50 protein-coding genes and 1 pseudogene (1 of these 51 running past the window's edge) are annotated in these 56,745 nt (G+C 72.6%); 22 read left to right on the forward strand and 29 right to left on the reverse strand.

Annotation, left to right across the window (positions count from 1 at the left end; genetic code table 11):
• Positions 1–150 precede the first annotated feature (150 nt).
• Both ACFYZF_RS19045 and ACFYZF_RS19050 read right to left on the reverse strand, forming a co-directional pair.
• Positions 151–1,230 carry an inositol-3-phosphate synthase gene (locus ACFYZF_RS19045; RefSeq protein ID WP_387022348.1) on the reverse strand — a complete coding sequence of 360 codons (1,080 nt, stop codon included), beginning with the start codon at positions 1,228–1,230 and terminating at the stop codon, positions 151–153.
• A 23-nt stretch (positions 1,231–1,253) separates the two neighbouring features.
• Entirely contained in the window at positions 1,254–1,892 is a 639-nt protein-coding gene (locus ACFYZF_RS19050) for a PadR family transcriptional regulator (protein ID WP_387022351.1), read from the reverse strand.
• 175 nt (positions 1,893–2,067) lie between these two features.
• Here ACFYZF_RS19050 and ACFYZF_RS19055 point away from each other — a divergent pair, with 175 nt between their 5' ends.
• The 3 genes from ACFYZF_RS19055 to ACFYZF_RS19065 all read left to right on the forward strand — a co-directional run bounded on the left by ACFYZF_RS19055 (position 2,068) and on the right by ACFYZF_RS19065 (position 7,248).
• Complete coding sequence (locus ACFYZF_RS19055) at positions 2,068–2,532, forward strand: DUF5318 domain-containing protein (protein ID WP_387022354.1); 465 nt, start codon at positions 2,068–2,070, stop codon at positions 2,530–2,532.
• A 191-nt stretch (positions 2,533–2,723) separates the two neighbouring features.
• A complete protein-coding gene (locus ACFYZF_RS19060; RefSeq protein ID WP_387022357.1) occupies positions 2,724–5,609 on the forward strand; it encodes a transglycosylase domain-containing protein in 2,886 nt (961 codons plus the stop codon).
• A 130-nt stretch (positions 5,610–5,739) separates the two neighbouring features.
• Positions 5,740–7,248 carry a glycosyltransferase family 87 protein gene (locus ACFYZF_RS19065; protein ID WP_387022360.1) on the forward strand — a complete coding sequence of 503 codons (1,509 nt, stop codon included), beginning with the start codon at positions 5,740–5,742 and terminating at the stop codon, positions 7,246–7,248.
• A 25-nt stretch (positions 7,249–7,273) separates the two neighbouring features.
• On the opposite strand, the gene ACFYZF_RS19070 is transcribed toward ACFYZF_RS19065, so the two are convergent.
• Genes ACFYZF_RS19070 through ACFYZF_RS19080 form a run of 3 tightly spaced genes read right to left on the reverse strand, consistent with a single transcriptional unit; the run spans position 7,274 to position 10,950 of the window.
• Entirely contained in the window at positions 7,274–7,873 is a 600-nt protein-coding gene (locus tag ACFYZF_RS19070) for a zinc-binding dehydrogenase (protein WP_387022362.1), read from the reverse strand.
• A 45-nt stretch (positions 7,874–7,918) separates the two neighbouring features.
• Positions 7,919–10,162 (reverse strand): hypothetical protein, encoded by a 2,244-nt coding sequence (locus ACFYZF_RS19075; RefSeq protein WP_387022365.1) that lies wholly within the window; start codon positions 10,160–10,162, stop codon positions 7,919–7,921.
• Complete coding sequence (locus tag ACFYZF_RS19080) at positions 10,159–10,950, reverse strand: deoxyribonuclease IV (RefSeq protein WP_387022367.1); 792 nt, start codon at positions 10,948–10,950, stop codon at positions 10,159–10,161. The genes ACFYZF_RS19075 and ACFYZF_RS19080 overlap by 4 nt, the downstream gene beginning before the upstream one ends.
• Before the next feature lie 724 nt (positions 10,951–11,674).
• Between ACFYZF_RS19080 and rpsF the strand changes: the two genes are divergently transcribed.
• The 5 genes from rpsF to ACFYZF_RS19105 all read left to right on the forward strand — a co-directional run bounded on the left by rpsF (position 11,675) and on the right by ACFYZF_RS19105 (position 16,647).
• Complete coding sequence (gene rpsF, locus ACFYZF_RS19085; protein WP_120683045.1) at positions 11,675–11,965, forward strand: 30S ribosomal protein S6; 291 nt, start codon at positions 11,675–11,677, stop codon at positions 11,963–11,965.
• Between the two features lie 88 nt (positions 11,966–12,053).
• A complete protein-coding gene (locus tag ACFYZF_RS19090; RefSeq protein ID WP_387022370.1) occupies positions 12,054–12,599 on the forward strand; it encodes a single-stranded DNA-binding protein in 546 nt (181 codons plus the stop codon).
• Between the two features lie 41 nt (positions 12,600–12,640).
• Positions 12,641–12,880 carry a 30S ribosomal protein S18 gene (gene rpsR, locus ACFYZF_RS19095; protein WP_007073789.1) on the forward strand — a complete coding sequence of 80 codons (240 nt, stop codon included), beginning with the start codon at positions 12,641–12,643 and terminating at the stop codon, positions 12,878–12,880.
• A 14-nt stretch (positions 12,881–12,894) separates the two neighbouring features.
• Positions 12,895–13,341 carry a 50S ribosomal protein L9 gene (rplI, locus tag ACFYZF_RS19100; RefSeq protein ID WP_387022373.1) on the forward strand — a complete coding sequence of 149 codons (447 nt, stop codon included), beginning with the start codon at positions 12,895–12,897 and terminating at the stop codon, positions 13,339–13,341.
• A gap of 639 nt (positions 13,342–13,980) precedes the next feature.
• The gene (locus ACFYZF_RS19105; protein ID WP_387022781.1) at positions 13,981–16,647 is read left to right on the forward strand and encodes a replicative DNA helicase; all 2,667 of its coding nucleotides are present in this window, start codon (positions 13,981–13,983) and stop codon (positions 16,645–16,647) included.
• A gap of 63 nt (positions 16,648–16,710) precedes the next feature.
• Here the strand turns inward: ACFYZF_RS19105 and ACFYZF_RS19110 are convergent, their stop codons facing one another.
• Genes ACFYZF_RS19110 through ACFYZF_RS19125 form a run of 4 tightly spaced genes read right to left on the reverse strand, consistent with a single transcriptional unit; the run spans position 16,711 to position 21,653 of the window.
• Entirely contained in the window at positions 16,711–17,121 is a 411-nt protein-coding gene (locus tag ACFYZF_RS19110; protein WP_387022783.1) for a zf-TFIIB domain-containing protein, read from the reverse strand.
• A gap of 19 nt (positions 17,122–17,140) precedes the next feature.
• Positions 17,141–17,776 carry a phosphoribosyltransferase gene (locus tag ACFYZF_RS19115; RefSeq protein ID WP_387022376.1) on the reverse strand — a complete coding sequence of 212 codons (636 nt, stop codon included), beginning with the start codon at positions 17,774–17,776 and terminating at the stop codon, positions 17,141–17,143.
• Positions 17,773–19,125: a glycosyltransferase 87 family protein gene (locus ACFYZF_RS19120; RefSeq protein ID WP_387022379.1), complete on the reverse strand. Its 1,353-nt coding sequence runs from the start codon at positions 19,123–19,125 to the stop codon at positions 17,773–17,775. Before ACFYZF_RS19120 ends, ACFYZF_RS19115 begins: the two co-directional genes overlap by 4 nt.
• Positions 19,122–21,653, reverse strand: a complete 2,532-nt coding sequence (locus ACFYZF_RS19125) for a putative bifunctional diguanylate cyclase/phosphodiesterase (protein ID WP_387022382.1) — start codon at positions 21,651–21,653, stop codon at positions 19,122–19,124. The genes ACFYZF_RS19120 and ACFYZF_RS19125 overlap by 4 nt, the downstream gene beginning before the upstream one ends.
• 673 nt (positions 21,654–22,326) lie before the next feature.
• Here ACFYZF_RS19125 and moaC point away from each other — a divergent pair.
• The 4 genes from moaC (at position 22,327) to ACFYZF_RS19145 (ending at position 25,092) form a co-directional block, all read left to right on the forward strand.
• Positions 22,327–22,818: a cyclic pyranopterin monophosphate synthase MoaC gene (gene moaC / locus ACFYZF_RS19130; protein ID WP_387022385.1), complete on the forward strand. Its 492-nt coding sequence runs from the start codon at positions 22,327–22,329 to the stop codon at positions 22,816–22,818.
• Positions 22,815–23,285 (forward strand): molybdenum cofactor biosynthesis protein B, encoded by a 471-nt coding sequence (locus tag ACFYZF_RS19135; RefSeq protein WP_387022387.1) that lies wholly within the window; start codon positions 22,815–22,817, stop codon positions 23,283–23,285. The genes moaC and ACFYZF_RS19135 overlap by 4 nt, the downstream gene beginning before the upstream one ends.
• Before the next feature lie 119 nt (positions 23,286–23,404).
• Complete coding sequence (locus ACFYZF_RS19140; RefSeq protein WP_387022390.1) at positions 23,405–24,664, forward strand: molybdopterin molybdotransferase MoeA; 1,260 nt, start codon at positions 23,405–23,407, stop codon at positions 24,662–24,664.
• Entirely contained in the window at positions 24,661–25,092 is a 432-nt protein-coding gene (locus ACFYZF_RS19145) for a molybdenum cofactor biosynthesis protein MoaE (protein WP_387022393.1), read from the forward strand. Before ACFYZF_RS19140 ends, ACFYZF_RS19145 begins: the two co-directional genes overlap by 4 nt.
• A gap of 64 nt (positions 25,093–25,156) precedes the next feature.
• On the opposite strand, the gene ACFYZF_RS19150 is transcribed toward ACFYZF_RS19145, so the two are convergent.
• Positions 25,157–26,611, reverse strand: coding sequence for a glycosyltransferase 87 family protein (locus tag ACFYZF_RS19150; RefSeq protein ID WP_387022396.1), 1,455 nt, complete (start codon positions 26,609–26,611; stop codon positions 25,157–25,159).
• 215 nt (positions 26,612–26,826) lie between these two features.
• Complete coding sequence (locus ACFYZF_RS19155) at positions 26,827–27,369, reverse strand: DoxX family protein (protein ID WP_387022399.1); 543 nt, start codon at positions 27,367–27,369, stop codon at positions 26,827–26,829.
• Between the two features lie 156 nt (positions 27,370–27,525).
• Here ACFYZF_RS19155 and ACFYZF_RS19160 point away from each other — a divergent pair, with 156 nt between their 5' ends.
• The gene (locus tag ACFYZF_RS19160; protein ID WP_387022402.1) at positions 27,526–28,074 is read left to right on the forward strand and encodes a GNAT family N-acetyltransferase; all 549 of its coding nucleotides are present in this window, start codon (positions 27,526–27,528) and stop codon (positions 28,072–28,074) included.
• Between the two features lie 24 nt (positions 28,075–28,098).
• On the opposite strand, the gene ACFYZF_RS19165 is transcribed toward ACFYZF_RS19160, so the two are convergent.
• From ACFYZF_RS19165 to ACFYZF_RS19195, 7 genes and pseudogenes are all read right to left on the reverse strand, one after another.
• Positions 28,099–29,217 carry an ABC transporter permease gene (locus ACFYZF_RS19165; protein WP_387022404.1) on the reverse strand — a complete coding sequence of 373 codons (1,119 nt, stop codon included), beginning with the start codon at positions 29,215–29,217 and terminating at the stop codon, positions 28,099–28,101.
• Positions 29,218–29,239: 22 nt separating this feature from the next.
• Positions 29,240–29,914 (reverse strand): ABC transporter ATP-binding protein, encoded by a 675-nt coding sequence (locus ACFYZF_RS19170; RefSeq protein ID WP_387022407.1) that lies wholly within the window; start codon positions 29,912–29,914, stop codon positions 29,240–29,242.
• A gap of 10 nt (positions 29,915–29,924) precedes the next feature.
• Complete coding sequence (locus tag ACFYZF_RS19175) at positions 29,925–30,794, reverse strand: hypothetical protein (protein WP_387022410.1); 870 nt, start codon at positions 30,792–30,794, stop codon at positions 29,925–29,927.
• A gap of 22 nt (positions 30,795–30,816) precedes the next feature.
• On the reverse strand, positions 30,817–31,299 hold the full coding sequence (locus ACFYZF_RS19180) for a hypothetical protein (RefSeq protein ID WP_387022413.1): 483 nt from the start codon (positions 31,297–31,299) through the stop codon (positions 30,817–30,819).
• Between the two features lie 114 nt (positions 31,300–31,413).
• The gene (locus ACFYZF_RS19185; RefSeq protein ID WP_387022415.1) at positions 31,414–31,821 is read right to left on the reverse strand and encodes a hypothetical protein; all 408 of its coding nucleotides are present in this window, start codon (positions 31,819–31,821) and stop codon (positions 31,414–31,416) included.
• Between the two features lie 582 nt (positions 31,822–32,403).
• The gene (locus ACFYZF_RS19190; protein WP_387022418.1) at positions 32,404–33,639 is read right to left on the reverse strand and encodes an AAA family ATPase; all 1,236 of its coding nucleotides are present in this window, start codon (positions 33,637–33,639) and stop codon (positions 32,404–32,406) included.
• A gap of 179 nt (positions 33,640–33,818) precedes the next feature.
• Positions 33,819–34,088, reverse strand: a pseudogene (locus ACFYZF_RS19195) (flagellar basal body protein FliL); the annotation flags it as partial.
• Between the two features lie 745 nt (positions 34,089–34,833).
• Between ACFYZF_RS19195 and ACFYZF_RS19200 the strand changes: the two are divergent.
• The gene (locus ACFYZF_RS19200) at positions 34,834–35,871 is read left to right on the forward strand and encodes an EamA family transporter (RefSeq protein ID WP_387022421.1); all 1,038 of its coding nucleotides are present in this window, start codon (positions 34,834–34,836) and stop codon (positions 35,869–35,871) included.
• Positions 35,872–35,881: 10 nt separating this feature from the next.
• Positions 35,882–36,598: a prepilin peptidase gene (locus ACFYZF_RS19205; RefSeq protein WP_387022424.1), complete on the forward strand. Its 717-nt coding sequence runs from the start codon at positions 35,882–35,884 to the stop codon at positions 36,596–36,598.
• Between the two features lie 23 nt (positions 36,599–36,621).
• On the opposite strand, the gene ACFYZF_RS19210 is transcribed toward ACFYZF_RS19205, so the two are convergent.
• The 5 genes from ACFYZF_RS19210 to ACFYZF_RS19230 all read right to left on the reverse strand — a co-directional run bounded on the left by ACFYZF_RS19210 (position 36,622) and on the right by ACFYZF_RS19230 (position 43,397).
• Positions 36,622–39,819 carry a UvrD-helicase domain-containing protein gene (locus ACFYZF_RS19210; protein ID WP_387022427.1) on the reverse strand — a complete coding sequence of 1,066 codons (3,198 nt, stop codon included), beginning with the start codon at positions 39,817–39,819 and terminating at the stop codon, positions 36,622–36,624.
• Between the two features lie 117 nt (positions 39,820–39,936).
• Positions 39,937–41,181: a metallophosphoesterase gene (locus tag ACFYZF_RS19215; protein ID WP_387022430.1), complete on the reverse strand. Its 1,245-nt coding sequence runs from the start codon at positions 41,179–41,181 to the stop codon at positions 39,937–39,939.
• A gap of 9 nt (positions 41,182–41,190) precedes the next feature.
• Positions 41,191–41,466, reverse strand: coding sequence for a MoaD/ThiS family protein (locus ACFYZF_RS19220; RefSeq protein WP_387022433.1), 276 nt, complete (start codon positions 41,464–41,466; stop codon positions 41,191–41,193).
• A gap of 3 nt (positions 41,467–41,469) precedes the next feature.
• The gene (gene moaA / locus ACFYZF_RS19225) at positions 41,470–42,483 is read right to left on the reverse strand and encodes a GTP 3',8-cyclase MoaA (RefSeq protein WP_387022436.1); all 1,014 of its coding nucleotides are present in this window, start codon (positions 42,481–42,483) and stop codon (positions 41,470–41,472) included.
• Positions 42,480–43,397 carry a fructosamine kinase family protein gene (locus ACFYZF_RS19230; protein WP_387022439.1) on the reverse strand — a complete coding sequence of 306 codons (918 nt, stop codon included), beginning with the start codon at positions 43,395–43,397 and terminating at the stop codon, positions 42,480–42,482. Before ACFYZF_RS19230 ends, moaA begins: the two co-directional genes overlap by 4 nt.
• A 295-nt stretch (positions 43,398–43,692) precedes the next feature.
• Between ACFYZF_RS19230 and ACFYZF_RS19235 the strand changes: the two genes are divergently transcribed.
• Entirely contained in the window at positions 43,693–44,730 is a 1,038-nt protein-coding gene (locus ACFYZF_RS19235) for a DUF4192 domain-containing protein (RefSeq protein WP_387022442.1), read from the forward strand.
• Between the two features lie 452 nt (positions 44,731–45,182).
• On the opposite strand, the gene ACFYZF_RS19240 is transcribed toward ACFYZF_RS19235, so the two are convergent.
• The 3 genes from ACFYZF_RS19240 to ACFYZF_RS19250 all read right to left on the reverse strand — a co-directional run bounded on the left by ACFYZF_RS19240 (position 45,183) and on the right by ACFYZF_RS19250 (position 46,551).
• Positions 45,183–45,377: a DUF397 domain-containing protein gene (locus tag ACFYZF_RS19240; RefSeq protein ID WP_387022445.1), complete on the reverse strand. Its 195-nt coding sequence runs from the start codon at positions 45,375–45,377 to the stop codon at positions 45,183–45,185.
• Positions 45,365–46,111 carry a DUF5753 domain-containing protein gene (locus ACFYZF_RS19245; RefSeq protein ID WP_387022448.1) on the reverse strand — a complete coding sequence of 249 codons (747 nt, stop codon included), beginning with the start codon at positions 46,109–46,111 and terminating at the stop codon, positions 45,365–45,367. The genes ACFYZF_RS19240 and ACFYZF_RS19245 overlap by 13 nt, the downstream gene beginning before the upstream one ends.
• A 227-nt stretch (positions 46,112–46,338) precedes the next feature.
• A complete protein-coding gene (locus tag ACFYZF_RS19250) occupies positions 46,339–46,551 on the reverse strand; it encodes a hypothetical protein (RefSeq protein ID WP_387022451.1) in 213 nt (70 codons plus the stop codon).
• A gap of 63 nt (positions 46,552–46,614) precedes the next feature.
• Here ACFYZF_RS19250 and ACFYZF_RS19255 point away from each other — a divergent pair, with 63 nt between their 5' ends.
• Positions 46,615–46,935 (forward strand): hypothetical protein, encoded by a 321-nt coding sequence (locus tag ACFYZF_RS19255; protein ID WP_387022454.1) that lies wholly within the window; start codon positions 46,615–46,617, stop codon positions 46,933–46,935.
• Positions 46,935–47,186 carry a flavin reductase gene (locus tag ACFYZF_RS19260; protein ID WP_387022457.1) on the forward strand — a complete coding sequence of 84 codons (252 nt, stop codon included), beginning with the start codon at positions 46,935–46,937 and terminating at the stop codon, positions 47,184–47,186. Before ACFYZF_RS19255 ends, ACFYZF_RS19260 begins: the two co-directional genes overlap by 1 nt.
• A 228-nt stretch (positions 47,187–47,414) precedes the next feature.
• Here the strand turns inward: ACFYZF_RS19260 and fdhD are convergent, their stop codons facing one another.
• Together fdhD and ACFYZF_RS19270 are read right to left on the reverse strand one after the other, a co-directional pair.
• Positions 47,415–48,269, reverse strand: coding sequence for a formate dehydrogenase accessory sulfurtransferase FdhD (gene fdhD / locus ACFYZF_RS19265; RefSeq protein WP_387022460.1), 855 nt, complete (start codon positions 48,267–48,269; stop codon positions 47,415–47,417).
• Positions 48,270–48,462: 193 nt separating this feature from the next.
• A complete protein-coding gene (locus tag ACFYZF_RS19270) occupies positions 48,463–49,050 on the reverse strand; it encodes a flavoprotein (protein WP_387022463.1) in 588 nt (195 codons plus the stop codon).
• 323 nt (positions 49,051–49,373) lie between these two features.
• Between ACFYZF_RS19270 and ACFYZF_RS19275 the strand changes: the two genes are divergently transcribed.
• The 3 genes from ACFYZF_RS19275 (at position 49,374) to ACFYZF_RS19285 (ending at position 53,427) form a co-directional block, all read left to right on the forward strand.
• Positions 49,374–50,564 carry a hypothetical protein gene (locus ACFYZF_RS19275; protein ID WP_387022465.1) on the forward strand — a complete coding sequence of 397 codons (1,191 nt, stop codon included), beginning with the start codon at positions 49,374–49,376 and terminating at the stop codon, positions 50,562–50,564.
• A gap of 95 nt (positions 50,565–50,659) precedes the next feature.
• Positions 50,660–52,780 (forward strand): tetratricopeptide repeat protein, encoded by a 2,121-nt coding sequence (locus tag ACFYZF_RS19280; protein ID WP_387022468.1) that lies wholly within the window; start codon positions 50,660–50,662, stop codon positions 52,778–52,780.
• Positions 52,777–53,427, forward strand: a complete 651-nt coding sequence (locus ACFYZF_RS19285; protein ID WP_387022471.1) for a flavin reductase family protein — start codon at positions 52,777–52,779, stop codon at positions 53,425–53,427. Before ACFYZF_RS19280 ends, ACFYZF_RS19285 begins: the two co-directional genes overlap by 4 nt.
• Here ACFYZF_RS19285 and ACFYZF_RS19290 read toward each other — a convergent pair.
• Positions 53,414–56,335: an AAA family ATPase gene (locus ACFYZF_RS19290; protein WP_387022474.1), complete on the reverse strand. Its 2,922-nt coding sequence runs from the start codon at positions 56,333–56,335 to the stop codon at positions 53,414–53,416. The two genes, ACFYZF_RS19285 and ACFYZF_RS19290, sit on opposite strands and share 14 nt — an antisense overlap.
• 228 nt (positions 56,336–56,563) lie before the next feature.
• Here ACFYZF_RS19290 and ACFYZF_RS19295 point away from each other — a divergent pair, with 228 nt between their 5' ends.
• Positions 56,564–56,745, forward strand: the start of a protein-coding gene (locus ACFYZF_RS19295) for a molybdenum cofactor guanylyltransferase (RefSeq protein ID WP_387022477.1). 418 nt of this gene lie beyond the right edge of the window; only the first 182 of its 600 coding nucleotides appear in the window; the start codon lies at positions 56,564–56,566; its stop codon lies off the right edge, out of view.

Below are 56,745 nucleotides of genomic sequence, written 5' to 3' on the forward strand. Positions count from 1 at the left end.
GCGGCCGGGGGCGCCGCCCCCGCCCCGGCCGGGACGCACGCGGCGGCGGCCCGCCGGGCCCCCCCCCCCCCCCCCCCGGGCGCGCCCCCCCCCCCCGGCGGGGCGGGGCCCCCCCCCCCCCCCCCTTCCGTGCTGTCGCTGGTCAGCGTGTCAGCGCTCGACCTCGCCCTTGATGAAGGACTCGACGGCGGCGTGCGCGTCGTGGTCGGAGTACTGCACCGGCGGGGACTTCATGAAGTACGACGAGGCCGACAGGATCGGGCCGCCGATCTTCCGGTCCAGGGCGATCTTCGCGGCCCGGACGGCGTCGATGATGACGCCGGCCGAGTTCGGCGAGTCCCACACCTCGAGCTTGAGCTCGGCGTTGAGCGGGGTGTCACCGAAGGAGCGGCCCTCCAGGCGGATGTACGCCCACTTGCGGTCGTCGAGCCACGGCACGTGGTCCGACGGGCCGATGTGCACGTCGCTCTTCTGCATCTCGTGCGGGATCTGCGAGGTGACCGACTGGGTCTTCGAGATCTTCTTCGAGACCAGCCGCTTGCGCTCCAGCATGTTCATGAAGTCCATGTTGCCGCCGAAGTTGAGCTGGTACGTGCGCAGCAGCTCGACGCCGCGGTCCTCGAAGAGCTTCGCCAGTGCGCGGTGCACGATGGTGGCACCGACCTGGCTCTTGATGTCGTCGCCGACGATCGGCAGGCCCGCGTCGGTGAACTTCTGCGCCCACGCGGGGTCGGAGGCGATGAAGACCGGCAGGGCGTTCACGAACGCGCAGCCGGCGTCGATCGCGGCCTGGGCGTAGAACTTGGCGGCCTGCTCGGAGCCGACCGGCAGGTAGCAGACGACGACGTCGACCTGCGCGTCGCGCAGCGTCTGCGTCACGTCGACCGGAGCGGCGTCCGACTCCTCGACGATCTCGCGGTAGTACTGGCCCAGGCCGTCGAAGGTCGGACCGCGCTGCACGCTGACGCCGGTCGGCGGCACGTCGCAGAGCTTGATGGTGTTGTTCTCGCTGGCGACGATCGCCTCCGCGAGGTCCATGCCCACCTTCTTGGCGTCCACGTCGAACGCCGCGACGAACTCCACGTCCGAGACGTGGTAGTCGCCGAAGGTGACGTGCATGAGACCCGGGACGCGGTCGTTCGGGTCGGCGTTGCGGTAGTACTCCACGCCCTGCACGAGGGACGAGGCGCAGTTTCCGACACCGACGATGGCGACGCGGACGGAGCCCATAGCGTCTGCCTCCTTCTTCTTCATCACGGCCGCTCTTTCCTGGACTCTCCAGGCGGAGGCGGGCTGTCGTTATCTCGTCGGCCGCCAACCGTCCCGGCTCGCGGGACCGTCGGGGCACGGCCGGAGCGCTCATTGGCGATGAGCTCCTCCAGCCAGCGGACCTCGCGCTCACAGGCGTCGAGACCGTGGCGTTGCAGTTCCAGGGTGTACGCGTCGAGGCGCTCGGCCGCCCGGCCCAGCACGTCGCGAAGACCCTCGCGACGCTCCTCGATCTTTCGGCGGCGACCCTCCAGGATGCGGAGTCGGGTCGCCTGGTCAGTGCGGGCGAAGAACGCGAAGTGCACACCGAAGCCCGTGTCGTCGTACGTCTCGGGACCGGCCTGCCCGATGAGCTGGGCGAAGCGTTCCTTGCCCTCGGCAGTGATCTTGTAGACCACCCGACCTCGCCGGCTGGTCAGCGCGGGAACCTCCTCGGCGGTCGCCGGGGTCTCGGCGGCTTCGGTGATCCATCCTGCCGCCTGCAACCTGCGTAGCGTCGGGTAGAGCGAGCCGTAGCTGATCGCCGCCCGGATCGCGCCCAACTTGGCCGCGAGCTCCTTGCGGAGCTCGTAGCCGTGCATCGGGGACTCCTGGAGGAGGCCGAGGATGGCGAGTTCGAGCACGGGCCACCCCTTCTTACCCCTGATGCGTGGGCGTAACCACCGCGATGTATCGGACCGATACATCGCACGTTAGCGGCTCACCCAGGATCAGGGCAAACCCTTCGGAGCGAGTTCCCGGGTTGACGGAATGTGACGGTGGTCGCCTCGTCGGGCCCGACGGCGTACCCTTCTCCGCATGCGTACGCAGCGCCAGGTGGTCGACTACTCGCTCCGGAAGCGTGCGGTGCTGCGTGAACTCCTCGCCGGCCGGGTCGGCACGTACGACGTCTGCGACGCCTCCCCGTACCTGAAGAACGCCGCCCGGTTCCACGGGGAACCGACCGAGGACCGCTGCCCGATCTGCCGCAGCGAGAACCTCACCCACGTCCACTACATTTACGGGGACGAGCTCAAGCAGTCCGCCGGGCAGGCGCGTACTCTGACCGAGTTGCCCGTCCTGGCGATGACGCTGCGTGAGTTCCAGGTCTTCGTGGTGGAGGTGTGCCTCGGCTGCGACTGGAACCACCTCGTCGAGCAGTACCTGCTCGGCCGGGACGGGCTGGCCGGTGACACGGAGGCCGGGGCGGAGCAGGGCGCGGTGGGCGGCTCGGCCGCGGGTGCCGGTCCGGCCGTTCGGCGGAGGCGAGAGGCGCAACGGTGAATCCAGCTGGTTCGGTTGACCCGGGGTGGAGAAGACGGGACGACCGACAGCCCTTTGGCCTGATTGGCCCGATTGATCCTGAAGTAACGTCCCCGCCCCGACACGCTCGGGCGGGGATCTCGCGTGTTTCAGCTCACGGCAACCCGGTGGCGGCGCGATGGCGTCCCACCGCGACCGGCAGGGTGTGAGGAATGAACTCGTACGGCGATCCCAGCTCCTCGCGCGGGCGGGCCCAGATCCCGGGCGCCAACGGCGACCCAGGCACGGCCGACGCGCACGCCCGCGGCGACGACGCCCGAGGCAACGGCTGGTCACCAGAGGGTACGGCACAGGGCGGCCGTGCCCCGGTCGCGCCCCGGGGCGCCGGTGGACGCGCCTCGGTGGGCGGCTCGGCATCCGTGCCGCCGCCGCGCGGCGGTGTCGCCGGCTCCGCCTCGGTGGGGTCCGCCTCGGTCGGGCGCGCGGGTGCGGGCCGGGCCTCGGTGCCGGTCCCCGGCGCCCCGGCGGCCGGGCGGGCCGGCGCGGGTCGCGCCTCGGTGCCCGTCTCCCCGGCGCCCGGCGGCGCCCCGGCCGGACGGGCCCCGGTCGGGGTCGGCTCCGCCGGGCGGGCGAGCGTCGGGTCCGCGGCCGTGGGCGGGCTCGCCGGCCGGGCGACCGTCGGCCGGGCCGGGGTGGCGCCGGTCTCCGGCGGCGGTGCGGGCGGGCCGGGGGGCCCCGGCGGGCCCACCGGGCCGGGGCGGGGAGGTCGTGGCGGTCGCGGCGCGGGCGACCCGAACACGATCGCGCGGGCGAAGAAGCGTCGCCGGATCAACGTGCTGATCGCCAGCTTCGCGATCTTCATCATGCTGGCCGGTATCGGCGTCGTCGGCTTCACCTACTACTCGACCACGGTCGTGCTGCCCGAGCAGTTGCCGCTGCCGCTGTCCACCACGGTGTACGCCAAGGACAACAAGACGGTCCTGGCCAAGCTCGGCGACCAGAACCGGCAGCTCGTCAAGATCGACGAGATCCCGAAGTACGTGCAGGACGCGGTGGCCGCGGCGGAGGACCAGAGCTTCTACGAGCACTCCGGCGTCGACTACAAGGGCATCGCCCGGGCCGCATGGAACAACCTCTCCAACGAGGACAAGCAGGGTGCCTCGACCATCACCCAGCAGTACGCCCGCAACGCCTACGCGAGCCTGAAGGACAACACGTACGCCCGGAAGGTCAAGGAGGCGATCCTCGCCTCCAAGCTCAGCGAGGACTACACCAAGGCTGAGATCATGGAGCACTACCTGAACGTGATCTACTTCGGGCGCGGCGCGTACGGCATCGAGGCGGCGGCGCAGACCTACTTCGGGGTGCCGACCAAGAAGCTCTCCGTGGCCCAGGCCGCGGTGCTCGCCGCGTTGATCAAGCAGCCGGTTGCCAGCGAGACCCACAAGGGTTACGACCCGGCTGTCAACCCGGGCGACGCGCGGTTGCGGTGGACCTACGTGCTCGACGGCATGGCCGCCAAGGGCTGGATCAACGCCCCGAACAAGCCACAACGACCGACCGACGCGCAGTACCCGAAGACGCTCAGCCCGAAGGCCGCAGGCTCGGCCGCGTTCGGCGTGAACACCTCCCGCGGCAACGTGATCAACTACGTCCGCGAGGAGATGGAGCAGTGGGGCATCTGCTCCAACTCAGGGGCGGCCGGCAAGATCAGCTGCGGAGACGCGCTGCGTGAGGACGGCTACCGGATCCAGACCACGATCGACCCGAAGCTCCAGGGCGCGGCGGAGAACACCGCGATGCGGGCCAAGAAGAACTCGGAGCTGGCCGATCAGCCGAAGAACCTGATGGCAGCGGTGGTCTCGATCGAGCCGAAGACCGGCCGGGTGCTCGCCTACTACGGCGGCGACAGCGGCGCGGACTTCGACTACGCCGGCAAGAACACCGATTCCGCCGGCAACCTGACCGGTGGCCACGCCCCGGGCTCGTCGTTCAAGGTCTACACGCTGGCCGCCGCGATCACCGCCGGCATCTCCGTGAAGTCGCACTGGGACGCCACCCCGTTCAAGCCGGAGGGCTTCAAGAACGAGGTGCAGAACGCGGGCCGGGGCGCCGGCGTCTGTAAGAAGTGGTGCACCCTGGAGGAGTCCACGGTCAAGTCGTACAACGTGCCGTTCTTCCACGTCACCGAGAAGATCGGCCCGGACAAGGTGGTCGAAATGGCCCGCGCGGCCGGCGTGACCACCATGTGGACCACCTCCGACAACCCGCCGAAGCCGATCGACCTGACCAAGAAGAAGGGCGAGGACGTCGCCCCCGAGCCCTTCTACCACGTGATCGGCTACGGCCAGTACCCGGTGACGGTGCTCGACCACGCCAACGGCCTGGCCACCCTCGCGAACGACGGCAAGTACAACAAGGCCCACTTCGTGATGAAGGTCGAGAAGCAGAACGTGGACACCGGCAAGTGGGAGGTGATCAAGGGGGAGAAGCTCAATCCCAATCCCCCGCAGCGGATCCGCGCGGACGTGGCCAAGGAGGTCACCAGCGTCCTCAAGCAGATCCCCGCTCCCAACGGCCGGTCGTTGGCGAACGGCCGGGAGGCGGCGGGCAAGACCGGCACCTGGGAATACGACAGCAAGGACAACGCCCACGCCTGGATGGTCGGCTACACCCCGCAGCTCGCCACCGCGGTCTGGGTCGGCAGCAAGGACCCGAGGAAGCCGCAGATCAGGGACAAGAACGGCGAGGACATCGGCGGCTCCAAGCTCCCCGGCGCCATCTGGCAGCGGTACATGAACGCCGCGCTCGACGGCGAGAAAAGGGAGAGCCTGCCCTCGGTCACCGGGATGGGCGACCCGGACGCCGGCAACGGCACCGAGCCGCCGCCCCCGCCCACGCCCCCGACCCAGCCCCAGCAGCCCCCCTGCGACCCGCTGAACCCTCTCTGCCCGCAGACCCCCGTGAACCCGGGCAACCCGGGGCCGGGCAACCCGGGGCCGGGCAACCCGGGCACTACCGACCCCCGGCCGAGGAACGACAACGGCGGCAACGGTGGCGGGCTGTTGCCCACCGTCGCGCCCCGCACCCGCGAGTGAGCGGACTGGGCTGAGCATCGCCGCCGCCGGCGGCCGGACACCACGTCCGGCCGCCGGCGGCGTTTCGCGTACCGGAATGTTCGCGCCTGGGCGGGACGCGGAGGCCATCGGTACGGGATGATTCCTGTCCATGAGCACCCAGTCGACGACAGACATCGACGATGCCGGGGCCAGCGACCACCCGTCCCGGTCGGACGGATTCGTCCGCGGCGCCTCGGAGTTGATCGGCGGCCCGCTGGGCGACCACGCGGTCGCGCTGGACCGGCCCGCCGGCCGCGAGAGCCGGTTCTGGACGGCCACCCGGATCGTGTTGGCCCTGGCCTGCCTGACCCTCGCGCTGCACTGGGTGCAGAAGTCCCCCTGCCAGGACGGTGCCTGGCAGAACAACGTGCAGTACACCCGCATGTGCTACACCGATGTGCTGGCGCTCTACTACGCCGAGGGGCTCAACGAGGGCAAGGTGCCCTACCAGGACCACCCCGTCGAGTACCCGGTGCTGACCGGGTACTTCATGGGCGCGCTCGGGCTGCCGGTGCACGCGCTCGGCGTCGACAACCCTGAGATCAACCAGGGGCAGTGGTTCTACAACCTCAACGTCCTGGTGCTCGGCGCGCTCGCGGTGGCCACCGTCGCGGTCATCCTCAACCTGCGCCGCCGACGACCGTGGGACGCCGCCCTCTTCGCGCTCGCCCCCGCCCTCTTCCTCACCGCCACCGTCAACTGGGACCTGCTCGCCGTCGGGCTGGCCGCGTTCGGGCTGTTCGCCTGGGCCCGCCGCCGCCCGGCGGTGGCCGGGGTGCTGCTCGGCCTGGCCGGGGCGGCCAAGATGTGGCCGCTGTTCGTCCTCGGGCCGATCCTGGTGCTCGCCCTGCGCTCGAATCGGCTCCGCGCCGGCCTCACCGCCGTCGGCGCGGCGCTCGTGGCGCTCGTCGCGGTCAACCTCCCGGCCGCCGTGCCCTACCGCGACAACTGGGACCGCTTCTTCGAGCTGAACACCACCCGGCCCATCGACTGGGGCACCCTGTGGTACATCGGGCGCTACCTCGACGGCAAGGTCAACACCGGCGACCCCGGCTCGATGGGGCCGTTCGAGTGGCTGAACGCCAACATCCCCACCCTGAACTGGCTCTCGTATGCCCTCTTCGGGCTGGCCTGCCTCGGGGTGGCCGCGCTGGCGCTGCTGGCGCCGCGCCGGCCCCGGCTGGCCCAGCTCGCCTTCCTGGTCGTCGCCGCGTTTCTGATCTTCAGCAAGGTCTGGTCGCAGCAGTTCGTGCTCTGGCTGCTGCCGTTGGTCGTCCTCGCCCGGCCGAAGTGGGGCGCGTTCATCGCCTGGCAGGTCGCCGAGATCGGCTACTTCGTCGCCTTCTACGGGGAACTGCTCGGCACGGCGAACAACCGCCCGGTGTTCCCCGAGGGGGTCTTCGTGCTGGCCTCCGCGCTGCGGTTGGGCACCGTCGTGCTGCTCTGCGTGCTGGTCGTCAAGGAGATCCTGGACCCGGGGCGGGACGCCGTGCGGGCCACCTACGCCGACGACCCGGACGGCGGCGTGCTCGACGGCGCACCGGACGCGCCGTGGTACGACCGCTGGCGCCAGCGACCGTCGGACGTCCCCGCCGAGCCAGCCGCCGCGACTGGCTGAGCCGTCAGCTGTTGCGATCAGATGACTATGGGGTCAGTACGATCCTGCCGAAGACTTCGCCGGCGTCCATCTTCTGGTGCGCCAGCACGGCGTGCTCCAGCGGGGGCACCTCGTGTACCACCGTCTGGAGCCCGCCACGAGCCGCGGCAGCGAACTGCTCCATCCGCACGGCACGTCGAGCAGGCTCCGCAACCGTCGCGCTGCTGAAGGTGGCGAAGGACATCGACTTCTGGAACGCGGCCATCAACCTCGTGCCGAAGTCTGCCGGCGGTTGGCCACCGACTGCGCCGACGACCACGAGTCGACCATTAGGGTTGAGTCTGTCGATGAACGAAGGCATGTGTTCACCCGCTATGACGTCGATGATGACGTCGTAGCCCGGGAGATCGTCCGCCCCTCCTTCTCCGGAGCGGTCCAGCACGTGGGTCGCACCGAGGTCGCGCAGTCGACGGCCACGCTCGGGGGAGGAGGTGGTGACTGCCACGGCGCTGGCGCCACCGTGAGCCGCGAGCTGGACCCTGCACGCCACATCGACCAACGACCGGGTTGTCGCCTTCCGCCGCTTCGCCGCGTTCGTGATTCGGGCGTTTCGCGCTTGAGCGGCACTCACCGGAAGGGCGCCCATCAACCGGTCCGGCGCCGGCCTCGGTACCCCGCTCCCACATTCTGACTACACGAGGCGGAAGACCACCGCGCCCTCGATCTCCTCACGGGTGATGCCCAGGGCGTCGACGGGGGTGTCGATCGTCGTCGCCCATGGCGTGCCCGCGATCCGGTCGCGCAGCACCACCACGTTGCGGACGCCCAGGTCGCGCAGGTAGGTCACGCTCGCCTGGTCCGGGAAGCTCTCGGCGGCCTGCCGGATCTCGGCCTGCCGAACGGGGGTGAAGCCGCTGCCGCCGTTGACCATGTCCTGGAACCTGCTGGTCGACCACAGCATCACCGGCTGGTCGAGGTTCTGGCTGCTCGGCAGCACCAGCATCGGGCCGTCCACCGACCGCATCGCGGCGGGCTGGGCCGGCACCACCGGATGCGGCGTGCTGTTCAGCCCTTCGGCGACCACCAGCAGCAGCGGCAGCACCGTGGCCAGCCGTAGCCACGGACCCGGCCACGGCGGGACCCGCTCGGCGGCCCACTCCCGCACCCGCACGGCGAAGGCGCTGACCGCGCCCGCGGCGAGCAGCCCGAGCAGCAGCGTCGTCCACAGCATCATCCGCCCGGGCGTGCGCAGGCCGTTCCAGCCGGGCAGGTACTCGAACAGCAGCCCGTAGGTGAAGGTGCCGCCGAAGAAACGGGTGCCCATCGCCAGCACCATCGTCACCACCACCCCGGCGAGCAGCAGCAGCCGGTGCCGCAGCCGCCACACCGAGAAGAACAGTCCGCCTGCGGCGAGCGCGTACAGCACGAAGCCCGGCAGCAGGGTCATCTCCGGGTGCCAGGGCAGGACCGACCGCGCGCCCTCGTGCAGGCCGCCCCACACCCGGGACTCCGCCGGGGCGGTGAAGAAGCCCGAGAACGGCGGCGAGTAGACGCCGATGTCGGCGAGCGTCCGCGCCGCGTTCGGGTGCAGCTCGGCGACCTTGAAGAAGGGAACGGCCAGCAGCCCGCCCACACCGGCGAAGAGCAGCGCGCCGACCACGTCGGCGACGAGCAGCCGGACCCCGAACGGCCGGGGGTTCGACCGCCGCCGGACGAACCACGTCACGGCGGCGACGAGCGTCGCCCCCGCCAGTATGTACGCGAACGGCAGCCCGATGCCGAAGCCCAGGCTGAGCTGCCAGGCGGCCACCAGCCAGCCGGCGTACGCCCACCCGGCGTGCCGCCGCTCGGGGCGGTAGCCGTGGCGCAGCGACCAGCCGTGCCCCCGGGCCAGCATGGCCAGCGCCAACGGGATGCCGCCGTTGGACACGATGTGCAGGTGACCCGCCTGGGCGAGCAGCCAGGGGGCGTACGTGTAGCTCATCCCGGCCACCGCCGCGCCCGCCCGACCCGCGCCGAGCTGCCGGGCCAGCGCGTACGCCCCGAGCGTGGCCAGCGCGTGGGCCAGCACGAACATGATGTTGTACCGCAGCAGGGCGGCCTCGGGGCCGGTGCCGATCATGCCGGCCGGTGCGTAGCCGAGCAGGGTGTCGGAGAACGCGAAGCTCCACGGGTCCGGGAAGAACGTGTTGGACTGCCACAGCTGCGCCGGGTCGGTCAGCAGGGCGTGGCCGGACCAGGCCATCTGCCAGGCCTGGAGGCTCGGGTCCCAGTAGTCCTGAGGAAGCGTGTAGAGGGGGTAGCGCAGCGTCGGCCAGGTGAGCGCGACGGCCAGGGCCAGCGAGGCGAGCACGGCCAGGGTCCACTCGTGGACCAGGAACCGGCCGACCGCCCGCAGGACGCGCCCCACCCGCCCGGGCACCCGCTCCGGAGCGGGTGCGAACGCCTCCCACCGGTCCGGCTTCGCACCGTCGCCGTCCTTCGCGGTGCCGCCGTCCTTGTCCGCCTTCTTCGTGTCCGAGGCCTTCGCCGTTCCGGCGTTCTTGTCCGTGGTCTCTTTCTTGTCGGCGTCCTTCTCCGTGTCGCCGCCGCCCTTGGTGTCGGCGCCCTCGGCGGCGTCCGTGTCCGCGGACCTGGTGACGACGTCGTCCTGAGCGACGTCGTCCTGAGCGACGTCGTCCTTCACGATGTCGGCGTTCCCGTCGTCGTCCTTCGCTGCGGGCTCGGCGTGCTGCCCCGCGTCGGCCCTCTTCCGGCCGGCGTCGGCCCGGTCGCTGCCGGCTGCCTGCCCGTCGTCGGTCGCCCCGCCGTCCCCGATGCCCTTCGTGGCGGTGTCCGGGTTCTTCACGGCGGCGCCGTCCACCAGCGGACTCCCGCCGGTCGTGTCCCCGCCGGTCGTGTCCTCGCCGGTGGCGCCGACCCGCTCGGTCGTCATGCCGCCGGGCTTCCCGCGCCGAGCCGGTCGCGCAGGAACGCGATGTCGGCGCCCTGCCCGTCCACCCCGCCCGGGGTCTCCACGATCACCGGTGCGTCCGCCGCCCGGATCACCGCCACCACCAACTCCGGGTCGATCCTGCCGCCGCCAAGGTTGTCGTGTCGGTCCCGGCCCGAGTCGAACGCGTCCTTGGAGTTGTTGGCGTGGACCAGGTCGATCCGGCCGGTGATCGCCTTGACCCGGTCGACCAGGTCCAGCAGCTCCTCACCCCCGGCGTGGGCGTGGCAGGTGTCCAGGCAGAAGCCCACCTCGTACTCGCCGACGGCGTCCCAGAGCCGGGCCAGCGCGTCGAGGCGACGGGCGCAGGCGTTGTCGCCCCCGGCCGTGTTCTCGATCAGCACCGGGAGGGCGAAGCCGCCGGATTCCGCCGCGTAGGCGAAGGTCTTGCGCCAGTTGTCGAAGCCGACCGCCAGGTCGTCGCCCGCGTTGACGTGCCCACCGTGCACGATCAGGCCCTTCGCGCCGATCCCCGCAGCGGCGGTGGCGTGGCCGACCAGCAGCTTCCGGCTCGGGATACGGATCCGGTTGTTCAGCGTCGCGACGTTGATGACGTACGGCGCGTGGACGTAGAGGTCGACGTCGGCGGCCCGCAGCCGGTCGGCGTCCTCCCGTGGTTGCGGGGCCTTCCAGCCCTGTGGGTCGGAGAGGAAGAACTGCACGGCCTCGGCGGCCCGGGCGGCCGCCTCCGACAGCGGGTCGGCGGAATCGACGTGGGCTCCGATACGCATGGAGGCGAGCCTACGTCGCGGCACCGACGCGCGGGGTGACGGTGCGCCCGGGTGGCGGCATCCGGTGCGGCGCTGCCAGGGACGGCGCCGGTGGGCGGGGCGTCACCCGGGGCGGGGGTGGTCGTTGGTCCGGTTGGGATCGACGGTCGACTTTCCGGGGGTGCCAGCGATTCTCCGGGCGCGGGCCACGGGGCGACCTGGGGGCGGCCGGAGTGGGATCCGACGCGTGGGGGTGGCCCGGTGGCGCCGGATGCCGCTCAGCACGGTGCCACCCGGCCCGGGGCGGGCTGCGGAATTCCGGGAAAAAGCTCAATCCGCCCCACAGGGGACGATTGCCATTGTACCGTCAGATAACAACACGATGAAGCTCCGCGGGGCGTCGCGATCCAACCTCATCGGTGTGGTCGTTCCTCCCCAGGTCCCACCCAAGGAATGCGGACGGGACGCCCCGCGGCCTCGTAACGGGGGCCCGGTCCGACGCCAGCGTCGGACCGAGCCCCCGGCCTGTGCTGCCCTCTGTGCCGCCGGATCCGTCGCCCGGTCAGCCGTGCTGCCGGCGGCACGCCGGGAGTGGTCGACCTGCCCGGGCATGATCGTTCGGACCGGGTATTCTGGTCCGGTTGTCCGCGCCCGGCCGGGTTCCCCCGGTCGCGGAGCGGGCAGACGCACGACCTCCTGCCGCGGAAGGACCGTGGCCGCTTAGCCCACAGGAGGTGAGCACGTCTTGCGTCATTACGAAATCATGGTGATCCTCGACTCCAGCCTCGAGGAACGCACCGTCGCACCGTCGCTCGACACGTACCTGAACGTGATCCGGACCGCGGGTGGCTCGGTGGAGAAGACCGACGTGTGGGGCCGTAGGCGCCTCGCGTACGAGATCAACAAGAAGGCCGAGGGCATCTACGCCGTCATCGACCTGCAGGCGACGCCTGCGGCGGTGGCCGAGCTGGACCGTCAGCTGCGGCTCAACGAGTCCGTGCTGCGCACCAAGGTCATCCGTCCGGAGATGCGCTAACAGCGTTCAATCCGGTTCACCCGGTTCACCCGGATCAGCTTCATCGACGCTGTCGTAGGGCTCTGAGAGTCTGTACGGCGAACGATGAGTGCGCGAGGAGATGGTCATGGCAGGAGACACCACCATCACGGTCATCGGCAATCTGACCGATGACCCTGAGTTGCGATTCACCCCCTCGGGGGCCGCGGTCGCCAAGTTCCGGGTCGCTTCGACGCCCCGGTTCATGGACAAGGCGTCCGGCGAATGGAAGGACGGCGAGCCGTTGTTCCTCGCGTGCACGGTCTGGCGTCAGGCCGCCGAGCACGTCGCCGAGTCGTTGCAGCGCGGCGCCCGGGTGATCGTGTCGGGCCGGCTGCGTCAGCGGTCCTACGAGACCCGCGAGGGTGAGAAGCGCACCGTCATCGAGCTTGAGGTCGACGAGATCGGCCCGTCGCTGCGCTACGCCACGGCGAAGGTGCAGAAGATGTCGCGTTCCAGCGGCGGTGGCGGCGGCTTCGGTGGTGGCGGCGGTGGCGGTGGTGGTGCCCAGGGCGGCGGCGGAGGAAACTTCGACGACCCTTGGGCCTCGGCCGCACCAGCTCCCTCGCGCGCTGGTTCGGGTGGCGGCAATTTTGATGAGGAGCCCCCGTTCTAATGGCGCCGAGCGCCCGCGATCGCAAACCAGGAGCACGGTCAATGGCTAAGGCTGCGGCCCTTCGCAAGCCAAAGAAGAAGGTGAACCCGCTAGACAAGGACGGGATCACCTATATCGATTACAAGGACACCGCGCTGCTGCGCAAGTTCATCTCCGACCGCGGCAAGATCCGCGCTCGACGGGTGACCGGCGTGACCTCGCAGCAGCAGCGGCAGATCGCCCGCGCGGTCAAGAACGCCCGCGAGATGGCGCTCCTGCCGTACACGGCCACGGCCCGCTGAGAGGAGGCACCGACATGAAGATCATCCTGACTCAGGAGGTGTCCGGCCTCGGTGCCCCGGGCGACATCGTCGAGGTGAAGAACGGCTACGGCCGTAACTACCTGCTGCCGCAGGGCTTCGCGATCGTCTGGACCAAGGGTGCGGAGAAGCAGGTAACGGTCATCAAGCGGGCCCGCTCGGCCCGGGAGATCCGTGACCTCGACCACGCCAACGAGGTCAAGGCCCGGCTCAACAGCCTGAAGGTCAACCTGAAGGCCCGCGCCGGCGACGGCGGGCGGCTCTTCGGTTCGGTCACCCCGGCCGAGATCGTCGACGCCGTCAAGGCGGCCGGCGGCCCGACCCTCGACCGTCGGCGGCTGGAACTGCCCAGCCACATCAAGTCGCTGGGCGCGTACCCGGTCAGCATCAAGCTGCACCCCGAGGTGACCGCCAAGTTCGACCTGAACGTCGTCCAGGGCTGACACCGAAGCACCACGCGCAGGGCCCGCACCGGTACGCCGGTGCGGGCCCTGTGCGCGTGGGTGTGGCACCGGTCAGCCGATCCGCTGACCGGTGACGGCGCTGATCAGCACCGTCGAGAGCCCACCCCGACCATCGCCGCCAACCCCACGGTCGCCGACCGCCGCCGGGCTGTGGGTGCCCGACTGCTTGCGCACCGCCGACCAGTTCGCCCCGGGGCGGGACGGCTCCGCCCCGGCCCGGGAGGGCCCGACCGGGGCGCGGCGCGACGTAGGCGCAGCTGTCTGCGGGAGGCCGCACGGGGCGAGGATCGGCGAAACTGACGGGAAATTCTTATCCACAGGGTGTGGGTAGAGTTTTCCCAGTTCAGAGCGTTGTGTGGAAGAATTCCCCAGCGGTTGTCCACAGGCTGTGCACACCCTGCGCACATGTTGTCCACCGGTGTCCACAGGTTGTCCAGAGGCTCGTCCACCGGCGTGGTTGAGTCGCTGACCTCGGGTTCCGTATGGTTGCCTCTCGACCGACGGTGCGATGACCCCCGATCGACCCGACCGGTCCGATCGGAAGTCGCCGTGCCCGGCGGCGGACCGGTAGTTCGAACCGACGCAGCGGAGGGGGAACCGGTGTCGGTAGCCGACGACATGCGGACGCAGCCACGAGGCGGTGGCCAGCCGCCAGCCCCCTCCCAGCGGGAGGGCCAGTTCGAGAAGACCCCGCCCCAGGACGTCGCCGCAGAGCAGTGCGTTCTCGGCGGCATGCTGCTGTCCAAGGACGCCATCGCCGACGTCGTCGAGATCCTGAAGTCCCACGACTTCTACCGGCCGGTGCACGCCACCGTCTTCGACGCCATCCTCGACATCTACGGACGGGGCGAGCCCGCCGACCCGATCACCGTGGCCGCCGCCCTGGCCGACTCCGGCGACCTGGCCCGAATCGGCGGGGCCCCGTACCTGCACACGATGATCGCGAGCGTGCCGACCGCCGCGAACGCGGCCTACTACGCCCGGATCGTCGGGGAGCGGGCGGTGCTCCGCCGGCTGGTCGAGGCCGGAACGAAGATCGTGCAGCTCGGGTACGGCACCGGCAACAACGGCAGCCGGGACGTGGACGACATCGTCGACCTCGCCCAGCAGGCCGTCTACGACATCACCGAGCGCCGGGTCAACGAGGACTTCGCCGTCCTGGCCGACATGCTCCAGCCGACGCTCGACGAGATCGAGGCGGTCGGCGCCCAGGGCGGCATGATGACCGGGGTGCCGACCGGCTTCACCGACCTGGACCGGCTGCTCAACGGCCTGCACCCCGGACAGTTGATCATCGTGGCCGGTAGGCCCGGTTTGGGCAAATCGACCGCGAGCATGGACTTCGCCCGCAACGCAGCCATTCGGGCCAACCAGGCTGCGGCGATCTTCTCGCTGGAGATGAGCAAGGTCGAGATCGTCATGCGACTGCTCTCGGCCGAGGCCCGGGTCCCGCTGCACGTGCTGCGCAGCGGCCAGCTCTCCGACGACGACTGGACCAAGCTGGCCCGCTGTATGGGCGAGATCAGCGAGGCGCCGCTCTTCGTCGACGACACGCCGAGCATGAACCTAATGGAGATCCGGGCGAAGGCGCGCCGGCTCAAGCAGAAGCACGACCTCAAGATGATCGTGGTCGACTATCTCCAGCTGATGACCTCGCCGAAGCGCACCGAGAGCCGGCAGCAGGAGGTCGCGGACCTGTCCCGTGGCCTCAAGCTCCTCGCCAAGGAGGTCGAGTGCCCGGTGATCGCGGTGAGTCAGCTCAACCGTGGCCCGGAACAACGGACGGACAAGCGACCCCAGTTGTCCGATTTGCGTGAATCTGGCTGCCTCACCGCCGAGACCAGGCTCCTCCGCGCGGACAACAACACAGAGGTGACGCTGGGTGAACTCCTCGCCGGTGAGGTCAAGGAAGTTCCTGTCTGGGCGCTCGACGACAACCTTCGCTACGCCCCCCGCACCATGACCCACGTCTTTCCGAGCGGCACTCGCGAGGTGTTCCGGATGACACTGGCGTCGGGAAAGCAGATCGAGGCCACGGCCAACCACCCCTTCCTGACCTTTGCCGGCTGGGTGCCGCTGAGCGAGTTGGCTGCCGGGGCGCGTATCGCGACGCCGAGGCACATCCCGCCGCCGCTCGCCACTAGGCCCTGGCCTGAGGAAGAGGTGGTCCTGCTGGCCCATCTGCTCGGTGACGGCTCGTTCGTCCGGCGACAACCGATTCGGTACGCCAGTTGCGACGAACAGAATTTGCAGGCCGTTGCGGATGTGGCGAAGCACTTCGGCATCTCTGCTGTCCGGGACGACTACGCCGCCGCCCGGGTGACCACCCTGCGCCTGCCTGCTCCTTATCGACTGGCCAGGGGCCGCCGGAATCCGGTGGCCGAATGGTTGGACGCTCTCGGGCTGTTCGGCCTCAGGTCTCACGAGAAGTTCGTGCCGCAGACGGTTTTCGGCCTGCCCAAGGAGCAGATCACCACCTTCCTCCGCCATCTGTGGGCGACCGACGGATCCGTCTTCCTCAACAAGTCCGGCCGCGGTGGCAGGGTCTACTTCTCCTCGACCAGCCGACGAATGTTGGAGGACATCTCCCGACTTCTACTCCGGTATGGCATAACCGCCCGCCTCAAGGCCGTACCTGTCGTGCGGCACCGGCCTCAGTACACGCTCGATATTTCAGGCCGGGATGACCAGCTTCGTTTCCTCCGTGAGATCGGGGTGCACGGCGAGCGGGCGGCCAACTGCGCGGCGCTGCTCGGCGCGCTGGAGGAGTGGGAGAGTAATACCAACGTTGACACCGTGCCCACGGAAGTGTGGTCGGAGGTCCGTAGGATCCTCGTCGACCAGGGCATGAGCCATCGGGAGTTCGCCAAGGCGATCGGAACCCAGTTCTGCGGCAGCACCCTGTGGAAACACGCACCCAGCAGATCCAGGCTGGCGAAGATTGCGGCGGTCCTCGACTCAGTGGACCTTGAGCTGCACGCCACCAACGACATCTTCTGGGACGAGATCGTCTCAATTGAGTCGATCGGTGAGCGTGACGTGTACGACGCGACCGTCCTCGGCACGCACAACTTCGTCGCCAACGGCATTGCCACCCACAACTCCATCGAGCAGGATGCGGACGTGGTAATCCTTCTACACCGAGATGACTACTACGACAAGGAGTCGCCACGCGCGGGCGAGGCTGACTTTATTGTTGCCAAACACAGAAATGGTCCGACCGACTCCATCACCGTGGCCGCGCAACTTCACCTCTCCCGCTTCGTGGACATGGCGATCGTCTGACCGACCCCAGGGGCGATCCCGGGACCGGCTGGCAACACCACCGGCCGGCCCCGGACACGTCCGTCAGTCGAAGAGTTCGCCGAGGAAGCCGCCGTGCTTCTTCTTGCGGCGGTAGTGGCCGTGGTAGCCGTGGTGCTGCTGGCCGTGCCCGCCGTACGCCGGGGCGACGGGCGGGTAGCCGTGCGTGGGCGGCGGGGGCGGCGGCGGGGGAACCGCGCCGTACCCCGGCTGCTGTGGCTGGTGGGCGGGCGGAGGCGGCGGCGGGTAGGCGCCGGGCGCCTGGGGGCGCTGTGCCGGGTTCGGGGCGCCCGCCGGCTGCTGCCGGTTCCAGTTCGCCTCGGCCTCGAACAACTTCTCCAGTTCGCCGCGGTCGAGGAAAATCCCCCGGCACTCGCCGCACTGATCGATGACGACTCCGCTGCGTTCGTACTGACGCATGTCTCCGTGACACTTCGGACAGGTGAGCTGCATTATCCGAAGGTACCTGGTGATGTCACCCGATCGCGGCGAGCGCGTCGGTCACCTCGTCATCGGATACCTCGTGGAAGTCCTCGTAGTAGCTGCTGACCGCACCGAAGCCGGCGGGCCGCTGGACGCAGAGCACCTCGTCGGCCTCGGCGACCAGCATCTCGTACGCCTCCTCGGAGCCGACCGGGACCGCGACGACCACCCGACGGGCGCCGAGCCGCCGGGCCACCTGGACGGCGGCGCGGGCGGTGGCCCCGGTGGCCAGGCCGTCGTCGACGATGACGGCGGTTCGCCCGGTCAGGTCGAGCGGGGGGCGACCGGCCCGGTAGCGGCGTTCCCGGCGCTCCAGTTCCGCCTGCTCGTGGCGTTGCACCTCGGCGACGTCCCCCGGGTCGACCCGGGCGGCCACCGCTTCGTTGAGCACCCGCACCCCGTTCGGGCCGAGCGCGCCGAAGGCGACCTCGGGCGCCATCGGCAAACCGAGCTTGCGCACCACCAGCACGTCGAGGGGTGCGCGGAGCCGCTCGGCGACCACCCGGGCCACCGGCACCCCGCCCCGGACCAGCCCGAGCACGGTGATGTCGGGCCGGTTGGCCAGCTCGGCGAGCCGGTCGGCGAGGACCTGGCCGGCGTCCTCTCGGTCGCGGTAGGTCGTCGTCATACCTCAGGTGTACGCCCTGTCGGCGGGCCCGCGTCGGCAGTCCGGCGAGAACGACCGGTCGGGGGGCGGAGATCGCCCGGCTCGGGGCGGCCGAGGGCGGGTGCCCAGACCAGCAGGGCGGCCGGGTAGAGCAGGTACCCGAAGCGGGTGGACGGCATCAGCAGGATCGCGGCGAGCAGCCCGTACCCGCAGATGAGGGCGGTGGCGGCGGCCGTGCGGGGCGGGCGGCGCAGCAGCCGGACGGCGATCCCGACGCCGACCGCGACCAGCAGCACGGCGGCGACCACCCGGCCGGTGGGCAGGGCGGTCGCGATCAGTTGGCCGGGGAACGGGGACTGCGCCGGGCTGGTGACCAGGCCGTGGCCGAGCGGGAAGCGCAGCACGTTCTCGACCAGCGCGTCCCGGTCGACCAGCAGCGCGGGGAGCAGGGCGAGCGCCGGGACGCCGAGCGCGCCGGCGGCGAGCCGCCCGGAGGAGCGCCGGGTCGCCGCCCAGGCGATCAGGACGAGGGCGACCGGCCAGGCGAAGAGCTTCAGCGCGCCGGCCAGCCCGACGGCCAGGCCCGCGCGGCCCGGCCGGTCGACGGCGGCGAGGGCGAGGGCCAGCAGGCAGAGGGCGAGCACGGGCAGGTCGTCGCCGCCGGTGGCCAGGGTGAGGGCGCAGATCGGCAGCACGGTGGCCGCCTGGACGCCCCGCAGCACCGCCGCTGCCCGGCCGGTCGGGTCGGTCGGGTCGGTCGGGCGTAGGGCGCGGGCCGCCAGGGCGAGGGCCAGCGCGGTGGCGACCGCGAACCACAGCCGGGCGTCGGTCCACCAGCCGTCCGCGACCGCGCGGGGCAGGCCGAACAGGGCCATCCCCGGCTGGTACGGGGTGTAGCCGAGCAGCCGCTCGTCGGCGGGGAGCGCGACGATCGCGTCGTGTCCGAGGTACGGGGTGCCGGTCTCGGCGAGGCGGGTGCCGGCGTGCTCGACGACCACCACCTCCTCCTGTGCCCGGTCGGTCCGGCCGCCCGCTCGCTGCACACCCTGCTGGATCAGCGGCAGCACGGTTGCGGCGGCCCAGGCGAGCCCGGTGACCGCCCAGCGACCGGGTAGGCCGGCCAGCGACGAGGCGGCATCGCGCCGCCGGGCGGCCAGTTGACCCGCGACGGCGACGGCGGCGAGCAGGTACCCGAACGCGGCGACGGTTCCCCAGGCGCGGTGCGGCGGCAGGGTGGAGCTGATCGCGGTGACCGCCGCGAACGCTGCGGACGCTGCGTACAGGCCGATGTCGAGGGCCAGGCCCCCCGCGGCCCGGTCGATCCTCCGCCAGCTCGCGGGGGTACGGGTGGTCCGGTCGGCGGCGCTCACGCGGGCAAGTGTGGCAGACGCTCCCCTCGGCCTCGGCCGCCCTGCCGGCGGCCGGAGGGGAGCCGGAGCACGGCGCCCGCGTCGTGCAGCGGCGGTGCGAGGGTGCCGGGGCGACCGCCGAACCCGCGGTGCAGCGTGGAGAGCAGCGTCCCGGCCGGTACGGGCCGGCCGAACAGGTGGCCCTGCCCGGCGGTGCAGCCCAGCTCCCAGAGCGCACGGCGCTGCGGCTCGCTGGCCACCCCCTCGGCGACCACGGTGAGCCCGAGGCTGCGGCCCAGGTCGAGGGTGGACCGGATGACGGCGGCGGCCTCCGTCGACGCCTCCATGACAGACACGAAGCTGCGGTCGATCTTCAACTCGTGGACCGGGATCCGGGAGAGCAGGGAGAGCGAGGAGTAGCCGGTGCCGAAGTCGTCCAGGGCCAGCCGGACACCCTCGTCGCGCAGCCGGTTGAGCACCCGGTCGACCACGTCGAGCTGGCTGAGGGTCAGCGTCTCGGTCAGCTCCAGGACCAGCCGGTCCGGCGGCAGGTCGTGGGCGCGCAGCCGGGCCAGCACGGCGCCGGGGAAGCGGGCGTCGAGCAGGCTGCGCGGCGACACGTTGACCGCCACCGGCAGGTCGAAGCCGGCCGCCCGCCAGCTGCCGGCGGCGATCAGCGCCTCGTCGAGGATCGCCTCGGCGAACGCCGGGAGCAGCCCGGAGCGTTCCACCGCCTCCAGGAAGCGCAGCGGATCGATCATGCCGTGCACCGGGTGGTGCCATCGGGCCAGGGCCTCCGCGCTGGTCACCTCGCCGGTGGCGAGGTCGACGATCGGCTGGAAGTTGACGGTGAACTCGTGGTCGGCGACCGCCCGGGGCAGCTCCCCGCCGAGGGTGAGCCGGCCGAGGTCGGCGGTGTCCCGGCCCGGGGCGTACGTGGAGATCCGCTGACCGGCCCGCTTCGCCTGGTACATCGCCACGTCGGCACGGCGCAGCAACTCGGCGACCCCGCCGCTGGCCGGTGCGACGGCGATGCCGCCGCTGGCCTCGATGCTGATCCGCATGCCGTCCAGGCCGAGCGGCTCGTGCAGCGCGGCGAGCAGCGCCTCCGCCCGGTGGGCGGCCACCGCCGGGGCGGGCAGGCCGCGCAGGAGCACGGCGAACTCGTCGCCGCCGAGGCGGGCTACCAGGTCGTCGCCGTGGGCGGCACCGCGTAGCCGGCCGGCGACCTGCATGAGCACCCGGTCGCCGGCGGCGTGGCCGAGGGTGTCGTTGACCTCCTTGAAGTGGTTGAGGTCGATCAGCACCAGCGCGGTCACCCCGTCGGCGTGTCGGGCGTTGAGCTGCTCGGTGCCCTGCTCCAGCAGGTGCCGCCGGTTGGCCAGGCCGGTCAGCGCGTCGTGGGTCGCTGCGTAGGCGTGCTCGTCGGCGACGCGGGCCAACTCGGCGTACGCCTGAGCGTTGCGCACGGCGGTACACAGTGCGGAGGCGAAGGTGCGCAGGGTGTACTGCTCGCGTTCGGAGAGCCGGACCGGGCCCCGGAACCGCAACCGCAGCGCGCCGATGTCGACGGCCCGGTCGGACCCTTCGAGGGGCACCTCGATGGCTGGCCCGTCCACCGCACCGACCTCATCGGCGGGCCCGTCGTAGGTGAGGGCGCCGGCCGCGCCCCGGATGGTCCGGGTGCCCTCGCTCAGGGCGATCTCCACCTCGTCCGCGGAGAACAGTTCGGCGGCCTGGGTGACGGCGGTGGTGAGCACCTTGTCGAGGTCGACGACGTTGAGCGCGTCGGTGGTCCGGGCGAGCCGCTGCCAGGCGTCGCGTTCCGCCCGGTTGCGGACCCGGCTGGAGTAGGCAAGGTGCAGGCTCAGCACCAGCGGCGGCACGACGATCAGGAAGCTGGGGTTGCTGTTGAGGATCAGCAGGGTGGAGACGATGACGGCGAACCGGGCGGTGGCGCTGGCGATGCGCAGGTCGTAGTGCTCGCGGAACAGGTCGCGGACGCGGGTCCGGGTGGCGAGGGCGATGACCGGGAAGGTCAGCACCTCGTCGAGGACGACGACCACGAGGTACGCGGCGACGAGCGCCCAGATCGACCGGCCGACGGCCCCGCCGATCGGCCAGCTCCAGCCGACCGTCAGCAGCACCATCCCGCCGACGGCTGCGGTGACCATGTCCTTGGCCACGCCGAACGCCAGCTTGAGGGGCGCCACCCGGAGGATGCCCCGGACGAGTCCGACGCCCAGGCCGGTCGCGAGGATCACCCAGGGCACGGGTGCCACCGCGAGCCCGACGAGCACCGCGACCTCGGTCCAGGAGACGCCGTGGGTCGTCGCCCGGATGCGGATTCGCACGTTCACGGTGGCGCCCACCGCCACGAGGAAGGCCACGGTCGCCGCGCTGGTGAGCTCTCGGGCGCTCGGCGGGCTGTCGAACCCGATGTCGCGCAGGCTGAGCACGACCGCGGCGGCGGCGCACAGCACGACGAGACCGACAAGCAGCAGAAGCCGCCGATCGGTCTCACTGTCGCGTCTTGCGCTCCCGGCCACGTCCAGTCCCTCTGCCGTCGGTGATTCCTGGCAGTGCGTATCTCGGACTTTACGGCCGGTCAGGTCTCGGGTGAAGAGTTCGATCAGAGCCAGTCGTGAGCCTTCATGGTCCCGCCTTTCGTCTCAAGAACTTCGTCGACCGATGCCTGCCCGGGCTTGGCTGACACGCCGAATCTTATGACGTTTGGTGGGCCTTCGTGGCATTGCATGTCCATATGCGCAGAATGCGCTAATGAGTGCTGTTCAGGTCACTCACCGTTCTGGCACGAAAACCCACAGCGTAACTCCTGCGAGTTCTCGGCATAATTATCGGAGCGGTCCTCCCTCCCGTCTCTCCCCGGTCCGTCCATAGCCGTTTGCGCTGGTGTGGGCACCCCGTGGTGCGGTCGTTCGGTGGGGCGGTGAATTGTGATGACGGCCCGGTGTCCGTTCGGCGTACGGAGCCTGACGCACTTTTGCAGGGTTTTGTTTAAGTTTGTATACATATGTGCGGCCGAATGCCGCAGCAATCAATTCTCGGGCCTGCCCATTCGCCCGGTCCGCAGCGGCACCCCATTCCCGCGAGAACGGTGCCCGGCTTGTTCGGGCCGCTTCATCGGCGCCCCGACCGACCCCCCGGCGCCGCCCGGCCCTCGGCCGGGTCCGGGGCGTACCGGACGATAGGCTCGCGACCGTGACCGATCCCGCGCAGCTCACCCACGTCGACGCGGCGGGCGCGGCCCGCATGGTCGATGTCTCCGCCAAGGCGGTGACCGGCCGGCTCGCGGTGGCCGCCGGCCGGCTGCGGACCACCCCCGAGGTGATCGACCTGCTGCGCCGCGACGGGCTGCCCAAGGGCGACGCGCTCGCCGTGGGCCGGCTCGCCGGCATCATGGGTGCGAAGCGGACCCCCGACCTGATCCCGCTCTGTCACCCGATCGCGCTGCACGGGGTGACGGTCGACCTCACCCTGACCGATGAGACCGTCGAGATCAGCGCCACGGCGCGGACCGCCGACCGCACCGGCGTGGAGATGGAGGCGCTGACCGCGGTCGCGGTCGCCGGCCTGGCCCTGGTCGACATGGTCAAGGCGGTCGACCCGGCGGCGTCGGTGGAAGCGGTGCGGGTGCTGCGCAAGGAGGGCGGCAAGACCGGCCGCTGGCTACGGCCGGAGGACCGGCCGTGATCCGCGCCCGGGTGGTGGTCGCCTCCAACCGGGCGGCGGCCGGCGTCTACGCCGACACCAGCGGCCCGCTGCTCGCCGCCGGGCTGCGCGAGCTGGGCTGCCAGGTGGACGACCCGGTGGTGGTGCCCGACGGCGAGCCGGTCGGCGAGGCGCTGCGGGCCGCCCTGGCTGCCGGTGTCGACGTCGTGCTGACCAGCGGCGGCACCGGGATCACCCCCACCGACCGGACGCCGGACGTGACCCGCGCGCTGCTCGACCATGAGATTCCCGGCATCGCCGAGGCGATCCGCGCCCACAGCCGGGACAAGGTGCCCACGGCGGCGCTCTCCCGGGGCGTCGCCGGGGTGGTCGGCCGGATGCTGGTGGTCAACCTGCCCGGCTCCACCGGCGGCGCCCGCGACGGCCTCGCGGTGCTCGGCCCGATCCTGGCCCACGCCGTCGACCAGTTGCGCGGCGGCGACCACTGACGGCGCGGCGGGCGGGGTGGTCCCGCCCGTAGGGCCGGCGCGCGGACGGGCCGGGCCACCGGCGGTGTCGGCCGGCCACTGGCGGGGCGGGCCGGACCGCCCGGGGATAGGCTCGGCCGGTGAGCACGGAAACCGCGTCCGCCGCCGAGCAGGTCGCCGTACCGCCGCCGGCGGGCTGGGAGGAGGCCCGCTCCCGGGTGTACGCGGTCGGCCTGGCCGCCGCCCTGCCCGCCGTGAGTCGGCCGCTAGCCGACGCCGACGGGCACACCCTCGCCGAGCCGTTGGCCACCCGCACCGACCTGCCGGCCTTCCCCACCTCCAGCGTGGACGGCTGGGCGGTGCGCGGGGGCGGGCCGTGGCGGATCGTCGGCCGGGTGCTGGCCGGCGGCAATCCGCCCCCGCTCGCCGAGGACGGCACCACCGTCGAGATCGCCACCGGCGCGATGGTGCCCGACGGCGTCACCGCGATCGTGCGGGTCGAGGAGTCCACCCGCACGGCCGACGGCCGGATCGCCGGCACCCCGCGGCCGAGCCCGGAATGGCGCCGGCCGGGCGAGGAGGCGTACGCGGGTGAGGAACTGCTCCCCGCCGGCACCCCGGTCGACCCGGCGGTGATCGGTCTGGCCGCCTCCTGCGGGCACGACGCCCTGCGGGTGCGCCGTCCGCCCCGCGCCGCGCTGCTGGTCTTCGGCGACGAGCTGCTGACTTCGGGCCCGCCGGCCGACGGCCGGGTCCGCGACGCCCTGGGCCCGGCCGTGCCGGCCTGGCTGCGCCGGTACGGCTGCCAGGTGCGCCCGGCCGACGTGGTCGGCCCGGTGGCCGACACCCTGCCGGCGCACGTGGCGGCCCTGCGCGCGGCGCTCACCACCGCCGACCTGGTGTGCACCACCGGCGGGACGATGCACGGCCCCGTCGACCACCTGCACCCCACCCTGGAGGCCCTCGGCGCGGACTACGTGGTCAACACGGTCGCGGTCCGCCCCGGCTTCCCGATGCTGCTGGCCCGGCTGGCCGACCCGGACGGCCGGGTCCGCTTCGTGGCCGGCCTGCCCGGCAACCCCCAGTCGGCGATCGTCGCGCTCGTCTCGCTGGTCGCGCCGCTGCTGGCCGGCTTGCAGGGACGGCCGATGCCGGCGTTGCCGCACGCCACGCTCGCCGAGCCGGTGCCCGGCCGCGGCGACCACACCCACCTGGCCCTGGTCCGGCTGGACCGGGCGGCCGGCACCGCCCACCCGGTCCGGCACGTCGGCTCGGCGATGCTGCGCGGGCTGGCCGGCGCGGACGGGTTCGCCGTCATCCGTCCCGGCACCACGGGCGAGCCGGGCGCGCGGGTGCCGGTCGTGCCGCTGCCCCTGTTTCCGGGGGAACGGTCCTGGTGACGATCGAGGAGTCGACGGTCTTCGGCACGGTCACCGAGGAGCCGCTGGACCTGGCCGCGCACGAGGCGGCCGTCGCCGACCGGCGGGCCGGGGCGGTGGTGTCGTTCCGGGGCGTGGTCCGCGACCACGACCACGGCCGCCCGGTGACCAGCCTGGAGTACGAGGGCCACCCGAGCGCCGCCGCGGTGCTGCTGGAGGTCGCCGCCGAGGTGGCCGCCGACCCGGACGTGTACGCGGTCGCGGTGTCGCACCGGGTCGGCCCGCTCGGCGTCGGCGACGTGGCCCTGGTCGCGGCGGTGAGCACCGCGCACCGGGCCGCCGCGTTCGCCGCCTGCGCCCGGTTGGTGGACGAGGTCAAGGCGCGGCTGCCGATCTGGAAGCGGCAGGTGTTCGACGACGGCACCGAGGAGTGGGTCAACTGCCCCTGACGCCGTCGGGTCGGTGCGGTGACCGGGTCGGCGGGCAGTCGTGCCCTCGGCGACCGCCGGAGCCTCAGCGGCGGCCGTTGACCAGTAGGGCGCGGCCGAACCGGTCCGCGTAGAAGGCCGGCTCGGCGCCGGGTCGCCACGGCAGCGCGGCGACCAGCACGATCAGGGCCACGGCGAGGGAGTTCTCCATCAGCGCCCCGAACAGGCCGTCCTGGTAGTGCGACATCTCAGGGAGCTGGTGCTCGTACGGCCAGATCGGCGAGATCAGGAACAGCAGGTAGAGGCCGAGCGCCGCCACGCCGTGCCGGAGCCCGGTGAGCGTCGGGTACCAGATCGGTGGGCGCAGCCCGTGGAGCCCGGGCAGGCCGCTGTACGACGACGCCTGGCCGGCGCGCTGCACCGACCCCCGGCTCGCCTCCCGGCGGCGTACCGCCGCGTCGGCCAGGACGATGATCGCCGGAATGACCCAGACGAGGTGGTGCGACCAGGAGATCGGGCTGATCACGTTGGCGGTGAGCCCGACCAGGGTGAACGCGGTGAGCTCGTCGCCGTCGGCGCGGGCGCTGACGGCCCGGGACAGCCCGAGGGCCAGGATCAGCACCGAGAACGACAACCAGAGCAGGCCGGGCGTCTCGATCGAGTCGTAGAGCCGGGCCAGCAGGCCCGCGAGGGACTGGTTGGGCGTCATGTCGGCTGCGCCCACCCGCTCGGTCTGCCACAGCACGCTGCCGAAGTAGGACCGGGACTCGGTGCCGACGAGCGCGAAGCCGGCGAGGGTCACCCCGATCGCGGTGCCGACCGCCGTGGCCGCCGCCCGCCACTGCCGGGTGATTATGAGGTACGCGATGAACAGCGCGGGGGTCAGCTTGACGGCAGTGGCCAGGCCGATGCCGACCCCGGCCCAGGCCCCGCTGAACACGAAGCGCCGCAGCGGCCCGTCGGCGGGGTCGAACCGGGTGCCCCGCTTCGCCCGCCAGCGCAGACCGATCAGGTCGGCCATGATCAGCGCGAAGAGCAGCAGGTTGACCTGGCCGTAGCCGAGGGTTTCACGGCCCGGCTCAAGGGCCACCGCCATCGGCGTCGCGATGCCGACCGTGAACCAGAGCGGCCAGCCGAGCCGGTCCACGACCGGCCGCAGCAGGCCGGCCAGGACGAGGGCGAGGGCGGCGATGCTGGCCAGCACGTTCAACCAGCCGGCGACCTGCACCGGCACCACCGCCATCGGGAGCATGACCAGCCCGCCGAAGGGTGGATACGTGAAGCCGAGCGTCGTGGAGGGGGCGATGAAGTCGTACAACTCGTTGCCGTTCATCCACCACACCACCGCGCCGTGGTAGATCTTCATGTCGAAGAAGTTGTACGGCCGCCCGAAGGCGCCGATGGCGAACCACGCGGCGTACGCGACGGCGGCCACGACACCGACCCGCACCGCGGTCCTGCGGTCGACCCCACGGGTCGACCGGGTCACGCGGCGGATCGGCGTGAGGCGGTCCATCCGTCGTCTGACGGTCGCCGGCATGGCGTGGCCACCCCCATACCAAGATCGTCCTACCCGTTCAGGTCCAGCACGGAGCCTAGAACGGCGCCTCACGTTAATGCCTCCCGCGTTATGCGACCGTGTCCGATCCCACACTGGTTTTTTACATTTCCACCGCGTTAACGCCTACCGGGTGGTTCAGGTGATTCGTGGCCTTGGCGATGAAGAGCCACGGGAGGGGAGCGGCGCGCCGCAGGTCAGCCGGGCAGTCGGCGTGCCGTGGCGGCCGAGCGTACGGCGATCCGGGCCTCCCGGCGGGCGGTCCGGACGGCCCGCTGCACCGACCGTCGTGAGTGGCCGATCCGGTGCCCCGCCCGCCACCGCAGACCCGGCTTCCCCTCGGTGTCGGCGGCGGCGAGCAGCAACCCGCCGAGAAGGCCGAGATTCTTCATGAACTGGGTCTGGTGCTGCGCCCGCTCGGCCGGTTCGCCCTGCCAGAAGGGATGACCGGCGACGGTGGTCGGGACCAGCGTGCCGGCGAGCACCAGGGCGACCGGGCGGGTGAACTTCCCGGTGGCCAGCATGAGACCGCCGATCAGCTGGGTGGCCGAGTTGATCCGGACCAGCGTCTCGGTGTCGGTGGGGATACGGGGGGAGACCTGCTGGATCAGCGGGCCGACCCGGTCGGTCACCGGCTTCGCGGCCGGCACCAGCCGTCCCGGGTTCTGCAAGTTGCGGGCGCCGCTGACCACGAAGACGCCGCTCAACATGACGCGGGCGAGGGAGCGCACGGGTTTCATGGATCAGTCATACCCCGTCGCGGCGGCGGCTACCCCTACAACGGCCCGATCCGATCGGCCGACGTGGACGCCGGAGGCGTACCCACGATCCGGACCGCCACGCCGATCGGGGCGACCGTCGCTGGTGGACGGGCTCCGGCCGGTAACGTCGCCCGGGTGACCACGCTGCGGCTCCGCCCCGAGGGTCCGGCCGACACCGGCCCGGTCCGCCGGGTACTGGCTGCGGCCTTCGCCCGCCCCGACGTGTCGACCCCACCCGAGGTGGCGCTGGTCGGCGAGTTGCGCGACACCGACGCCTGGGTGCCCGAGTTGGCCATGGTCGCCGAGCACGGCGGCGAGGTGGTCGGGTACGCCCTGCTGACCCGGGTCCGGGTCGGCGCGGAGGGCGGCAACGCGGTCCCGGCGCTGGCCCTCGGCCCGGTCGCCGTCGCGCCGCACCGGCAGCGCGTCGGGCACGGCACGGCCGTGGTGCAGGCAGCCCTCGACGCCGCCACCGAGCTGGGCGAGCGGCTCGTGGTGGTGCTCGGCGACCCGGCCTTCTACCGGCGGTTCGGCTTCACCCGCGCCGACCGGATGGGGCTGACCAGCCCGTGGTCCGGACTGGGCGACCCGTGGCAGGCGCTGGTCCTGCCGCCCAGCACCAGCGGGGACGACCCGGTGCCACGTGGCGAGGTGTTCTTCCCGCCGCCCTGGTCCAAGGTCTGACCGCCCCGCCAGTGGGACGGCCCGTCAGGCGCGCATGACCGCCGCGATGGGGGTCCGCGCCGCGCGTAGGGCGGGTATCAGTCCACCTGCCGCGCCGGCCAACGCTCCGACCACCACCCCGTAGACCGCCGCGCTCAGGGGGAAGGGGACGTCCGTGCTGCCGCTGAGCGCGGCGGCCACCAGCGGACGGTACATCGCCACCGCGAGCAGGACCGCAACCAGCGAGCCGACGCAGCCGATGAGCACGGACTCGGCGAGAACCAGCACCATGATGTCGCCCTTGGTGGCCCCGAGGGAGCGACGCAGGGCCAGCTCGTCGGCCCGCTCCTTGAGCGTGGCCAGGCCGATGTTCAGCACGCCGAGGACACCCACCAACAGCATGATCAGACCGACCCCCAGGAACGCCGTTGTGACGACCCTCAACTGGTCGTCGACGCCCGCCGCCGCGTTCACCGGCTCGATCGTGCCCTGGATCGGCAACTGGTCGACGGTTGCGTGCCAGCGCAGCCATTCGACGCTCTGTGCCGCGTCGCCTGACGGCACCCGGGCCAGCACCCGCACCGAGGATTCCGCGACCGGCTGGGCGTGCGCGGCCAACTCCCGCCAGGGCAGGTACGCCCTGGGGTCCTGCTCGCCGTCGTCGATGACTGCGGTCACCGGCGCGTGGCGGGCGAGATCACCCTTCCCGGTCCTCCACAGCAGCCCCGAGCGCCCGGCGATCTGCTCCCAGGCCACCTTGTTGACGACCATCGCCGCGCCGGCCGTCGTCGCCGTGGGCCATTGGCCGGCGATCAGATCGAAGGGTCGCACCGCCATGACGTCACCTTCGAAGGCGATGATGGGAATCGCCGAGGGCCCGCTGGTGAGCACGGCCCCCGAGTCCGACACGAACAGTGCGACGTCGGCACCGGCGTTCGACTTCGAAGCGAGCAACCGGGATGTCTGACTGCCGAGGGCGTCGCCGCTGACCGCGACCACCGCGCTGCCGTCCCTGCCCTCCCTCAGCTCGGCGAGGTGGATCAACTCCGCCCTGGCCACCCCGGCGGTGGCCTGAACGAAGATCACCGCGATGATCCCGATGACCAGGCTGAGGCAGGCGAGCAGCGCCCGGCCGCCGCGGGCCCGCAACTCGCGCGCACTCATCGAGATGAGCTCAGGTATACGTCTAATCACGTGCCCACGCCCCCTCGACGAGGTGCAGGGTGCGGTCGGTGCGCATGGCCACCTCGGGGTCGTGCGTCACCATCACCGTGGTCGCGCCGCGGGCCTTGGCGGCCGTCAACAGCAGAGTGATCACCTGCTCGCTGGTGTTCTCGTCCAGCGCGCCGGTGGGCTCGTCGGCGAGGACGACAGCGGGGGTGCGTACCAGTGCCCTGGCTATGGCCACCCGCTGCTGCTCGCCCCCCGACAGTTGACGTGGACGATGGGTGGTCCGATCGGCGAGGCCGACCTGGTCGAGGCTTTCCAGCACGAGGGACCGCCGGCGGCGCCGCGGCACCGGAATGCCGTGCTGGAGGGCCGTCTCGACGTTCTCGTAGGCGCTCAGGTGGGGCAGCAGGAAGAACCGCTGGTAGACAAAGCCGAGGTGCGTACTTCGCAGGCGGGCGAGGGCCACGTCGCTCAGACCGCTGACTTCCTGCCCGTCGATGTGGTACGTGCCGGAGTCGGGGCTGTCCAGAAGACCGAGAATGGCGAGTAGCGTGCTCTTCCCCGATCCGGAGCGCCCGAGAATGGCGGCGGTGGTCCCTGCGTGGATGTGCAGGGAGAGGTTCCGAAGCACATCGACGCGCTCGCCTTTCGGGCCGTCGAAGGACTTGCGAATGCCGTTGAGCCGTAGCAAGCCTGGTCCCTCAGCCCTCGCCTGGATCCGTGAGCGCCGGGGCCGGTGAGACGACCACGTCGCCCTCCGCGAGACCGTCGACTATCTGGATGTACGACCCGTCGGTCAATCCCAACTTCACGTCGCGTGTCTCGGTCGAACCGGTGGCGTCCCGTACTCGGACCCGCCCTCGCTCCGCGCTTCCCGCCACCGCCTCGACGGGAAGCGCGAGAACGTTTCGGGCCTCGCCGGTTCTGATGGCCAGCACGCCCTTGAGCCCGGGAAAGAGACGAAGATCCGCAGGCGGCGCACAGGTCACGGTTACCCCTGCCCCCTCTTCCCCGCCGCCTTTATCGGGGCCGCCGAGCACCCGGCAGGGGAATGGGCCGGGCCCGTGGTCGATCTGGGCGGTCGCCTCCGGCGCAAGCTCGAAGAGCCGGTAGACGAGCGCTTCCGAGATGGTGGCCCGCATGCCATAGCCGCTGGCCTTGAGGCCCACCAGGGGAAGGCCCTCCGGAACCGTGGTTCCGGAGGAGGCGAGTTCGTCCTGAACGGTGGCCTCCACGGGATTCGTGACCGGCACCCGCTTACCCGACGACCGGATCCAGCCGATGACGGTCCCGGCCGGCACCACGCCCTTCTTCGACCGGTCGCGAAGATAGACCCCGGATTTCGGTGCGGTCAGGGAATAGCTCGGCGAGGACACCACGGACCCGTTCGACGCCAGCACGCTGACCAGATTTCGCCGCTCCACGGTGGCGGTCGTCGATTGCGTGTTCTTGTCGGTCAACGCCGGCACAAAGGTCGCGCCGGAGTGGTCGGAGAGAAACCAGGCCCCGGCGGAGAGGACGACAGCCGGCAGTGCCACAAAGGTCAGAGTGCGGCGCGGGAAGCGCGACACCCGCCTCCGACCAGTTCCCGTGTCAGCCCTTCGCACAGTTCGCCTTGACGTCCTGTTGCACCACGCTGGGATCACCCAGCCTCGCCTTGGCGAGTTCGTCGTCAAAGACGTCTCGGCTGCTTTGGTCGAAGTTCTTCTGGTAGGTGCGTAGGGTTGGGAACTTGCCGAGGTTGTCGAGGGCCTGCTTCTCCCGCTGCGCATCGTCGCCGCGGGCCGCCAGCCACTCCTGCTGCCAGGCGCACAGCCAGAAAGATTCGACCTTCCCCGTAGCGGCACCGTCTTGGAAAACGACCTGCGATCCATCGACCTCTTTGCGCAGCTGCTGGGCCGAGTCCCAACTCTTGTCGGCCGGCAGGGTCAGCGAGGACTTGGCCGCGTTGTATTCCTTGAGCGCCTCGTCGTAATTTTTGACGCCTCCAGAGTCGTCGTCCGACCCCGTCGAGCAGCCGGTCGTCAGAAAGACGACCGCTGCAACAATGGGGAATACGCCCCTGAATACTCGCATGTTTCTCCCCGTTACGCGAGGTTGGGCCGGTTGGCCGCCATGGACCGTAGCGTTCCAACCGGCCCAACACAAAACTAGACCAGGTCAGGTCGGATGATCAGTGATAGGAATTCGTCACCAGCGGAGGTCGCCCTCCCAATGGTCGTCGGCGTTGGCGTTGATGTTGACGGAAGACCGGTAGTTGAGGGTGAATCGGGTGGTCGCGAGGACCTCGGTCGCCAGATTCCAGGTGCCGCCCGTGCCTGGGCCGACCACGGTGGTTCCTGCGAAGGCATCCCCGCTCGTCACGCTGATGGGGCTGATGCGGAGGCTCACGTTGTTTGTCGTACCCATGCCGTTGGTGTACTTCAGCGAGATGGTCGAGTTGTTCGCCGCCACGGTGCGGATGTTCGCCCCCTCGATAAGGGCCGACGCGAATCCACAGTCCCCCACAACGTGTTCCGGGCCGGATGCTAGGGCCGGGGTCGCTAACGCTGGCACGAGTGCCAGACCCAGCACGGCTCCCTTGACGATGGCTTTCATTCGTGGTCCTTTCATGAGACCAGATGATAGAACTCGCCGGTCGTCAGGCCGCAATTTGCCATGGCCGGGGCTGACCGGCGAGGTTCCGCTGCTGACCGCACCTGAAGATCGATGCGATCAGTGGTGAAAAGGGGTAGCGCGAGCCCTCCGAGGTTGCAGGGCTCAATGGCAGCCGTAGAGTTGATCAGACTCTACGGCTGGCTTCGGAAAGACCGGCTGGCCAGCGACCGACTCACGCCCGCGCCGCTCTGGCCGTTCTCGTCGAAGCCCGTCGTGAATCCAAAACCCTCCGTTGCTCTGGATGGGTAACGGGAGCGCTGCGCACAGTGAGCTAAGCATGTCGTCATCGGTGCCCGCAATAAGGTTTCGGGGGATCCTGCTCCGGAGAATGAATGCACCGGAACTCCGGCCCCCGCTTACCGATTGTCATGCCCGGCGAGCAACGGAGGCGCTGGAAGTGGCGCATGCGACCACAGGGAGACTACGCCTAGTAGTGACGGTGATCTATATCACTGGGTTTGGGTTGAATCTTTTCGGTGCTTTGCGCGTCTAGGCGAGGGCTTGAGGGCTTGCTGCCCCGCGTCAGGCCGGCTGGGTGCGCAGGTAGCGGCCGAAGTGCGGCACGGTGAAGGCGACCGTCCCGCGTTCCCCGGAATAGATCAGCCCCTTCTTGATCAGCGCGTCCCGGGCCGGGGAGAGGCTGGCCGGCTTGCGCCCGAGCGCGCGGGCGATCTCGGCGGTCGGCACGGCGGCGTCCATGTCGTCCCGGCCGCCAGCGTCCCCCTCGACGAGGGACAGCGTCGCCATCGCCCGCATGTACTCGCGCTCAGCCGGGGTGGCCCGCTCGAACCGGGAGCCGAAGAAGCCCACGGCCAGCTCGGCCTCCGCCTCGGGGGCGGCGACCCGGACGTCCGCGTCGGTGATCGGGGAGCGCGGCGCGTGGTCCCAGGTGGCCTTGCCGTACGCCTGGACGAAGTACGGGTAGCCGCCGGACTTCTCGTAGAGCAGGTCGAGGGCCTTCGGCTCGTACTCGACCTCTTCCCGCTCGGCCGGCGCGCAGAGCGCCCGATCGGCGGCGATCCGGTCGAGCCGGTCGATGCGCTGGTAGCGGAACAGCCGCTCCGAGTACGACTTGGCGGCGCTGAGCACCGCCGGCAGGTGCGGCAGCCCCGCGCCGACCACGATCAGCGGCGCCCCGAGCTGGGACAGCTCGTGGCAGGCGGCGCAGAGCGCCGAGACGTCCTCCGCCCCGACGTCCTGCATCTCGTCGATGAAGACCGCGATGCCGGTGCCGACGTCGGAGGCCACGGCGGCGGCGTCGCTGAGCAGCTCCACCAGGTCGATCTCGATGTCGCCGGAGTCGGCCCGGCCGGTGGCGGCCGGCACGTCGATGCCGGGCTGCCAGCGGTCGCGCAGCTTCGGAGCGGCGCCGGCCCGGCCGGCGGGCGCGGAGCGCTGGGCGAACGCCTTCAGCACCCCGAGGAACGTGTCGATGCGGTCCGGGGCGCGGTGCCGGGGTGCGAGCTCACGGACCGCCATGTGCAGGGCGGCGGCGATCGGGCGGCGTAGTGACTGGTCCGGCCGGGCCTCGATCTTGCCGCTGCCCCAGAGGTGGTTGATGGCCTCCGAGCGGAGCGTGTTGAGCAGCACCGTCTTGCCGACGCCGCGCAGGCCGGTCAGCATCAGGCTGCGCTCGGGGCGGCCCCGGGCGATGCGCTCCAGCACCACGTCGAAGACGTCCAGCTCCCGCCCCCGCCCGGCCAGCTCGGGCGGGCGCTGGCCGGCGCCCGGGGCGTACGGGTTGCGGACCGGATCCACGAATCGCACAATATCGGGCTGTCTAGCCGGAAACCTAGACATCCGTAGAGGACGCTACCGGCGTGTCGCCGGCCGTCGAGACAAAACTAGGGCTGTCTAGCGCGCGCGCTAGACAGCCCTAGTTTCAGCTACCGGTGCCCGGCTGGTGTGTTTCCTGACGCGGAACAGGCAGAGCGGCGTCAGCGGGCCTTCAGGCACAGTACGAAGTCGAGGGTGTCCAGCTGACTGTCGAAGAAGTACCAGTTGGTGTAGCCGGTGACCTTGGCGCACTTCGCCTCGGCGTCCTTCTCGCCGCTGGTCTGCCCGTCGAACCGGCGCAGCACCTCGTACGTCTTCGGGGCGCACGGAGCGATCAGCAGCTTGGGCTTGCCACCCGCCGGTCCCGTGTTGCGGACGCACTGCCCGGCCTTGACGAAGCGGGGATCGGCCGACGACTCGGGCGCCGGGGCGGTCGGGGCGGTCGGGGCGGGGGCCGTCGGGGAGGCCGGTTCCTCCTCCGGCGTCGAGTCGGCGGTCGGCCGGGCCTGGCCGGCGCCCTCTGGTGCATCGTCCCGGTCGAGCAGGTACCACACCAGCGAGCCGCCGCCGAGCAGCAGCACCAGCAGGGTGGCCAGCACGGCGATCAGCGGTCCCCGTCCGCGCCTCCGGTCCGGGGGTGGCGCCGGTGCCCCGGTGTACGCCGGCCGGCTCGGGCCGGGCCCCGGGTACGGCCCCGGGGCGTACGGGCCGCCGGGCTGACGGGCCGCCGGGTACCCCGGTGCGCCCCCGCCCGGCCGGTAGACCTCGGGTTCGTGGGGCCACGGTCCGGGACGGTCCCACGGGTCGGGCTGCGGCTCCCGGGACGGCGGCGCGAACCGCCGTGGATCGCCCGTCCAGGGTGCCTGGTCCGCCGGGTGGGCGGCCCGCTCGGGAGGCTCGTGGTGCCGCGGCTGGCGAGGCGGGTACGCCGTGTGCGGCTCTTCCCGACCGTCGCCCGGCCAGGACCTGTCGCCCGCCCACGGTCGGGAGGACCCGTCGTCCGCCCACCGCTCGGACGGCGTGTCGTAGCCGTCGCCCGGTCGTCGTCCGGGCCACGGCCCGGTGGGACCCTCACCCGGTGATCCGTAGTTCGACATGCGCACCCTCCTGCCCGAGCGGTGAGGCCGGCCACCAACCAGGACACCGACGCCGTGGTCACCGTAGCGTGGTCAACCGATGACATCACCTCCTCCGCGTGCGACGGCATCGACCGGTCCGCCCGTACCCGACGGCCCGGTCACGCCCGGCGGGGCCGCCGGAGCCGCCGCGCGACCGGTCCGACCGGCGCTGATCTGGACCGCGCTCGTCGTCGTCTACGTGCTGTGGGGCTCCACCTACCTCGGGATCCGGGTCGCGGTGGAGTCGTTGCCGGCGCTCACCTCGGCCGGCCTCCGGTTCGCCGCAGCCGCCGCCGTGCTCGCGCTCGTCCTGCGGGTACGCCGGGGAGCGGGTGCCCTGCGCGTCGACCGGCGTCGGCTCGGTTCGGCCGCGCTGGTCGGGGTGCTGCTGCTGGCCGGCGGCAACGGACTGGTGGTGCTCGCCGAGTCCGGCCCACCCGGGACGGCGGTGCCCTCGGGCGTGGCCGCGCTGCTGGTCGCCACCGTCCCGCTGCTGGTCGTGCTGCTCCGGACGACCACAGGGGACCGGCCCCGGTTCTGGACCTTCGCCGGGGTGAGCCTCGGCTTTCTCGGCCTGGTCCTGCTGGTGCTGCCGACCGGTGGGTCGGCGGCGGTGCCGCTGGCGGGGGCGCTGACCGTGGTCGCTGCGGCGACCTCCTGGTCGGTGGGATCGTTCCTGTCCGGCCGTCTGACGATGCCGGCCGACCCGTTCGTCGCCACGGTCTACGAGATGCTCGCCGGTGCCGTGGCGCTGGCCGTGCTCGCCGCCGCCCGGGGCGAGCTGCGCGGCTTCGACCCCGGGCAGGTCACCGGCCGGTCCTGGCTCGCCCTGGGGTACCTGATGGTCGCCGGCTCGCTGGTCGCCTTCACCGCGTACGTCTGGCTGCTGCATCACGCGCCGATCTCGCTGGTGTCCACGTACGCGTACGTGAACCCGGTGGTCGCGGTCACGCTCGGCGCGCTGCTGGCCGCCGAGCCGGTGACCAGCCAGGTGGTGCTGGGCGGCGCGGTGATCGTCGCCGGGGTGGCGCTGGTGGTGAGCACGGAACGCCCCGGACGACGGACCGGGGCGGCGGGCCGGGCACCCCGGCGGTAACGTCCGGCCGGTGTCCGCCGGGCTGCCGATCTCCGTCGCGGCGCTCGGTGCGGCGGCAGGCACCGTCGCACCGTGGCTGGCCACCCGGTTCGCTGTCGCGCCGCCCGAGTCGACGGCCGCGACCGCCGCGCCGCTCGCCGCCGCCGTGCCGGCTGGTGCCGGACCGGGTACGACCCCGACCCGCCCGCTCCCGTCCGCGCGGCGGCGGGCGCCGACCTGCGCGGTGGTCGGGGCGGTCGTCTTCGGTGGGCTCGGCGTCGCGCCGGGCGTCGGGGCGGCGCTGCCGGCATTCCTCGCGGTGGCCGCGCTCGGGCTGGTGCTCGCCGTGGTCGACCTGGGCTGCCTGCGGCTGCCCGACCCGCTGGTCGGCGCGGCTGCCCTCGCCGCGGTCGCCGGCCTGGTCGCGGCGGCGTCGGTCGCCGGCCGGCCGGACCGGCTGCTCGGCCCGCTGGCCGGGGCGGCGCTGTCGTTCACCGGGTACGCGCTGCTGGCCCTGCTGCCCGGCTCGCGGCTCGGCTTCGGCGACGTCAAGCTCGCCGCCGTGCTGGGGCTGCCGCTCGGCTGGTTGGGCTGGCCGACGCTGCTGACCGGGCTGGTCCTGCCGCACGCGCTGCACGGGCTGGCCGTGCTCGGCCTGCTGGCGGCCCGCCGGGTCCGCCGGGACACCCTGCTGCCGCTCGGGCCGGCCCTGCTCGCCGGCACCTGGATCGCCGCCCTGCTCGGCTGAACCCCTCCCCCTCCGGGAGCCTCCTACAGCAGGCGGAGTTGGCGGTCCTTGGGCCGGCGGGGCTCGGTCTCGCCCAGCCGCTCGAACAGGCCCGGGTCGATCACGTCGAAGAACGGCGACGGCCGGCAGTCCCGCTCCGGCCCGTGCCGGGCGCGCCGGGCGGCGTGGCTGACGTAGAGGCGGTCCTGGGCCCGGGTCAGGCCGACGAAGAAGAGCCGCCGCTCCTCGGCGACCGCGTCCTCGTCCGGGGTGGAGCCGGGCCAGCGCAGCGGGAGCAGGCCGTCCTCGCAGCCGACCAGGAAGACCACCGGGAACTCCAGGCCCTTCGCGGCGTGCAGGGTGAGCAGGGTGACCGCCTCGGCGCGCGGGTCGAGGGCGTCCACCTCGGCGCCGGTGGCGAGCTGGGACAGGAACAGCTCCAGGTCGTCACCGCAGCGCAGGGCCAGCGGGGTCAGCAGGTCCACCGCCGCGCGGACCTCCTCGGGGCGCGCCACACCGGAGCCGTCGAGGGTGGGGGCGGCGAAGCGGTCGGCGACCACCTGCCCGGCGAGCCGGACCCGGGCCGGCAGGCCGCCGTCGAGGCCGTCGGCGTGCCGCAGCTCGCGGGCGATCGCGGTCACCCCGGGGCGGTCCCGCAGCCGGTCGTGCGAGCGCTTCTGCACCGGGACGTTCGCCCGGGTCAGGGCGTCCACGATCGGCGCGGCCTGCGCATCGGTCCGGTACAGCACGGCGATGTCGGAGAACGACAGGTTCGTCGACCGGCCGTCGATCCGGCCCGAGTCCAGCGACCGGTGGGACAGGCCGCCGACCAGCTCGTCGACGGTGCGTACCACGAAGTCGGCCTCGTCGGAGACGGACGCGGCGACGTACCGGCCGACCAGCGGGGCCTCCGGGTCGAGCCGGGCCGGGTCGAGCCGGCGGCCCCGGACCAGCGACGACGGCGCGATGGCCTGCACGGCGGCGGCCAGGATCGGCGCGGACGAGCGGTAGTTGCGGTTCAGCCGGACCAGCCGGGCGTCGGTGAAGTCCTGCGAGAAGCGCAGGAAGTAGCCGACGTCCGCCCCCCGGAACGAGTAGATCGCCTGGTCCGGGTCGCCGATCGCGCACAGGTTGCCGTCGGCGGGGCTGAGCAGTCGCAGCAGCTCGTACTGCACGGCGTCGACGTCCTGGTACTCGTCCACGAAGATCCACTGCCAGCGGTCCCGGTACCGCTGCACCAGCTTCTTCTCGGCGCGCAGCAGCTCCACCGGCAGGGTGAGCAGCTCGTCCAGGTCGACCAGGTCCCGCTTGCGCAGCAGCGCCGTGTACGCCGCCAGATCCTCGCCGGCCTCCGCCCGCGCCGCCGCCCGGTCAGCGTCGTCGGCGATCCGGAAGCCGGCCGGCAGCCCGGCGGCCCCGGCGTTCTCGCGCAGGATGGCCAGCCCCAGGGAGTGGAACGTGCCGACGGTGATGTCCTCGGCCACCGGCCCGAGCAGCCCGTCGAGGCGGTGCCGCAGCTCCTCGGCGGCCCGCCGGGTGAAGGTGATCGCCAGGCAGCGCTCCGGGAACACGTTCAGCTCGGCGCACAGGTACGCGATCCGGTGGGTCAGCGTCCGGGTCTTGCCCGTGCCGGGGCCGGCCACGATCAGCAGCGGCCCGCCCGGCGCGGAGGCGGCCACCCGCTGCATCGCGTCCAGCCGGTCCAGCAGGCCGGTGCCGACCTCCTCCATCCCGGAGAGCATCGGCTCGAACGGCTCGTGCGGGGAGGGCTGCGGCGGAATCGGCGGGGGCGGGGGCGGCGGGGCGGCCTTCCGCTTCGGCTCGGCCCTCGCCGCAGCCGGCCGCTTGGCCTTCGTCTTCGCCGCCGGCTCCGCGGGCGTCCGCTGCGCCGGCACCGGTACGTCGAACAGCGTCTCCGCCTGCGCCCCCGCCGCCTTCCCGCCCAGCTCGGCCGGGTCGAACAGGGTGATCACGCCGTAGTCGCCGTCGTAGCCGGGCACCCGGCGCACGTCTCCCCGGCGCAGCCGGCCGATCCCCTCGGCGAGTAGTTCCCCGCCGACCCGGCCGATCTCGTCCAGCGGTGCGCGGGTCAGGATCTCCAGCTCCGGGCCGAGCGCGGCGACCAGCTCGTTGAGCTTCCCCTCGACCTTCTTGGACTTCGGGCCCACCGCGTTCAGCTCGCCGAGGATCTCGGCCAGCGGGACCAGGTGGGTGACGTCCCGGGCGTGGTCGGGCCGGTGCCCCTCGGGCCGGTCGGCCAGCTCCTCGACCCGGCTGAGCACCCCGATGGTGAGTGGCCTGCCACACTCCGGGCAGCGCCCGCCGGCGGCCCGGGTCTGCTCCGGGGACCAGCTGACCTCGCACACCCGGTGCCCGTCGGCGTGGTACTTGCCCTCCTCGGGGAAGAACTCGATGGTGCCGGCGAGGCCGTCGCCGGTGCGCAGCGCCTCCCGGATGGCGAAGTAGTCCCGGCCGGAGGCGAACACCGTGGCCTCCCGGCCCAGGGCGGGCAGGGAGTGCGCGTCCGAGTTGGACACCAGCCGGTAGCGGTCCAGGCTGCCGACCCGCCAGTTCATCTCCGGGTCGGACGACAGCCCGGTCTCCACGGCGAAGACGTGCTCGGCCAGGTCGGCGTAGCAGTCGGCGATCGCGTCGAAGCCGGACTTCGAGCCCAGCGCGGAGAACCAGGGCGTCCAGATGTGCGCCGGCACCAGGTAGCCGTCCGGACTGGCCTCCAGGGTGATCTCCAGCAGGTCCCGGGAGTCCAGGCCGAGGATCGGCCGGCCGTCCGAGGCGATGTTGCCGATCCGGCCGAGGGTGGTGTTGAACCGCTGCACCGCGTCCAGGTCGGGCAGGTAGATCAGGTGGTGCACCTTGCGGGTCCGGTCGTCCCGCTTGTAGATCGTGGAGATCTCCACGCTGAGCATGAACCGGACCGGGTCCGCCTCCGCCGCGTCGGCCAGCCGGGGCGGCAGCCGGCGGGCGATGTCCCGCTCCGCCTCGGGGCTGAGCCGGTACAGTCCCGGCTCGGCCGGGTGCAGCGTCTCGCGCAGGTGGTCGTACCAGGCGGGGTGGGTGAAGTCGCCGGTGCCGAGCACGCCGATGCCCTTGCGGCGGGCCCACCAGCCGAGGTTCGGCAGGGTCAGGTTCCGGCTGCACGCCCGCGAGTACTTCGAGTGGATGTGCAGGTCCGCGACGAACGGCGAGGGGCCACCGGGGGATGCGGCGCTGAACGGGAGCACGCCGCATCCTGTCACGCCCGCCCCGACGGCCGCTCCCCGCCACGCGTACGGGTGACCTGAGCATCCTTCCCTGGACACCCCGCCCGATGCACGGTAGGCGTGCGCGCCCGGCCCGGGTCAGGGGGTGCGGAGTTCCACCAGGGTGATCTGGGGGTCCGCGCCGACGCGGACCGGGGGGCCCCAGAAGCCCGCGCCGTTGGTCACGTAGACCTTCGTGCCGTCGACCTCGCCGAGGCCGGAGACCACCGGCTGTTCGAGCTTCACCAGCAGGTTGAACGGCACGATCTGGCCGCCGTGGGTGTGCCCGGACAGTTGCAGGTCGACGCCGAACTTCGCCGCCTCGACGGCCGCCACCGGCTGGTGGGCGAGCAGCACCACGGGGCGGCCCGGGTCCCGGTCGCCGAGCGCGGCGGCGAAGTCGGCGGGGGCGGCCAGACCGGTGCCGGCGGCGCTGACGTCGTTCACCCCGGCCAGGTCCAGCACCCCGCCCGGGGTCCGGATCTCCTGCCGGGTGTTCTGGAGCACCCGCAGGCCGAGCCGGTCCACCTCCTGCACCCACTCCTCCACGCCGGAGTAGTACTCGTGGTTGCCGGTGACGAAGAAGCTGCCGTACCGGGAGCGCAGGTCGCGCAGCGGCGCCGCCGCCTCGCCCAACTCGGCGACCGAGCCGTCGACCAGGTCGCCGACGACCGCGACCAGGTCGGCGTCCAGCCGGTTGATCATTGCCACGATCCGCTCGGTGTGCGCCCGGCCGCGCAGCGGCCCGAGGTGGATGTCCGAGACGGTGGCGATGCGCAGCCCGTCCATCCCGCGCGGCAGCTTCGCCAGCGGGATCCGCACCCGGTCCAGGCGCGGCGGGCCCATCGCGTTGCGTACCCCGTAGCCGGTGACCCCGGCGGCCGTGAGGCCCGCGAAGATCGCCGCGCCGCGGGCCAGCAGCAGCCGGCGGTCCGGATCGTGGTCGGGCTGGCCGACGGCCGCGGCGGCCGGCGGTTCCGCCCCGCCGGACGCGCCCACCAGCACCGGCTCGGGCGCGGCGGCGGCTGGCTCGGCGACGACCACCCGGCGGCGCAGCACCAGCCGGGCGACCAGCATCGGCACTTCCAGCACCAGCAGCACGACCAGCAGGTAGAACATCAGCGCGAGCCACAGGTAGCCCGGCCAGGCCAGCCAGAACAGGCCGGCCCGGGTGCCGATCATCGTGGCCGGGACGAGCAGTGCCAGCACCAGCGCGGCGACGGCCCCGATCCGCCGCCACCGCCCCGGGCCGGTGGTGTCCTTGACCAGCCGCTTCCACAGGTAGAAGTGGAGCAGAGCGACGACGAGCGTCGCGAAGCCCACGAACGCCAGGGTCGCCAACACGGAGCCTCCTCAGCCGCCCGCGAACGGGGGCAGTACGTCGATCGTCGTCCCGGCCGGCAGCGGTGCCCGACGATCATGACAGGTCACGCCGTCGACCAGGAAACTCGCCGCGGTCAGCACGGCGGCGAGCCGTACGCCGTGCCGCTCGGCCAGCTCACCGGCGAGTTCGTCCAGGGACCGCCCGGCGGGCGCGGTCTCCTCGGGGGTGCCGGCGGCGGCCCGCGCGCCGGCGAAGTAGCGGATGGTCAACAGCCCGGTCTGGCGGTCCGGTACGTCGTGCTGCACCCGTCAGCCGCCGATCGCGGACATCGGCCGGGCCGGCTGTAGGAAGGCCGGGTCGTCGATGCCGTGCCCGGCCCGCTTGCCCCACATCGCGGTGCGCCAGCGCCGGGCCAACTCGTCGTCGTCCGCTCCGGCCCGCAGCGCCGCGCGTAGGTCGGACTCCTCGGTGGCGAAGAGGCAGGCGCGGACCTGACCGTCGGCGGTGAGCCGGGTGCGGTCGCAGTCGCCGCAGAACGGGCGGGTCACGCTGCCGATCACCCCGACCCGACCCGGGCCACCGTCGACCAGCCAGGTCTCGGCCGGCGCGGCGCCCCGATCGGCAGGATCCGGGGCCAGGTCGAACCCGGTACGCAGCGCGGCGAGGATCTCGTCGGCGGTGACCATGGTCGCCCGGTCCCAACCGTGCTGGGCGTCCAGCGGCATCTGCTCGATGAACCGCAGCTCGTAGCCCTGGGCCAGGGCGAAGCGGAGCAGCGCGGGGGCCTCGTCGTCGTTGACCCCGCGCATCAGCACGGTATTGATCTTGATCGGGCTGAGCCCGGCGGCGACCGCCCCGGTCAGCCCGGCGAGCACGTCCGCGAGCCGGTCCCGCCGGGTCAGCCGGGCGAACCGGCCGGCGTCGAGGGTGTCCAGCGACACGTTCACCCGGTCCAGCCCGGCGGCCCGCAGGGCGGGGGCCAGCCGGTCCAGCCCGAGGCCGTTCGTGGTCAGCGAGATGCGGGGCCGGGGCTCCAGCGCGGCCACCGCCGCGACGATGTCGACCAGACCGGGACGGATCAGCGGCTCCCCGCCGGTGAACCGCACCTCGGCCACCCCGAGGTGCCGCACGGCCAGCCGGACCAGCCGGACGATCTCGTCGTCGGACAGCAACTGGGGGCCGGCCAGCCAGGGCAGCCCTTCGGCCGGCATGCAGTACGTGCAGCGCAGGTTGCACTTGTCGGTCAGCGAGACGCGCAGGTCCCGGGCGACGCGGCCGTACCGGTCGGCGAGGACGCCTCCGGTCGGTGGGGCGACGGTCACCTCTCGACCGTAGCGCGCCCGGCCTCACGCAGCGCGGCGCGGGCGGCGTCGCCGACCGCCTCGCGGTACGCCCCGCCGAACAGGGCGGCGTGCACCAGCAGCAGGTGAAGTTGGTGCAGCGGCACCCGCTCGGGCCACCCGTCGGCCAGCGGCCAGGCCTCCCGGTAGGCGCCCATGATCCGGTCGTGGTGCGGCGGCCCGCCGAACAGCGCCAACTGGGCCAGGTCGGTCTCCCGGTGCCCGCCGTGCGCCGCCGGGTCGACCAGCCAGGCCCGCCCGTCGGTCCCCCAGAGCACGTTGCCCGACCACAGGTCGCCGTGCACCCGGGCCGGCGGCTCGTCCCCGCCGAACTCGCCGATCCGGTCGAGGACCGCCTCCACCAGCGCGGCCTCGACGCCGGTGAGCGCGCCGCCGTCGACCGACATCCGCAGGTACGGGGCGAGCCGCCGACGCGCGAACCAGTCCGGCCACGGGCCCGGGTCCGGCGTGTTGTCCTGGGGGAGCGCGGCGATGAAGCCGGGCCACTCCGCGCCGAACGCGGCGGCCCCGGCGCGGTGCGTCGCGGCCAGTTCGCGGCCGAACCGCTCGGCGACCTCGGGCGTCGGCTCGCCGGCCTCGACCCAGTCGAGCGCCAGCAGCTCCGGCAGCGCCACCACCACCTCCGGTACGGGGACCCCGTCGGCCTCCCGCAGCCAGCGCAGCCCGGCGGCCTCGGCGGCGAAGAAGCCCTCCGGCGCCGGCCGGCCGGCCCGCTCCTCCGGCCACGTCTTGGCGAAGACGGAGTGCCCGTCGTCCAGGGTCAGCCGGGACGCCGCGCAGACGTCCCCGCCAGCGACCGGCGTCTCCCGGATCCGCTGATGGGTGAGGAAGGTCGGCAGGTGTTCCGGATGCGCCCGCAGGTACGCCAGGTCCATGACCGCAAGGTAGCCGCTCGGGGCGCTCTCCGTGGGGGTCTCCGGTGTGGGCCAGCCTCAGCGGGGCGTGCCGCCCGCCCCGGCGACGGTCGTTGCCGGCCGTTGGCGGGCCCTCGGCGGTCGTTGGCGGGCCCTCGCCGGCCGTTGTCGGGTCAGCGCCGGCCGTTTGGCGGGTCACCGCCGGCGCGACGGTGATCGGGGCTGAGCTGCGCCGCTACTCTCCGTGGTTGTGGACAACCCGCGTGTCGTCCACAGGGCCTGTCGAGACGCTCGGACGCGGCCGAGGCTGCCTCCCATGGCCCGTACCGACCGCCCCCGGCTCACCGTCCGTTCGCCCGCCGACCTCATCGCGGCCGTGCCGTACCTGCTCGGGTTTCATCCCGCCGACAGCGTGGTGGTGGTCGCGATGCGGGGGCGGCGGATCATCTTCGCCGCCCGGGCGGACCTGCCCGGCCCGGGCGACGACCCGCTCGACCCGGCCACCCACCTGGCCGGCGTCATCGCCCGGCAGGGCGCCGAGTCCGCCACCGTGCTCGGCTATGGCGACGCCCCCCGGGTCACCCCGGCCGTCGACGCGGTACGCGGGTCGCTGGCCGCCGCCGAGCTGACCGTGCTGGACGCCCTGCGGGTCACCGACGGCCGCTACTGGTCCTACCTGTGCGACGAGCCGGCCTGCTGTCCGCCCGAGGGCACCCCGTACGACACCGGGGCCAGCGAGGTCAGCGCGGCGGCGGTATTCGCCGGTCAGGTGGCCCTGCCCGACCGGGCGGCCCTGACCACACAGGTGGCCCCGTTCGGCGGCCCGGCCCGGGTGGCGATGGGCCGGGCGGTCGACCGCGCCGAACGCCGGCTGGCGGCCATGCTGGTCGGAGCACCCGAGGCCGACCTGCTCGGCGGTCGGACGCTGCGCCAGGCCGGCGTGGATGCGGTCCGCGCAGCCCTGCGCCGGTGCCGGCGGGGCGAGCGGCTAGCCGACGACGAGGTGGCCTGGCTGACCCTGCTCCTCACCCACCTGCCGGTCCGCGACCACGCCTGGGAGCGCACCGACGGTCGGGAGCGGGACCTCGCCCTCTGGACCGACGTCCTGCGCCGCGCCGAGCGGGACCTGATCGCCGCTCCGGGTTCCCTGCTGGCCTTCGCCGCCTGGCGGGCCGGGCAGGGGGCACTCGCGGCGGTGGCGCTGGAACGGGTGCTGGAGGCGCACCCGGACTACTCGCTCGCCCTGCTCCTCGACGACCTGCTGCGCCGAGGGGTGCCCCCGTCCCAGCTCGACGGCTGGCCGACGACCGGCCCGCCGGGCGTGCTTCGCCGGCAACGCCGTCGACGCGGCTGACGAGCAGGTTGGCCGGGGGTGTTGGCGTGGTGTTTCCGGGATCCTCCGGGTTCTCTTTCGCCGTACGCTGAGTCCGGCCTGCGAACTGCCCAGCAGCGCGAGCCAGGAGTTGATCTTGCACTGTAAAGTGAAGGAAAAGCGAGAAGTTGATCCCTAGCGCCACAGGTCAGGAAGCCCTGCTCCCCGCGTACGCGGGGGTGATCCCGACGTCCACCAGGCCAAGGCCAAGGAGCTGAACTGCTCCCCGCGTACGCGGGGTGATCCCGGGTGGTGACGCTGACCGCGCTACCAACGCCGCTGCTCCCCGCGTATGCGGGGGTGATCCCGGGGTTGAGCTGATCGCCTGCTTCCTTGCAAGGATCTCACCCTCTAGCGGACCGTTCTCCTTCCTGCTCGGTATGGCAGAACGCCCGCCCAAGAGGGGGCGGGCGTTCTACGTCTTTGCCGTGGGGTCAGGCGCGCGCAGCGACGTGGACGATGAACGAGCGCCATGCGGCCGGGGAGAAGCTGAGGGCCGTGCCGGCCGGGTCCTTCGAGTCCCGTACCCCGACGATGCCCGGAAGGTTGTCGGCGACCTCGATGCAGTTGCCGCCGTTAGAGCTGCTACGGGTGCTCTTGCGCCAACGGGCGCCGGTCAGGTCAGCCATGCTCGCGCCTTCAGGAAGTCGATGGACTGGTCTCGCGGTAGCGCGACCGACCTCACGGTATCCCAGACCGCCCACAGGGGAGCAGCGTCGTTTGTGATGCGCCCTGCGGCCTGATCGTCCAGGTAGCCGACGTCGTCTCCATCGAGAGTCGTCGCGATAACGAAAGGCCCTGCCTGTCCTGGGTGCAGACCCGCTCCCAAGGGCAGGACGTGCACCATCACGTTGGCGTGCTGGGCCACCGCTGCCAGATGATCGAGCTGTGGGTGCATCACCTCTGGGCTGCCGCGTCGTAGTGCGGCTTCGTCGATCACGAAGACCGTCAAGGGAGGGCGGGAACGCTTGAACACGGCGGCCTGACGCCGAAGCCGACTCTCTACGTGGTCGGCCGCATCAGCCATCAACGGCCCGCATGCCAGGACGGCGCGAGCGTATGCCTCGGTCTGGAGAAGGCCCGGAATGACAACCGACTCAAAGCACCTGAGGCCGACTGCTTCACGCTCAATCTCGGTCCACGGCCGGAACCACGCTGGCTCCTTTCGTTTCAGCGCGTCCGGCCAAAGCTCCAGTACGTCCTTGCCGAGAAGCTCGGCAACCTTTGCGCGGTGCCGCGTCTGCGGTATCCGTCCGTGACTCGCCCACTTGGCTGCGGTTTTCGGGTCGACCCCAATGTGAGCAGCGAGGCTGTCGGCCGTGTGCCCCGTTTCGGTCATCGCGGTCTGCACGGCTCGGTTCATCCCCGAGATCTCCTAACGTCCAGAACGTTCCGAACACATAGTGCAACGCAGTGTGTTCGCTCCGCAACTGCCGGAAGGCTGCTTGTAGGACGGCGTGGCCGGTGGAGGAGTTGCCCGGCGGTCGCGTTCGTCGAGGGGGCCGTCCCGGTCCTTCCCCCGTGTGACGAGCGGACGGCCCCCTCTCCAATCTCGACGGAAAGGGAAGTCATGTCGCACCGAGGAGGGCGTCACCGGTCCCGGCGGGGTCGGCACTGCGCGTGCCAGGTCTGCCGGGCGTACCGGGCCGCGAAGCCGCAGAGCGATCCCGCACCGGCCGATCCGAAGCCCGCGCCGAGGCCGGCTCCGCCGCCCCGGGACCCGGTCCCGTACGACCCGCCGCTGGTCGGCCCGATGATCCCGCCGTACCGGGGGCCGTGCAACGACACGACGACGCGGGTCATCTGGGACCTGGCTGGCGAACTGCCCACTCCGGCGCAGTTGACGCGCGGGAACCGAGGCCGGCGGTGAGGTACCGCAGCCACCGGACACTTGCCACCGGGCGCACCCGCGCGGCGGACCTGGCGGAGCACTGCTCGCACGGGCCCGCGTGGACCTGCCGGCGCTGCGGGAGCCCGTTCCCCTGCCCTGCCTGGACGGAGGGCCCGATCGACAACCAACTGCGTACCGCGCTGTTGCCGGGGTTCCTGCGGATGGCTCAGCAGGCCGTCCGCGACCTTCGCGGCCGACCGGGCGGTCCGACGCCCCCGGAGATCGTCCAGCGCTTCCTGTGGTTCGTGCCGCTGACCGACGACGAGGCGCGGGCCGTCGCGCTGCGGGTGCGCTGATGTCCCGCGCCGTCCGCCCGCACCTGCCGCTCCGCCCGATCTGGCTGTGCTGCGTCTGCGGCCACCCGTGGCCGTGCGGCGAGGCACGGCTGTCGCTGCTGGTCGAGTACCGGGGCAACCGGACCGCCCTGCTGATCTACCTGGCGATGCTGAAGGAGGAGGCGACCGCACACCTGACCGAGCTGACCCCCGGTCGCCCGCCGAGTGGCCTGACCGATCGCTTTGTCTCCTGGGCGCGTGCTCGCGGATAGCGCCTCTTGATCGAGGGCCGTACCCGTTGCGATCGGCGGCGACTTCGAGGCGAAGCTCGCACGACTTCATTGATCGTCTGCGCTTTAGTGAGACGACACGCCGAGGAGATTCTCCTTTTTCGACAGACGATCATGGGGTGCCGCCCGATTGGCGAGGGGCATGGTCGACTGCCCCGTGCGGGGCGGCGCGGCTTGGCTGGGCCATCCTCGCCCCGATCCCGAGCGGGGTCAGTGGTCGATCCGGTGCGCGCCCGCGTACACGTTCATGGTTCGGCCGCGCAGGAAGCCGACCAGGGTCATCCCCGCCTCCTCGGCCAGGTCGGCGGCCAGGGTGCTCGGGGCGGAGACCGCCGCGAGCAGCGGCACCCCGGCCATCCACGCCTTCTGGGTCAGCTCGAAGCTCGCCCGGCCGGAGACCAGCAGCAGGTGCCCGGCCAGCGGCAGCCGCTCCTGCCGAACCGCCCAGCCGATCACCTTGTCGACGGCGTTGTGCCGGCCGACGTCCTCGCGCAGCACCACCAGCTCCCCGCCGCTGGTGAACAGCCCGGCCGCGTGCAGGCCGCCGGTGCGGTCGAAGTTGCGTTGCGCCGCCCGCAGCCGGTCCGGCAGCTCGGCCAGCAGCCCGGCCGGCACGGTGAGCGGGTCGTCCGCGACGGCGAACTGGGAGCGGGTCCGTACGGCATCGATGCTGGCCTTCCCGCACACCCCGCAGGAGCTGGTGGTGTAGAAGTTCCGCGCCGGGTCGGTGGTCGGCTCCGGCACGCCGGGGGCGAGCACCACGTCCACCACGTTGTACGTGTTCGGCGTGTCCGCGCCCGCGCAGAGCTGGGCGGTGTGCACGTCGGCGGCGGACCGGATCAGCCCCTCGGTCAGCAGGAAACCGATCGCCAGGTCCAGGTCGTCGCCGGGGGTACGCATGGTCACCGCCAACGGCCGTCGCCGGCCCGGCCCGCCCGGGCCGACCCGGATCTCCAGCGGCTCCTCCACGGACACGCTGTCCGGCCGGCGCACCGCGACGCGGTCCGGGTCGGCCGCGTCGAGGTCGATCCGGAGCACGCTCCGCCGATCAGTGGCCCGTCCCATCCCGCCATCCTGCCCGAACGGCCCGGCCGGGGCGAAGCGTCCGGCCGGGATAGCGGCCAGGCGAGTGTCGTGAGCCGAGCGCGGTAGGCCGGTGGGAGCGCCGAGAGCCGGGGGCGCCGAGAGCCGGGGCCGCCGAGCGATGCGCGCCGACAGCGGACAGCCGACAGCGGACAGCCGACAGCGGACAGTCGGTTCAGGAGGCGGCGGCCGGGCCGGCGGGCTCCTCGGCCTCGCCGGACAGGCTGCTCTCCAGCCAGCTCGCCACGAGTTCGGCGACCGCGTCGGGCGGGGGCATGGCGATGCCGACGACGTTCTCGCGCTGCCACAGCTCGAAGATCACCCGCTCCTGCGGCTCGACGACGGCGTGGCCCTCGTCGCGCAGCGTCTCCACGTGACGTTGGGTGGTCCGCTTCGCCCACATCGACTTGTTCATGCTCGGGAAGAAGATCGCCGGCCGGTCGCTGGCCAGCAGGGCGGTCTGCGCGGGGGTGCCGGCCAGGCCGAGTGCCGCCGCGGCGATCGTGCCGGCGGTCGCCGGCAACACGACGATGCCGAGCGAGCGCTTGGCGAACTCGGTGGGGTTCAGCGCGGGGTCGCCGCTGGCGAACACCTCGTCCGCGTACCAGGCGGCCACCTGGGGCTGCACGAACCGCTCGGCGTTGGCGGTGAGCAGCACCCGCAGCGGCAGGTCGATCTCCTGGCGCAGCCAGGACAGGTAACCGGAGGCAGCCATCGCGGCGCTGGAGCCGCAGATGATGACCGAAAGCGCGTCGTCTCGCATGCGGACAGCGTCCCGGCGCGGGAACGCCGTGGACATGGGGGAACGGCCCCATCTTCGCCGCCGGATCGGCGCGGGAGTTTGGGGGCCGCTCCCCATGCCGCCCGGGGCGTCCGGCTGGCAGGTTCGTCCTCAGCCGGCCGCCCCCACGACCCGCCGGCCGAGGAGGTGAACGGCATGAAGAAGATCACGATCCGCAAGACGGGCTCCATCAAGCTCACCACGTCGGCGCCGCTGTACTGCACGGACTGCTGCTGACCGGTCGGCCGTCCCGGCGCGTCGGCGCGCCGGGACGGCCTTCGCCGGGCTTACGCCCTGGAGGAACCATGCCAACCACCCGCCTGGAGTTCCATCCGCTCACGTACGTGCCGGAGCGGGACGGCGTCACTGTCGGTCGGATCGACGCCGCGTCCTTCGCCGTGCTGCCCGAGGACGGGGTCGCGCTGCTGCGCCGCCTCGCCGACGGGATGCCGGTCGGCGAGGCGGAGCAGTGGTACCGGAGCACCTTCGGGGAGCCCGTGGACATGGCCGACTTCGTCGACACGCTGCGCGAACTCGGTTTCATCCGGGCTGACGGGGAACCACCGGCCCGGGCGCCCGAGGTCCGCTTCCGGCGGCTCGGCCGTGCCGCCTTCTCCCCGCTGGCCTGGGCGGCGTACGCGCTGATCGTGATCGCCGCCGCCGTGGCCATGGTGAACCGGCCGGAGCTGCGGCCGCACGCCCAGAACGTCTTCTTCGTCCCGTCACTGCTCGCCGTGCAGCTCGGTCTGGCCCTGTGCCAGTCACCGGGCATCCTGTGGCACGAGTGGTACCACCTGCTCGCCGCCCGCAGGCTCGGCCTGCCCACCCGGATGCGGGTCGGCCGCCGGCTCTACTACGCGGTGGTGGAGACCGAGCTGGACGCCCTGCTCACCGTGCCGGCACGGCAGCGCTACCTGCCGATGCTGGCCGGGCTGCTGGCCGACGCGGTGCTTTTCGGCGCGCTGGTGCTCGTCGCCTGGGCCGGCCTGTCCGACGGCCTGTCCTGGCCGGGACGGCTGGCGCTGGCGGTGGCGTACACCGTCCTGCTGCGGATGTCCTGGCAGTTCTACGTCTTCCTGCGTACCGACCTGTACTACGTGGCGACCACGGCGCTGGGCTGCACCAACCTGCACGAGGTGAGCCGGGCGTGGCTACGCGACCGGTTCGCCTGGCTGCCCGGGGTGCATCCGTCCGAGGAGCCCCAGGACGACTGGTCGCCGCGCGACCGGCAGCTCGCGCCCTGGTTCGCGCTGATCACCTGCGGCGGGGTCGTGGCGCTGCTGGTGACCGTCACGCTGTGGACCGCGCCGCTGGTGCTGGAGTTCGCCTCCCGGGTCGTCTCCGCCCTGATGAACGGCTCCCCCACCGGCCCCGGCTTCTGGGACTCGATCGGGTCGCTGCTGCTGGTCGCCTTCGAGATCGTGCTGCTGCCGCTGCTCGCCGGCCGTACCCGGCGGCGGGCCGCCCCCGCACCGGACCCGGCGAGGGCGGGCTGACGGCGCCCCGCCCGGCCACCCCCACCCGGCCACCCCGCCCGGCCGCCCCGACACCCACCGCGACGCAAGGTCCATCCCAACGGAGGAGCAACGGCATGACTGCACACCAATGGCGGATCGGGCCGGCGCCGGTCGACGGCGAGCAGGTCGATATCGCGGTCGACTGTCACCGGGGGCTGCGCGGTCCCTACACCGGCCTGGGCAGCCTGCTGCGGCTGGTCGTACCCGAGGCGTACGGACGCTGGCCGGACCTCGTCCAGCGGCACCTGACCGAGATCCTGTCCGCCGCCCCGGAGCTGCGCGGGGCGATCGACGCGGCACCCGAGACGCTCACCTCCCTGGCGGTGCCCGAGGAGCGGACCCGGATCTACCCCGCCAACCGCACCCGTCGCCTGGCGCACGGCGCGACGGAGTTCCTCGCCGGGTACGCCGCCCGCTCCGGCCGCCACCCGCTGCGGCTCGCGTTCGACCGGGTGGACCAGGCGGACCCCACCGACCAGGAGTTCCTCTCCATCTTCCTGCGCCGGGTGCGGCCGGACGTGGTGCGGGTGCTGATCGGCACCGGCGGCGGGGAGCTGGAGCCCGAGCTGACCGCCGCCCTCGACCGGTACGCGGGGCGGCTGCCGGAGCTGACCCGGGTCGCCGGCCGGCCCGAACGTGGCCCGGAGGAGCTGCTCCGGGCGTACGTCGACGCGGACGGCACCTCCGCGGACCCGGCCGAACTGGCCGCGTACCGGCAGGCCGACCCGCAGGCGCGGGTGGCGCTGCACGACGCCCGCGCCGCGCTGCTGCGCGGGCGGGGCGACTGGAGCCTGGAGCTCGGCGCGATCCCCTGGCACCTGGAGCGCGGCAGCGACCCCGCCGGGGCCGGCGCGGAGGCGCTGTACGAGGCGGCGCGGCACTGCGGTGCGCTGGGCTACTACCACGCGGTGATCGACTACGGAACCCGTGGCCGGGCGATCGTCGACCCCGACACGCAGATGGAGCGGTTCTGGCTGCTCAGCACGCGGGCGAGTTCGGCGATGGTGGTGCTCGGTCGCACCGTCGAGGCGGAGCCGACCTACCTCGACCTGCGCAGTCGGTACGCGGAGCCGGAGCTGCAGATGTCCACCGGGTACGCGCTGGCCATGCTCTACACCCGTTTCCACCCCGAGGAGCGCAGGGACCACCACCTGGCCCGGGGCTACATCAACAACTCCATCGCGATCGCCTCGCTGCTTCCCGACCCGCAGAAACGCGCCTTCCACTCCGTGTTCCAGAACAACGGGCTGGCGCTGATCGAGATGCGGCTGGGCCGGCTGCCGGCGGCGCTGCGCCTGGTCGACGAGGGGCTCAACCGGCTCGACCGGGAGCTGCCCGGCGACAAGCACCGGCTGCACCGCTCGGTGCTGGTGCACAACCGGGGCAAGGCGTACCTCGCCCTGGGCCGGCTGGACGAGGCGCTGACGGACCTGACCAACGTGATCGAGCTGGACCCGAACTACGCCGACTACTACTTCGACCGGGCCGATGTGCGGCGGCGACTGGGCGACCTCACCGGAGCGGTCGCGGACTGCGACACGGCGATCAGCCTGTCGCCGCCCTTCTTCGAGCTGTACTACAACCGGGCCGACCTCAAGGCCGAGCTGGGCGACCTGGCGGGGGCGATCGCCGACTTCGGCTACGTCGTCGAGCTGGAACCCGACCAGCTCGACGCCCGGGTGAACCTGATCAGCCTGCTGCTCGACGAGGGATCGGTCGACGCCGCCCGCCCGCACGTCGAGGAGGGGCTGCTCAGTAACCCCGGCGAGGCCCGACTGCTGCACCTGCGCGGCGTGCTGGCGGTGACGGACGGGGCGGAGGCGGACGCCCGGCGGTACTTCGACGACGCGTTGGCGGCCGACCCGGCGCTGGTGGCCGCGCTGGCCAGCCGGGCCGCCCTGGCCTTCGACGGCGGTGACCACGAGCGGGCCACGGCCGACCTGACGGCAGCCCTCGCGGTGGACGCGGACAACCCGGACCTGCTGTACAACCGCGGGTTCGTCCACGAGGCGGCGGGCCGGTGGGCCGAGGCGGTCGCGGACTACAGCCGGGCGCTTGACCTGCCCGGTGCGGACCGGGAGGAACTGCTCAGCCGGCGCGCCCGCTGCCATGCCGAACTCGGCGACGTCGACGCCTCCCGGGCCGACCGGGCGGCCGGCGCCGCCGGGCAGTCGAACCTGGCCGGCGCGCGGTGACCACCACGGCCTCCCGGCGCGCCGGGGTGGGGGCCGTCCGGGTTCCACCGGCGGACCCCACCCCGGACGCGCCGCCGTCCCCAGGGGCCGAGCCGGCCCGGAACGCCGCGTCCGGCGGCTCTGGGACGGCCCGCTCCGTCCCGGCTGGCAGCCCCGAGCCGGCCCGGCCGGCCCCGGTCAGCGGCCCCGAGCTGCGGGAGTTCATGCGCAACTGGGCCACCGGGGTGGCGGTGGTGACCAGCCGGCTGGCCGGGCGGCCGGTCGGCTGCACGGTGAACGCGTTCACCTCGGTGTCCCTGCGCCCGCCGCTGCTGCTCGTCTCGCTGGCCCGAACGAGCCGTACGCTGGCCGCGATCACGGCCGAGGGCGGCTTCGCGGTGAACCTGCTGGACCGCCGTCAGCGGGAACTGGCCGACCGGTTCGCGACCGCCGCCGGGGACCGTTTCGCGGGCGTGGCGCACCGTACGGTCGACGGGCTGCCCCTGCTCGACGGGGCGATGGCGGTGGCGGTGTGCACGGTGACCCAGCTCATCGGCGTCGCCGACCACACGCTGGTGCTCGGCTCCCCGTACCGGTTCCAGGCCGGGGACGACGCGGACCCGGCCGTGTTCTTCGGCGGCCACTACCGGACGGTCAGTCCGGCGTGACCTCGTCCCGGACCCGGGCGGCGTAGCGGCTGAGCGCCGCCCGGTTCGCCTGTTCGGTCTTGGCGATCAGGCTCGCCACGTGCTTCTCCACCGTGCGCGGCGAGATGAACAGCTCGCTGGCGATGCTGCGGTTGTCGGACCAGTCCGCCATGAGCTGGAGCACCTCGTACTCCCGCTCGGTGACCCCGATCATCCGCAGCGGCTGCGGCACCCGGCTCGTGGTGCGGCGGTACGGCACCACCACGCCGAGGCGGCGCAGGTGGGCCCGGCAGGCACGGGCCGGGGCCGGCAGCCCCGTCCGGCAGAAGTGCTCCTCGGCGGCGCGCAGCCAGTCGACCGGGTCCCCCCACCGGTCCGCGTCGGCCGCCGGCGCGACGAGGCGCAGGCCGAGGTGGACCACCACCGGGTGTGCCTGGGCCCGCCGCACCGCCGTCACCGTCGCGCCGGCCGCCTCCCGCTCGCCCTGCCGGCCGAGCAGCACCGCCTTTGCCAACAGCACGAACTGCCGGTTCCAGTGCAGCCGCCCGGCCGGCGTCGCCCCGACCTCGCAGCACCGTCGCCAGTCGGCGTCGCCGTCCAACACCGCCAACAGCACGCCCAGCCCCTGGGGGCCGGTGAGCGGGTAGGGCGCGGGTCGCTCGGCGTCGCATGCCACCGCCCGGTCCAGCTCGCGGCGGGCCCGTCCCGGGTCCTCCTCCAGCAGGGCGCACACCGCGCCGGCCATGCCGTGGGCGAGCGCGGCGACCGGTGGGCCCGGGTCGTCGTCCGAGAGGCCGGCCAGCACCGCGTCCAGTTGGTGCCGCCGCCCCCGGTGTCCGGCGCACACCGCGCGGACCAGCGCCAGCAGCGGCGCGCTGTCGCCCAGCCCGAGCCGGTGCGCCTCGGCCGCGCACTCCTCGACGAGCCGCTCGGCCTCGGCGTACTCGGCCCGCAGCGCGTGGTCCCAGGCGAGCAGGACGTCGACCGTGTGCCGCACGGCCGACGCGCCCGTCCGCCGGGCCCGCTCGGCGGCACTCAGCAGCCCGTCGGTGTCCCCGGTGAGCAGCCAACGCTGCTCGGCGAGCAGCACCGCGGCCCGGTTGCGCCACAGCGGCAGGTGGTGTCGCTCGGCGAGCCGGCGCATCTGGGCGAAGCCGCACTGGGCCTCGTCCGCGCCCTGCCGCCGGGCCAGCATCCCGCGCGCCTGCCAGCCGAGGCAGGCGACGCCCGGCAGCCCGGCCAGCTCGGCCTTCCGCACCGCGTGCGCGGCGAGTCGGGCGGCCCGCTCCGGCGCCTCCGGGCCGAGGTGGGCGGCGGCGACGGCGTCGACCGCCGCGGTCTGCCGGTCGCGGGCGCCGGGGCCGAGCACCGTACGGGCGGCGTCGAGCTGCGTGGCGGCGTCGGCGCGCCGACCGGCGAGGAGGGCGAGCCGGGCGAACAGGACGTGCACCGCCGCCAGCCGCTCGGGCGGGACGGCCGGATGACAGAGGTCGTCGAGGTTGTCGAGCAGCCGTAACCCGCGCCGGGCCTCGCCGCTCTCCACCAGCGCGCAGAGCAGCTCGTGCAGCACGTCGGCGCGGAGCGGGTGGTCGGCCGACGCCTGCGACAGCCGCCACGCCCGGTCGAGGGTCTCCGTCGCCGACCGGAGCCGCCCGGCGTTGAGGTCCCGGCGCCCGGCCAGGGCGAGCAGCCGTGCGGCGCCCCGCACGTCGCCCGCGAGCTGGGTGAGCCGGGCGGTGAACCGGCACCACTCCCCGGGCAGGCCCGGGTACAGCTCGTTCACCGCGTCGACCGACTGAAGGGCGAGTGCGGCCTGGTCGGTGGGGGTGAGCTGGCCGAGCAACGCGACGGCGGTCGTCATGGTGCGAAAGGCGTACCAGTCGTGGTCGTCGCCCTCGGCGGCGAGCAGGCCGGCGGTGACCGCGGCGCGCAGGTGTCCGAGCAGGTCGTCCTGTTTGATCCGCAGGGCCCGGCCGAGCACGGAGATCGGGAACCGCTCGCCGATCACGGCCGCGGCGGTGAGCAGGTGCCGGCCGGCGGGACCGAGCCGGTCGGCCTGGTCGATGACGCTGTGCCGCACGGTCGGCGGCACCTCGGTGTGCACCTCGTCGACCAACAGGCACCCGCCGGACTCCACCACCAGGCTGCCGCTGTCCCACATGGCGCGTAGCAGTTCCGTGGCCAGGAAGGGGTTGCCGGCGCTGTCGCGGCAGAGCCGGTCCAGGACCGGCTCCGGTATCCGCTCCGGGGCCAGGCCCAGCCGGGACGCCGCGAGCAGGTGCACGGCCCGGCGGCCCAGCGGCTCCAGACGCAGGACGGTGCCGCTGCACCGCCGGCTGAGCGCCTGTGCCAGGTCCCACGCCGGCCCCGGCTCGGGCCGGAGGGTGGCCAACAGCAGGGTGCCCTGGTCGGCGAGGTTGTCGGCCAGGTACTCGACCACCGCCAGCGTCGCCGGGTCGGTGTCGTGCAGGTCCTCCAGCGCGAGCAGGCAGCCCCGGCCGGCGCCGGTTACCGAGAGCAGCCGCAGCACCGCCTCGGCGAGCAGCACGGGGGACGGCATGGTCTCCGCCGTCTCCGCCGACCGGTACTCCGGGATGAGGCCGCCGAGGGCGGACCGGTAGGGCCGCAGGCTGGCGTGCTCCAGGATCGGCTCGGTGCGGAACAGCAGGGCCAACGCCTCGGTCAGGGGACGCAGGGCCACGGCGCGGACGGCCGAGCCCGCCCGGCCGAGCAGCACGCCCATCCCGGCCCGCCGCCCCCGGTGGGTCGTCTCCAGGGTCAGCCGGGACTTGCCCATGCCGTCGCCGCCGACCAGGAAGATCGTGCCGCCGCAGCCCCGCCGGGCCTGGTCCAGCGCCTCGTGCAGGAGTTCGCGTTCCCGGTCCCGGCCGACCAGGGTGGGCAGTTCCGGACGGTCGTCTGCTGGCATGTGCATCTGTCCTCCGTCCAACGTCGAGGAGCGGGGCGACCCGGCCCGGAAGCGCTGCCGACCGGCTCGGCCCAGGGGGCGTCGCGAGGCTCCGGACGGAGTGTCCCTGAGCCGTCACTCTATGAAGGAATTAACAAGATTTACAGACCCGTCCGGACCGTCCGCTCCGCCCTGCCCGTCGACTCCGTGACATGCGTCCCCGGCGCGGGCAGGCGGTACGGTGACCGCGTGGCGGGCTGGGCGGCGATCGTGTTGGCGGGTGGATCGGCGCGCCGGATGGGGGGCGTGGACAAGCCCGCCCTGCCGGTCGGCGGCCGGCCGATGCGCGACCGGGTGCTGGACGCCGTGGCCGACGCCGACGTCCGGGTCCTGGTCGGCCCGGCCGGACCGGTGCCGCCGGGGGTCCGGCT

Source organism: Micromonospora sp. NPDC001898 (assembly GCF_042891255.1).
Classification (GTDB): domain Bacteria; phylum Actinomycetota; class Actinomycetes; order Mycobacteriales; family Micromonosporaceae; genus Micromonospora.

Coding starts and splice junctions, on each gene's coding strand:
- ACFYZF_RS19200 (WP_387022421.1), top strand. CDS start 34,834: ATGACATCACCTCCTCCGCGTGCGACGGCATCGACCGGTCCGCCCGTA.
- ACFYZF_RS19165 (WP_387022404.1), bottom strand. CDS start 29,217: ATGAGTGCGCGCGAGTTGCGGGCCCGCGGCGGCCGGGCGCTGCTCGCC.
- ACFYZF_RS19045 (WP_387022348.1), bottom strand. CDS start 1,230: ATGGGCTCCGTCCGCGTCGCCATCGTCGGTGTCGGAAACTGCGCCTCG.
- rpsR (WP_007073789.1), top strand. CDS start 12,641: ATGGCTAAGGCTGCGGCCCTTCGCAAGCCAAAGAAGAAGGTGAACCCG.
- ACFYZF_RS19185 (WP_387022415.1), bottom strand. CDS start 31,821: ATGAAAGCCATCGTCAAGGGAGCCGTGCTGGGTCTGGCACTCGTGCCA.
- ACFYZF_RS19080 (WP_387022367.1), bottom strand. CDS start 10,950: ATGCGTATCGGAGCCCACGTCGATTCCGCCGACCCGCTGTCGGAGGCG.
- ACFYZF_RS19275 (WP_387022465.1), top strand. CDS start 49,374: ATGCCAACCACCCGCCTGGAGTTCCATCCGCTCACGTACGTGCCGGAG.
- ACFYZF_RS19245 (WP_387022448.1), bottom strand. CDS start 46,111: ATGAACCGAGCCGTGCAGACCGCGATGACCGAAACGGGGCACACGGCC.
- ACFYZF_RS19260 (WP_387022457.1), top strand. CDS start 46,935: ATGTCCCGCGCCGTCCGCCCGCACCTGCCGCTCCGCCCGATCTGGCTG.
- ACFYZF_RS19270 (WP_387022463.1), bottom strand. CDS start 49,050: ATGCGAGACGACGCGCTTTCGGTCATCATCTGCGGCTCCAGCGCCGCG.
- ACFYZF_RS19150 (WP_387022396.1), bottom strand. CDS start 26,611: ATGCCGGCGACCGTCAGACGACGGATGGACCGCCTCACGCCGATCCGC.
- ACFYZF_RS19230 (WP_387022439.1), bottom strand. CDS start 43,397: ATGGACCTGGCGTACCTGCGGGCGCATCCGGAACACCTGCCGACCTTC.
- ACFYZF_RS19290 (WP_387022474.1), bottom strand. CDS start 56,335: ATGCCAGCAGACGACCGTCCGGAACTGCCCACCCTGGTCGGCCGGGAC.
- ACFYZF_RS19115 (WP_387022376.1), bottom strand. CDS start 17,776: ATGACGACGACCTACCGCGACCGAGAGGACGCCGGCCAGGTCCTCGCC.
- ACFYZF_RS19060 (WP_387022357.1), top strand. CDS start 2,724: ATGAACTCGTACGGCGATCCCAGCTCCTCGCGCGGGCGGGCCCAGATC.
- ACFYZF_RS19240 (WP_387022445.1), bottom strand. CDS start 45,377: ATGGCTGACCTGACCGGCGCCCGTTGGCGCAAGAGCACCCGTAGCAGC.
- ACFYZF_RS19065 (WP_387022360.1), top strand. CDS start 5,740: ATGAGCACCCAGTCGACGACAGACATCGACGATGCCGGGGCCAGCGAC.
- ACFYZF_RS19235 (WP_387022442.1), top strand. CDS start 43,693: ATGGCCCGTACCGACCGCCCCCGGCTCACCGTCCGTTCGCCCGCCGAC.
- rplI (WP_387022373.1), top strand. CDS start 12,895: ATGAAGATCATCCTGACTCAGGAGGTGTCCGGCCTCGGTGCCCCGGGC.
- fdhD (WP_387022460.1), bottom strand. CDS start 48,269: ATGGGACGGGCCACTGATCGGCGGAGCGTGCTCCGGATCGACCTCGAC.
- ACFYZF_RS19280 (WP_387022468.1), top strand. CDS start 50,660: ATGACTGCACACCAATGGCGGATCGGGCCGGCGCCGGTCGACGGCGAG.
- ACFYZF_RS19250 (WP_387022451.1), bottom strand. CDS start 46,551: ATGACCCGCGTCGTCGTGTCGTTGCACGGCCCCCGGTACGGCGGGATC.
- ACFYZF_RS19075 (WP_387022365.1), bottom strand. CDS start 10,162: ATGACGACCGAGCGGGTCGGCGCCACCGGCGAGGACACGACCGGCGGG.
- ACFYZF_RS19055 (WP_387022354.1), top strand. CDS start 2,068: ATGCGTACGCAGCGCCAGGTGGTCGACTACTCGCTCCGGAAGCGTGCG.
- ACFYZF_RS19180 (WP_387022413.1), bottom strand. CDS start 31,299: ATGCGAGTATTCAGGGGCGTATTCCCCATTGTTGCAGCGGTCGTCTTT.
- ACFYZF_RS19070 (WP_387022362.1), bottom strand. CDS start 7,873: ATGGGCGCCCTTCCGGTGAGTGCCGCTCAAGCGCGAAACGCCCGAATC.
- ACFYZF_RS19155 (WP_387022399.1), bottom strand. CDS start 27,369: ATGAAACCCGTGCGCTCCCTCGCCCGCGTCATGTTGAGCGGCGTCTTC.
- ACFYZF_RS19105 (WP_387022781.1), top strand. CDS start 13,981: ATGCGGACGCAGCCACGAGGCGGTGGCCAGCCGCCAGCCCCCTCCCAG.